Source organism: Bradyrhizobium niftali (assembly GCF_004571025.1).
Classification (GTDB): domain Bacteria; phylum Pseudomonadota; class Alphaproteobacteria; order Rhizobiales; family Xanthobacteraceae; genus Bradyrhizobium; species Bradyrhizobium niftali.
Genome location: NZ_SPQT01000042.1, coordinates 1 through 54,519, shown reverse-complemented (window position 1 = coordinate 54,519; position 54,519 = coordinate 1). Strand labels below are relative to the sequence as shown.

The following is a 54,519-nucleotide window of genomic DNA, read 5'->3' as shown; positions in this document are numbered from 1 at the left end:
GCGAGCGCCTGTTTATGACCGTCACCCTGAGGTGCGAGGCGAGCGAGGCAACAGCGTCGCTGGACGAGCCTCGAAGGGCGACGGCCCGGATGTAGCTGGCCGTTCATCCTTCGAGGCTCCCAATGGGGCGCTTCTCGCGCCCCATCACTCGCGCCTCCAGCGACAACGGCCTCGCCGTTGCGCGGGGATGACGGTGTTGGCAGAATCGGAGAGTGAGCTAAGCCGCAGCGCCTAATGCGATCGCGCCAGGCAGAACGCCACGACCTGCTCCAGCGCGCTCTTCATCGGCGACGACGGGAACAGCGCCAGTGCATCCACAGCCATGGCGCCGTAATGCTGGGCGCGGCTGAGCGTGTCCTCGAGCGCGCGGTGCTTGTTCATCAGGCCGATGGCGTGATCGAGATCGGAATCGCCGATCTCGCCGCGCTCGAGCGCCTTGATCCAGAAGGCGCGCTCGGTGTCGTTGCCGCGGCGGAAGGCGAGCACGACCGGCAGCGTGATCTTGCCTTCGCGGAAATCGTCGCCGGTGTTCTTGCCGAGCTTGGCGCTCTTGCCGCCATAGTCGAGCACATCGTCGACGAGCTGGAAGGCGATGCCGAGATTCATGCCGACCGAGCGGCAGGCGGTCTGCTCCGCCTTGGGGCGGTTCGCGATCACGGGGCCGACCTCGCAGGCGGCGGCGAACAGCTCGGCGGTCTTGCCGCGGATCACGGCGAGATATTCGTCCTCGGTGGTCGCGGTGTTCTTGGCAGCCGCAAGCTGCATCACCTCGCCCTCGGCGATGGTGGCGGCGGCCGCCGAAAGAATGTCCAGCGCGCGGAGCGAGCCGACCTCGACCATCATGCGGAACGCCTGGCCGAGCAGGAAGTCGCCGACCAGCACGCTCGCCTCGTTGCCCCAGAGCATGCGCGCCGACAGCTTGCCGCGGCGCATCTCGCTCTCGTCCACGACGTCGTCATGGAGCAGGGTGGCGGTGTGCATGAACTCGACGGAGGCAGCTAACTTGATGTGGCCGTCGCCGTTGTAACCGGCAAGATTGGCCATGGCGAGCGTCAGCATCGGCCGCAGGCGCTTGCCCCCGGAGGAGATCAGATGGTTGGCGACCTCCGGGATCATGGTCACGTCGGAGCCGGTGCGCGACAGGATCGTGGCGTTGACGCGCTCCATGTCTCCGGCGACAAGGGCAACCAGCTCTTCGATCGACGCGCCGGGAGTTTCGAAAGGTACGATGACGGCCACGCCGGTCTCCAATATTTGCCCCGGAAGGGCTATTCTGATGGAAATACAATAGAAACTGGAGGCGCATGCGGCAAGTGCTGCGGAACCATTGACATTTGCCGCTTAACCCCTTTCAGGCAGGAGACCTGCGTTTTGCGTGAACTGGTTCGGACCAACGACATGGTGCTGGTGTCGGCGATCGGCGCGCTGCTCGACGGCGCCAATATCCATCATCTGGTGCTGGACCAGAACATGAGCATCATCGAGGGCTCGCTCGGCATTTTGCCGCGGCGGATCCTGGTCCATGAGGACGACGCCCAGGAGGCCCGGCAGCTCCTGACCGAGGCCGGGCTCAGCCACGAACTGCGCGGCGATGATTGAGGCCGACATCACCGAGGACGCCTTTCTCGGCGGGCAACTACGCCTGAAGCAGAAGCGGTCCGGCCATCGCGCCGGGCATGACGCCATCCTGCTTGCGGCGGCGACGGAGGCCCAGGCGGGCGACCGCGTGGTCGATCTCGGCGCCGGCATCGGCACGGCCGGGCTGGCGCTGGCGCGGCGCGTGGCGGGGATCAGGCTCAGCCTGGTCGAGATCGATCCGGAACTGGCGGAGCTGGCGCGAGCCAATGCGGCGGCGAACGCGATTGCCGCCGACACGATCGTGCTCGACGTCACCGCCGATGCGCAGGCCTTCCTGGCACATGGGCTCGTGCCCGACAGCGTCGATCGTGTGCTGATGAACCCGCCCTTCAACGATCCGGTGCGCCATCGTGGCTCGCCGGATCAGGCGCGCCACACCGCGCATGTGGCGACGGAGGAGACGCTGCATGCGTGGGTGCATGCAGCACGGCGTATCCTGCGATCGAACGGTGTGCTGACATTGATCTGGCGCGCGGATGGAATCGCCGAGGTCTTGGCAGCGCTGTCACGCGGCTTCGGCAGCCTGTCGATCCTGCCGGTTCATGGCGAAGCGGGGCGGCCCGCGATCCGCGTGCTGGTGCGCGCGATCAAAGGCGGCAAGGCGCCGACGCGCCTGTTGCCGGGCCTCATGCTTAACGAAGAGTCAAACGTGCCTAAAAAAGAGGTGAGGGATATTCTGGAAGGGAGGGCGGTGTTGCCGCTCGCGGAGCCGTGACGGCTTACTGCGGCAGCGATTCCGTCTGCTGTTCTTGCGGGGACGTAAAGCGAATCGCCGCGAAAAGCGCACCGATCAGCATCAACAGCAGATAGATCTTCATGGCGTTTCCTCCGCTGCTTCATTGCAGCTTCCCAATAGGGAATCTGCAAAACACGTTCCAGGCACTTCCAATGACAGTCGCGTGATAAGAAATGGTTAATCAGGGGTAATGGCATGGCCGAACAATTGAACGATCGTGAGGGTTCCGGCCTGGCCGACAAGCTCATGCAATATCTGCCGGCGCGCTTTCGTCCGGGCACGGCGGTGGTGCCGGTGGTGCGGCTGTCAGGCGTGATCGGCGCGGTGACGCCGCTGCGCCCGGGCATGTCGCTCGCGGGCGTCGCGCGGGTGCTGGAGCGGGCCTTCTCAATGCGGAACGCCAAGGCGGTGGCGCTGGTGATCAACTCGCCCGGCGGCTCGCCGGTGCAGTCGCGCCAGATCTACCTGCGCATCAAGCAGCTCGCGGCCGAGAAGAAGCTGCCGGTGCTGGTGTTCGTCGAGGACGTCGCGGCCTCCGGCGGCTACATGATCGCCTGCGCCGGCGACGAGATCTTCTGCGATCCGTCCTCGATCCTCGGCTCGATCGGCGTGGTCGGCGGCAGTTTTGGTTTCCAGGAGGCGATCAGGCGGCTCGGCATCGAGCGGCGGCTCTACACGGCCGGCGCGCACAAGGCGATGCTCGATCCGTTCCTGCCCGAAAACCCCGACGACGTGGCCAAGCTGAAGGCGATCCAGCGCGAGATCCACCAGATCTTCATTGCGCTGGTGAAGGAGAGTCGCGGCGCACGGCTGAAGGGCGATGACGACACCCTGTTCACCGGTGAATACTGGGCCGGCGAGAGTTCGATCGGCCTGGGGCTCGCCGACGGCATCGGCGATCTCCGCTCAACTCTTCGTGCCCGCTATGGCGAGAAGGTTCTCACCCCCGTGATCGCGCAGCCGACCGGGCTGCTGTCCGGCCTTTTGGGACGCAAATCGCCCGGCGCGGGCCAGCTTTCGGCCCTGGAATCAATGGCCGGGCTGCCTGACGAACTGATCTCGGCGGTCGAAACGCGGGCGATTTGGGCGAAATTCGGGTTCTAGGGCGTGGCCTCCCGCGCCATTTGGCCCCAAGGAGACTTGAAGCCGAGCCAATTGCGGCGCGGCCCGGTCTGCGCAAGAATGTGCGTGGGGGCTGAGCACTCAACAAGGATCGACAGATGCCGCCGTTCGTCGCTTTCGCGGGCGTCCTGGGCGGGCTTGCCGTGGTCCGCTGGGCCTACAAGACCGCTGTCCGGATCAACCAGGAGCTGGAGGAGATGCGTCTCTCACGCGTCGCCGAAGCCGCCCATATGGGGGAAATCCGGACGCTGAAACAGGATCCGGTGACCGGAGCGTATCGCCCGGGCTAGCTGCGCCTTTCCACACGCCGTCATTCCGGGGCGATGCGAAGCATCGAACCCGGAATCTCGAGATTCCGGGTTCGCCCTTCGGGCGCCCCGGAATGACGGCCATTTCCGCCCCTTCGCCTTGATTCCCATCCCCGCCGTCGATACGGTCCCGCGCGATTCAAAACCCCCCGCGAGAGCCTGATCTGACGATGGACGCCTCATTGCCCGCCCATATGCGCCCGGAACGCTCGTTCCAGGGCTTCATCCTCGCGCTCCAGCGGTTCTGGGCCGAGCAGGGCTGCGTGATCCTGCAGCCCTACGACATGGAGATGGGCGCGGGTACCTTCCATCCGGCGACGACGCTCCGCGCGCTCGGGCCCAAGCCCTGGAACGCCGCCTATGTGCAGCCCTCGCGCCGGCCCAAGGACGGCCGCTACGGCGAGAACCCGAACCGGATGCAGCACTACTACCAGTTCCAGGTGATCATGAAGCCGTCGCCGCCGAACCTTCAGGAGCTGTACCTGAAGTCGCTCGCCGCGATCGGCATCGATTCCGCCGTGCACGACATCCGCTTCGTCGAGGACGACTGGGAGAGCCCGACGCTGGGCGCCTGGGGTCTTGGCTGGGAGTGCTGGTGCGACGGCATGGAAGTCTCCCAGTTCACCTATTTCCAGCAGGTCGCCGGCTTCGAATGCGCGCCGGTCGCGGGCGAGCTCACCTACGGGCTCGAGCGTCTCGCGATGTATGTGCAGGGCGTCGACCGCGTCTACGACCTCAATTTCAACGGCCGCGACGGCGACGCCAAGGTCACCTATGGCGACGTCTTCCTCCAGGCCGAGCGGGAGTACTCGAAGCACAACTTCGAAGTCGCCGACACTGCGATGCTGTTCGAGCAGTTCAAGATGGCGGAAGCGGCCTGTCGGAAATATCTCGACGCGGGCTGGAAGGACGGCAAGCGCGAGGCGCATCTGATGGCGCTGCCGGCCTACGACCAATGCATCAAGGCAAGCCACGTCTTCAACCTGCTCGACGCCCGCGGCGTGATCTCCGTGACCGAGCGGCAGAGCTACATTCTTCGCGTGCGCGAGCTGGCCAAGGCCTGTGGCGAAGCCTGGATACATACTGAAGCGGGCGGAGCGGCCTGATGCCCGAACTTTTGCTTGAACTGTTCTCGGAAGAAATCCCCGCGCGCATGCAGGCGAAGGCGGCCGACGATCTGCGCCGCATGGTCACCGACAAGCTCGTCGCCGAAGGCCTGGTCTACGAGGGCGCGAAAGCCTTCGCGACACCGCGCCGCCTCGCGCTCACCGTGCACGGAATCCCTGCGCGTCAGCCCGACCTGAAGACCGAACGCCGCGGACCGAAGATGGGCGCGCCCGATGCGGCCGTGCAGGGCTTTCTGAAAGCGACAGGTCTGAACTCGCTGGACGAGGCCAAGATCCAGCGCGATCCGAAGGGCGACTTCTACATCGCGCTGATCGAGAAGCCCGGCCGCGCCGCGATCGACGTGCTTGCGGAGATCCTGCCCGTCATCATCCGCACTTTCCCCTGGCCGAAATCGATGCGCTGGGGCGCGCGTTCCGGAAAACCCGGCTCGCTCAACTGGGTGCGTCCGCTGCACGCGATCACCGCGACGTTCGGGCTCGAGACGGAAGAGCCCGATGTCGTGCCGTTCTCGGTGGACGGCATCGAAGCCGGCCAGACCACCTATGGCCATCGCTTCATGGCGCCTAGCGCGATCAGCGTGCGCCGTTTCGAGGACTACGAAGCGAAGCTGAAGGCCGCAAAAGTCATCCTCGATCCGCAGGCGCGCAAGGACATCATCTTCGCTGATGCCAAGGAGCTGACCTTCGCGCAAGGATTCGAACTGGTCGAGGATCAGGTGCTGCTCGACGAAGTCTCGGGCCTCGTCGAATGGCCTGTCGTCATGATGGGATCGTTCGAGCAGGAATATCTCGCGATCCCGGAAGAGGTGATCCGCGCCACCATCCGCAACAACCAGAAGTGCTTCGTCGTCAGGGATTCCAAGACGGGCAAGCTGACCAACAAGTTCGTCCTCACGGCGAATATCGAGGCGGCCGACGGCGGCAAGATCATCGTCGCCGGCAACGAGCGCGTGATCCGTCCACGCCTGTCGGATGCGAAATTCTTCTATGAGACGGACCTGAAGACCAAGCTGGAAGACCGGCTGCCGAAGTTCGAGCAGATCGTGTTTCATGAGAAGCTCGGGACGCAGGCCGCGCGCATCAAGCGCATCGAGCGGCTCGCCGCCGAAATCGCGCCGCTGGTCGGCGCCGATGTTGCCAAGACGACCCGTGCCGCGCAGCTGGCGAAGGCGGATCTGCTGACCGAAGTCGTCGGCGAATTCCCTGAGGTGCAGGGCCTGATGGGCAAGTACTACGCGCTGGCCCAGGGCGAGGATGCGTCCGTCGCCGCGGCTTGCGAGGAGCATTACAAGCCGCAAGGCCCCGCCGATCGCGTGCCGACCGATCCGGTCAGCGTTGCAGTCGCGCTCGCCGACAAGCTCGACACGCTCGTCGGCTTCTGGGCCATCGACGAGAAGCCGACGGGCAGCAAGGACCCTTATGCGCTGCGCCGTGCCGCGCTGGGTGTGATCCGGCTGATCGCCGAGAACGCACTGCGTCTGTCGCTGATGAAGGTGGCGGCGTCCGCGCTCGCCGGCTTGTCGGTGAAGCCGGCCGACGCACAGAAGCTTCCGAGCGATCTGCTCGCCTTCTTCGCCGACCGCCTGAAGGTCCAGCTGCGCGAGCAGGGCGCCCGGCACGATCTCGTCGATGCCGTGTTCGCGCTTGGCGGCCAGGACGACCTGCTCATGGTCGTTCGCCGCGTCGAGGCGCTCGGCAAGTTCCTCGAGTCGGACGACGGCAAGAACCTGCTGGCTGGCACCAAGCGCGCCAGCAACATCCTCTCGATCGAGGAGAAGAAGGACAAGCGCACGTTCGACGGTGCGCCCGATGCTGCGCTCTACAGCCTCGGCGAGGAGAAGGCGCTGGCCAAGGCGATCGGCGAGGTGCAGGCGGAAGCAAGCGCTGCCGTCGCGAAGGAGGACTTTGCCGCCGCGATGAGCGCGATGGCGAAGCTGCGCCCGCCGGTGGATGCGTTCTTCGACAAGGTCCGCGTCAACGACGACGATCCGAAGGTGCGCGAGAACCGCCTGAAGCTGCTGAACGAGATTCGCAGCGCCACGCGCGCGGTCGCGGACTTCTCGAAGATCCAGGATTAGGGCTCTCGTGCCCCGGACGCAGCGCAGCGCGCTTCTTCAGCGGTGCGCTGCAGAGCCGGGGGCCCATGGCGCGGCGTGTTCGGAGCTCCTGGGTCCCGGCTCTGCGCCGCACCGCTATGCGCTGCGTCGCGTCCGGGACACGAGACCGCGCAAAAAAGCCCCACCCGGAGGGGGGAGACCGGGCGGGGCCTGATGTCCGATTTAACACTGCACGCGTCAGCCTGATTTGACGCGCCGGACATCGAGTTGAACGATGCGTTTTCGTGTCCGTCGAGGATCTAGTCCAGCACCTCGACGATGCGCCGCGAGCGCGGCTCGACCAGCACGGTCTCGCCGTTCACGACGGTGTAGCGATAGGTGGTGGCGCCGAAACGTTGCGGCACGTCATAATAGGTCACGCCGCTCTCCGGTAACGTGGCTCCGACCACCACGCGATCCGGAATGCGGAAGGCCGGCACACGTTGTTCGACGACATAATCGCGGAAGGCTGGCCGCTGTTCGACCGCAATCGTCGGGCCGCTGTCGACCACGACGGGCGCGCGTCCAACCGTAATGCCTGTTTGCGCCTGTGCCGCAACCGGCGCACCGAGCGCGACGCCAAGCGCGGCGAGAGCGAGAATCCTGTTCCGCATGGGCAACTCCTTCGACATGATTTTAGCCGGCGCCAATGGCGCGACCGGTTGCCAATGCTGCGACGCGCGCGATGTTCCGGAAAATGCCTTGCCGCATTCGCGGCATTTTTGGGCAGTTTTCGCGAAGCCCGGAACTCGTGCGACCCCTAGTGCGTCTCTACCCGCGGAACCGGGTCCGCTATGATCCGCCCGCGATTCGCCCCACCTCCACGGAAAGATAATTCATGCACATCACCGTCGCCCACATTTCGCCGATCCTGTCGTTGATTGCGGGCGTGCTCATCCTGATCATGCCGCGGCTTCTCAACCTCATCGTCGCGATCTTTCTCATCATAAATGGTGCGATCGGGCTCGGATTGTTGAAGTGGCTCCATCTCTAGGCCTTCATTTTCCGGAACTCTTCGACTTGCGCGGGCCTGCCCAAAGTGGTGTAAGGCGCGCGATTTCCCTTTCCTCTCGCAGGTTGTGTGCAAGCTATGGCCAAAGCCGCCTCGAAGCCTAAGAAAATACCAGCGAAATCAAAGTCCTCCGCCAAGGCGAAAGCCGCGCCAGCGGCCCGCAAGGCGCTTCCCAAGAGCGCTTCGAAGCCGGTTGCCAAGCCCGTGGCCAAGTCGGCTGCGAAGCCCGCCGCCAAGTCTGTCGTAAAGGCCGCGACCAAGCCGGTTGCGCCGAAGGCCGCCGCCAAGGTCGCTCTGAAGCCCGCACCGAGCAAGGCTGCGCCAGCCAAGGCCGCGCCAGCTGCGGCCAAGGCCGGCAAATGGGTGTTCACGTTCGGTGACGGCAAGGCCGAGGGCCGGACGGAGATGCGCGACCTGCTCGGCGGCAAGGGCGCCAACCTCGCCGAGATGGCCAATCTCGGTCTGCCGGTGCCTCCCGGTTTCACCATCCCGACCTCGGTCTGCACCTACTTCTACGCACACGGCAAGACCTATCCGAAGGAGTTGCAGTCGCAGGTTGAGAAGGCGCTCGACCATGTCGGCAAGTTGACCGGCAAGGTGTTCGGCGACACCAGGAACCCGCTGCTCGTCTCCGTGCGCTCCGGCGCGCGCGCCTCGATGCCGGGCATGATGGACACCGTGCTCAATCTCGGCCTCAACGACGAGACCGTGGAAGCGCTCTCGGAACTGTCCGGCGACCGCCGCTTCGCCTATGACAGCTATCGCCGCTTCATCACCATGTATTCCGACGTGGTGCTCGGCTTCGAGCATCATCACTTCGAGGAAATCCTCGACACCTTCAAGGACAGCCAGGGCTACACGCTCGACACCGATTTGTCGGCGGAGGATTGGGTCGAGCTCGTCGGCAAGTACAAGGACGCGGTCGCCCGCGAGACCGGGAAGGATTTTCCGCAGGATCCGCACGATCAGCTCTGGGGCGCGATCGGCGCTGTGTTTTCATCCTGGATGAACGCGCGCGCGGTGACCTACCGCAAGCTGCACGACATTCCGGAATCCTGGGGCACCGCGGTCAACGTGCAGGCCATGGTGTTCGGCAACATGGGCGATACGTCGGCAACCGGCGTCGCCTTCACGCGCAACCCCTCGACCGGCGAGAGCAAGCTCTACGGCGAGTTCCTGATCAACGCGCAAGGCGAGGACGTGGTGGCGGGCATCCGCACGCCGCAGGACATCACCGAGGAAGCGCGGAAAGAGTCGGGCTCCGACAAGGCGTCGATGGAAGCGGCGATGCCGGAGGCCTTCAAGGAGCTGACGCGGATCTACACGCTGCTCGAGAAGCACTACCGCGACATGCAGGACATGGAGTTCACGGTCGAGCAGGGCAAGCTGTGGATGCTCCAGACCCGCGGCGGCAAGCGCACCGCCAAGGCGGCGCTGCGCATCGCGGTCGAGCTCGCCAATGAGGGGCTGATCACCAAGAAGGAAGCGGTGACGCGGATCGATCCGGCCTCGCTCGATCAGCTGCTGCATCCGACCATCGATCCCAACGCCAAGCGCGACGTGATCGCGACGGGCCTGCCGGCTTCGCCCGGTGCTGCCTCCGGCGAGATCGTGTTCTCCTCGGACGAAGCGGCCAAGCTTCAGGCCGACGGGCGCAAGGTGATTCTGGTCCGCATCGAGACCAGCCCCGAGGACATCCACGGCATGCACGCCGCGGAAGGCATCCTCACCACCCGCGGCGGCATGACCTCGCATGCGGCGGTGGTCGCGCGCGGCATGGGCAAGCCCTGCGTCTCCGGCTGCGGCACCATCCGCGTCGATTACGGCCGCGGCACCATGAGCATCGGCTCGCGCACCTTCAAGACCGGCGACGTCATCACCATCGACGGCTCGCTCGGCCAGGTGCTCGCCGGCCGCATGCCGATGATCGAGCCGGAGCTGTCCGGCGAGTTCGGCACGCTGATGAAGTGGGCCGACCAGGTCCGCAAGATCGGCGTTCGCGTCAATGGCGATACGCCGGACGACGCGCGCACCGCGATCAAGTTCGGCGCGGAAGGCATCGGCCTGTGCCGCACCGAGCACATGTTCTTCGAGGAGACGCGCATCCGCACGGTGCGCGAGATGATCCTCTCCGAGGACGAGCAGTCGCGCCGCGCGGCGCTCGCCAAGCTGCTGCCGATGCAGCGTGCCGACTTCGTCGAGCTGTTCGAGATCATGAAGGGCCTGCCCGTCACGATCCGTTTGCTCGATCCGCCGCTGCACGAGTTCCTGCCGCACACCCACGCCGAGGTCGAGGAAGTGGCGCGCGCCATGAACACCGACCCGCGGCGCCTGGCCGACCGCGCGCGCGAGCTGTCGGAGTTCAACCCGATGCTCGGCTTCCGCGGCTGCCGTATCGCGATCGCCTACCCTGAGATCGCCGAGATGCAGGCGCGCGCGATCTTCGAGGCGGCGGTCGAGGCCGAGAAGCGCACCGGCAAGGCCGTGGGCCTCGAGGTGATGGTGCCGCTGATCGCCACCAAGATGGAGCTCGACCTCGTCAAGGCACGCATCGACGCCACCGCACAGGCCGTGATGCGCGACACCAACACCAAGCTCGCCTATCAGGTCGGCACCATGATCGAGCTGCCGCGCGCCTGTCTGCTCGCGGCCGAGATCGCGGAGAGCGCCGAGTTCTTCTCGTTCGGCACCAACGATCTGACGCAGACCACCTACGGCATCAGCCGCGACGATGCCGCGAGCTTCCTCGGCACCTACGTGTCCAAGGGCATCCTGCCGATCGATCCCTTCGTCGCGCTCGATCAGGAAGGCGTCGGCGAGCTGGTCAAGATCGGCGTCGCGCGCGGCCGCAAGACACGGCCCTCGCTCAAGGTCGGCATCTGCGGCGAGCACGGCGGCGATCCCGCGTCCGTCGCCTTCTGCCACAATATCGGCCTCGACTACGTCTCCTGCTCACCCTACCGCGTGCCGATCGCCCGCCTCGCCGCGGCGCAAGCCGCGCTCGGCAAGGCGGTTGCGAGCCAGGCGTAAGGCGGAAGACTGAATACGAGATGCGAAAGAGGCGGGGCCAAGCCCCGCCTCTTTTCATTTTGCGCACCACTCTCGCCACATCGTCATTGCGAGCGCAGCGAAGCAATCCAGAATCCCTCCGGGGAGACAGTCTGGATTGCTTCGCTGCGCTCGCAATGACGAGATTGTTGCACGCGCTATCGCCACACACTCACTGTTATCGCCCGGCTTGGCCGGGCGATCCAGTACGCCGAGACAGCAGTAATTGAATCGAGAAGCCGCGGCGTACTGGATGCCCCGCCCCCGTGCGCAATTGCGCACTCGGCGGGGCATGACGGCGGTGTTGTGGAAGTGCTTCTCGCAAACGATGGAACTCGTCGCGCGTCCCGTAATGATACGCGCGCGCAAGAGTTCCTTCACCATTCGCGTTGACCGGATGTTTACCGCTTCACGTGAGGCGGCATTTACCAATGCGCGTCATTGCCCCGTGGAAACACTTGCGATCGCTTGTGTGTGCCCGGCGCGCAACGCCGATTAACGCCCCGGCAACCTAAATTGGATACTTACGAGAAAGATCGAATTGCACGGATGTACTGCGGTTCGGTTTTTCGGGCGTAAGCGTAGCGTGAGCGTATCGATGTCAGTGTTGCGTAACCATCCGAAGGGCGCGCGGTTCGCGTCCTTCGGCATCGGTCTCTGCATCTTCGCATTGATGCCGAGAGAGACCGGCTATCAGGATATTGCCTCGCTGCTGGCGCGTCAGCCCGGCGTCGCCGAGCGTTGGCAGAAGCAGGTGTATTCCGCGGCGTCCTCGATCCAGCTCGCCACCTACAGTTTCTCCCGCCCCATCGGCACCTCGGTTCCGCAGAGCGCGATGGTTCGCCTCGCAAGCCTCGATGGCCGCGACGTCACCGGCGCGATCAGCCGCAATCCGGCGCTTCAGGCGCCGCCGCGTTACCAGGCCGCCGACTTTCCCAAGGTCGATCGCTCCATGAAGGGTGATCGCCTCGCGATCGTGACACCGACGACGTCTCCCGACGCTGCCGCACCGGCCGCAGCGCCCGCGCAGGAAGATCCCGCGACGTCGAACAGCTCGGTGTTCGGCGCCAAGACCGCCGCGTTGCCGCAAGCGATGTCGCCGGAGTCCGCAGCCGCGCTCGACCCCGAGCTTCAGGAAGCGCTTCGCGCGCCGCCGTTGCCGCAATATGCCAATCCGCCGAAGGCCAGCGACCTCGCGCGCTCGTTCGCGGTCCAGCCGCTGGAGGCGCTGAAGCGGGCCACTGCGCCGGCCGCGCCCGCGCGCGATCCCTTCAGCGTCAAGACCTCGAACCTGTTCTTCGGCAGCTCCTCGCTCGGCGGCAATCTGGAGAGCATCGAGAGCTGGCAGCCCGGCGCCGAGCCGTTGATCGTGATGCCCGACCCCGACATGAAGGTGACGGCCTCGCTGTCGCCGCCAACGGAGGAGATCGCCAGGGACATCGAGAGCGGCGAGAGCGTCGCGCCGAAGGGCGAGGTCAACGCCGACAACCAGCGCGCCAGGTCGCCGGCGGAACGGCTCGCGCTCGACGACAAGTCGCGCGCGAAATCCGAGAAATGTCTCGCCGAAGCCGTCTATTTCGAATCCCGCGGCGAGGCCGTGCGCGGCCAGATAGCGGTCGCGCAGGTGGTGATGAATCGCGTGTTCTCCGGCAAATATCCCGATACGGTGTGCGGAGCGGTCTATCAGAACAAGCACCGCCATCTCGCCTGCCAGTTCACCTTTGCCTGCGACAACAATGCCGACGTGATCCGCGAGCCCGAGATGTGGGAGCGCGCCAAGAAGATCGCGAAGGCGATGCTCGACGGCCAGATCTGGCTGCCCGAGGTCGGCAAGTCCACGCATTACCACGCCTACTGGGTGCGCCCGTCCTGGGTCGCCGAGATGAAGAAGATGTACAAGACAGGCGTGCATACCTTCTATCGCCCGCGCGCCTGGGGCGACGGCAGCGAGGAACCGAGCTGGGGCTCCCCGGCCCAGACCGCCGCACTCTCCGCCGAACTCGCGCAGCAGGCCAAGAGCTCCGCCGAGATGGGAGATACCGTACGGCGCTGAGTTAGTTTGTGGCTGTCGCCGCAAGCGCGACTGCGCCCTCGCCCCGCTTGCGGGGAGAGGGTTGGGGTGAGGGGGACTTTCCGCGGAGACGGTGAGAGTTGGACTCGCGGAGATTCCCCCTCACCCGGAATCCGCGCTTTCAGCGCGAATTCCGGCCTCTCTCCGCAAGCGGGGAGAGGCTAAGAAGTCACGCCTCGATATCCAGGGCACAGTCGAAATTCGGTGCGGAATGCGTCAGCGCGCCTGAAGACGCGTAGTCGACGCCTGTCGCCGCGATTGCGGCGATCGAGTCCAGCGTGATGCCGCCGGATGCTTCCAGCTTGAGCCGGCCCTCGTTGATCCGCACAGCCTCGCGCAGCGTCGCAAGGTCCATGTTGTCGAGCAGCACGGCGTCAGCCATTCCCGTGTCCAGCACCTCGCGCAATTGCGCCAGCGTATCGACCTCGATCTCGATCTTGACGAGATGGCCGGCGTGCGTACGTGCGCGCTCCAGCACGGGGCGGATGCCGCCGGCGACCGCGATGTGGTTGTCCTTGATCAGGATCGCGTCGTCGAGGCCGAAGCGGTGGTTGAAACCGCCGCCGCAGCGCACCGCGTATTTCTCTAGGGCGCGCAAGCCCGGCGTGGTTTTTCGCGTGCAGCAGATCCGCATCCTGGTGCCTTCGGTGCGCGCGACATAGTCCGCCGTCAGCGTCGCAACGCCCGACAGCCGGCCGACGAAATTCAGCGCGGTCCGCTCCGCGGTGAGAATGGCGCGCGCAGGGCCCGAGATCGTCAGCACGTGCTGTCCGCGGGCCACGCGGGCGGCATCGCGGACATGCGGCCGCACCTCGATGTCGGGCGACAGCTTTTGCAGCGTCGCCAGCGCCAGCGGCAGGCCGGCGATCACGCCGGACTGGCGCGCGACCAGGATCGCCTGCGCCTTCGTCGCCTCCGGGATCGTTGCCAGCGAGGTGATGTCGCCGGCGCGGCCGAGGTCCTCGTCGAGCGCGCGGTGCACGGCCTCGTCGATCGCGAGCGGCGAGAGGAAGGCGTCGGGATAGAGCAGGGATGTCGGGGTGATCATAAGGGACTCCATCAGGCGATCACGGGCTGCGCAATGCGCGGCAGCGGACGTTCGTGCAGGCTCTCCGCGGCTTCGCGTGCCGCGGCGAGGGTGGTCATCGTTCTCCGGGCCAGCGCGGGGACATCGGCCGGGTGGTCGACGCGGAAATGCGCGCCGCGGCTCTCGCACCGCGTCCAGGCCGCAGCGGCGACGAGCAGGGCCGACGTCGCCATGTTGCGGACAGCGATGCTCGTTGCGTCACGTTCGAGCGCGGCGAAGCTGCGCACGGCCTCCGCAAGCCCGTCACTGTGACGGATGACGCCGACATGCGCGCTCATCATCGCGCGTAGCCGCTTCACGGCCGCAATATCCGGTGCGTTGCCACGCGACGTCACGAGCGCGTCGGGGAGGCGGGCAGGCGAGGGGATCGCGCGGCCGGCGATGTCGTCGGCGATGCGCGCGGCGTAGACAACGGCCTCCAGCAGCGAATTGGAGGCGAGACGGTTGGCGCCATGCGCACCGGTGGAGGACACTTCGCCGCCGGCCCAGAGCCCGTCGATCGAGCTGCGGCCGCGCGCGTCCACCGCGATGCCGCCCATGTGGTAGTGCGCGGCCGGCGCGATCGGGATGGCCTGCGTGGCGGGATCGATGCCGGCGGCGATGCAGCTCGCATGCACGGTCGGGAATTTTTCGGCGAAGCGCGCGCCCAGCGCTTGCCGCGCGTCGAGGAACGCGCCGCGCCCGGCCGCGATTTCGGCGAACACGCCGCGGGCCACGATGTCGCGCGGCGCGAGCTCGGCAAGCGGATGACGCGCCAGCATGAAACGCTCGCCATGGCCATTGATCAGCGTCGCGCCTTCGCCGCGCAGCGCCTCCGTCGCCAGCGGTGCCGGATCGCGGCCGACCATGATGGCGGTGGGGTGGAATTGCACGAATTCAGGATCGGCGATCACGGCGCCGGCGCGCGCGGCGATCGCGAGGCCAGATCCGCTCGCTTCAAACGGATTGGTGGTGACGGCATAGAGATGGCCGAGGCCGCCGGTCGCGAGCGCCACCGCGCGTGAGGCGAGCAGGACCGGCGGGGCAACAGGATTGCCGGCCGCGCGCAACTGAAGGCCGGTGACGGCGCCGTCTTCCGTCAACAGTGCTTCGGCGACGAAACCTTCGATCAGCCGGATCGACGGTGTCCGGCGTACGGCCTCGCCCAGCGCCGCGATGATCGCTGCGCCCGCGCCGTCGCCGCGGACATGCACGATGCGGCGGGCCGAATGCGCAGCTTCCCGCCCGACCGCGAGCCTGCCTTCGAGATCACGATCGAACGGCACGCCATAGGCGAGCAGGTCACGGATGCGCGGCGCAGCCTCGCGGGCGATCCCAAGCGCGACTGCTTCGTCGACAAGACCGCCGCCGACGGCAATCGTATCCGCGGCATGGGCTTCCGGCGTATCGCCCTCGGCCACCGCTGCGGCGATGCCGCCTTGCGCCCATGCGGACGATGCGCCCTGTCCGAGCGGTGCCGCCGAGATCAGCGTCACCGGCCGCGGCGCGAGCTTCAGCGCGCAAAACAGTCCGGCAAGGCCGCCGCCGACGATGACGACGTCGTCGGCGTTGCGGGTGAGGTTGGGGATGTTGTCTTGCATTAGCTTTCTCCGAGTTCTCCACCGTCGTCCCGGCGAAGGCCGGGACCCATACGCCGCGGCGGTAATTGTTGCGCGCAGCTGTTCGACGTCGTTCTTCGCAACCACATCTTCCTGTGGTTATGGGTCCCGGCCTTCGCCGGGACGACAGCGGTGTTTGTGGCTGCGTGTTGCTCTTCAATTCTTCAGATTGATCATCCGCTCGACCGATCGTCGTGCGCGCATCGCGAGCGCGGGGTCGATCGTGATCTCCTCGCGCAGCGTCAGCAGGCTCTCCAGAATGTTGGCGAGCGTGATGCGTTTCATGTGCGGGCAGAGATTGCACGGACGCAGCATCTCCACGTCAGGCAGCTCGGCGCGCACATTGTCGGCCATCGAGCATTCCGTGATCATCACCAGCCGCCGCGGCCGCTTTGCGCGCACCCAGTTGATCATATGCGCGGTCGAGCCGGTGAAGTCGGCCTCCGCCAGAACGTCCGGCGGGCATTCGGGATGGGCGATGATCTGAACGGAGGGATCGGCCTCGCGAAGCTCGCGCAGCTCCGCGCCGGTGAAGCGCTCATGCACCTCGCAAGCGCCCTTCCAGGCGATGATCTTCACGTCGGTCTTCGAGGCCACGTAGGTCGCGAGATAGCGGTCGGGCAGGAAGATCACGCTTCGAGCGCCCAGGCTCTCGACCACCTGCACCGCGTTCGACGAGGTGCAGCAGATGTCCACCTCGGCCTTCACCTCCGCCGACGTGTTGACATAGGCGACGACGGGAACGCCGGGAAATTTCTCGCGGAGCAGGCGAACGTCTGCACCCGTGATGCTGGCGGCAAGCGAGCAGCCGGCGCGCGAGTCCGGGATCAGCACCGTCTTGTCCGGGTTGAGCAGCTTCGAGGTCTCGGCCATGAAGTGCACGCCGCACTGGACGATGATTCCTGCCTTCACCTTGGTGGCTTCGACGGCGAGCTGGAGCGAATCGCCGCCGATGTCGGCGACGCAGTGGAAGATCTCCGGGGCCTGGTAATTGTGCGCGAGGATCACCGCGCCGCGCGCCTGCTTCAGCTCGTTGATCGCCTTGATCGTCGGCGCCATCACCGGCCACTCGATCGGCGGGATCACGTGCTTCACGCGCTCATAGAGAGGCGCGGTGGCGCGCTCGACCTCATCGGTCCATTGCAGCGAGGGCATCGGCAGTGTGGATCCCGTTCGCGCCGGCGCGGCGCGCGGGGAGGTCGTGACCGGGTTGGCGGCTTGGCCGCGCGGTCGGCTGGTAAAGTCGTCAGGGCCGTAAAGTCCAGTGATCGGCATCGAAGCCTCCCGTGCAAGGTTGTTATACTCAAATTGAGTATATATAGAGCCTGAGAAATCCGGCCGGGAGGCCGGATCGCATGTCGTCAGCGCCCAGATATGCTCAATCTGAGCAGATTAAAGATATCACGCATGGCAGGGAGTTGCTAGGTCTCCTCGCACACATTCCCGTCAAGTCGCACTCCACTGCGCCGGACCAGGTCTGGTTGAAACGCAGTGCTCCCGCGGGAGCCCTTCGTGGAACGCAACCATTTTTGACTTGGGATGTTCATGCATTTGCATTAAACGAGCTGCCTGTGGCTGCCTATTTCGGATCCGCCAACGACAAGATGAGGAACACCATGTCCACACAAGCGGGCGAGCTCGGTCCGGTCTCGCGTTCCTCCACCTGGCGCACGCCGGCCATCATCATCCTCTGCGGTTGCGCCATCGGCATGCTTGGCTTCGGCCCGCGCTCGGCGCTCGGCTTCTTCGTGCAGCCGATGAGCCATGAGTACGCCTGGGGCCGCGACGTGTTCGGCTTGGCGATTGCCTTCCAGAACTTGCTGTGGGGATTGGGCCAGCCGATCGCGGGCGCAGTCGCCGATCGCTTCGGCCTGTTCCGGGTGATGTGCGTCGGCGCGCTGCTCTATGCCGGCGGCCTGCTCCTGATGCGCTACTCCTCGACGCCGCTGTCGCTGAATCTCGGTGCAGGCGTGATGGTCGGCTTTGGTCTCGCCGGCTGCTCGTTCAACCTGGTGCTGTCGGCGTTCAGCAAGCTGTTGCCGGCCGAGAAGCGCGGGCTTGCGCTCGGCGCCGGCACGGCGGCGGGCTCGTTCGGACAGTTCCTGTTCGCGCCGATCGGCGTCGCGCTGATCGACAATTTCGGCTGGCAGCAGGCGCTCAGCGTGTTCGGCTTCCTGATGCTGCTGATCATTCCGCTGTCGCTGGCGCTCTCGACGCCGCCGGTCGCAAGCACGGCTAACGCGGCGCCAGCGGACGAGCAGACCTTCATGAAGGCGCTCGCGGAAGCCTTTGGCCATCGCTCCTATGTGCTGCTGGTGCTTGGCTTCTTCACCTGCGGCTTCCAGCTCGCCTTCATCACGGTGCATCTGCCGGCGTTCCTGGTCGATCGCGGCATCTCGACGCAAACCGGCGGCTGGGTGATCGCGGCGATCGGCCTTTTCAACATCATCGGCTCGCTCAGCGTCGGTTATCTCCAGAACTCGCTGCCCAAGCGCTACATCCTCTCGACCATCTACTTCACCCGCGCGCTTGCGACGCTGGCCTTCATCTCGTTCCCGATCACGCCGTTCTCGGCGATTGCGTTCGGTGCGGTCTCCGGCCTGACCTGGCTGTCGACGGTGCCGCCGACCTCGGCGCTGGTGGCGCTGATGTTCGGCACGCGCTGGCTTGCGACGCTCTATGGCTTCGCCTTCGTCAGCCATCAGGTCGGCGGCTTCCTCGGCGTCTGGCTCGGCGGCGTCGTGTTCGAGCGGTTCGGTTCCTACACGCCGATCTGGTGGCTCTCGATTCTGTTCGGCGTGCTCTCGGCGCTGATCAATCTTCCGATCGTGGAGAAACCCGTCGAGCGGGCGGTTGCGCAGCCTGCCTGATCGGCTAAACATCCCCTGAAACAAGTCAGGGAGTTCAGCCGTGGCCACATTCAAGGCGATCCGGATCGACAAGGCGGACAAGGGCACCACCGCGCAGCTTACGCAGTTCGACGAAGCCGAGCTGATGGAGGGCGACGTCACCGTCCGCGTCGAATGGTCGACGCTGAACTACAAGGACGGCCTTGCGCTCACCGGCAAGGCGCCGGTGGTGCGCCGCTTCCCGATGATCGCCGGCATCGACTTCGCCGGCACGGTCGAGCAGTCCTCGCATCCGCAGTGGAAGGCGGGCGACAAGGTCGTGTGCACCGGCTGGGGCATGGGCGAGACCCATCTCGGCGCCTATGCCGAGAAGGCACGGGTGAAGGGTGACTGGCTGGTCGCCCTGCCGCAGGGCCTGTCGGCGCGCGACGCCATGGCGATCGGCACTGCCGGTTTCACCGCAATGCTCTCGGTGCTGGCGCTGGAGAAGCACGGCCTGTCGCCGAAGAGCGGCCCCGTCGTGGTGACGGGCGCGGCCGGCGGCGTCGGCTCGGTCGCGACCGCCGTGCTGTCCAAGCTCGGCTATCACGTCATCGCCTCGACCGGCCGCACCTCGGAGGCCGACTACCTCAGGCAGCTCGGCGCCGCCGAGATCATCGACCGCAACGAATTGTCGGCGCCGGGCAAGCCCCTCGCCAAGGAGCGCTGGGCGGGTGGCGTCGACAGCGTCGGCTCGACCACGCTCGCCAACCTTTTGTCGATGACGAAGTACGGCGGCGCGATCGCGGCGTGCGGCCTTGCCGCCGGCATGGACCTGCCGTCTTCTGTCGCGCCTTTCATTTTGCGCGGGGTGTGCCTTCTCGGCATCGATTCCGTGATGTGCCCGATCGAGCCCAGGAAGGCCGCCTGGCAGCGTCTGGCGTCGGATCTCGACCGGTCGAAACTATCTGAAATTACTCACGAAATCCCACTCGCCGAGGTTTCCGAATGGGGCGCGAAAATCCTGTCCGGCCAGGTCCGCGGCCGGATCGTGGTAAAAATTGTCTAACGGCGTTCAGACTTTACCAACCAAGCTGCTTCAATGTCGCCATGGTTAGTATGGTAAGCAGCGGGTAAAGAGATAAGGCATCGCCCGCGCTGGGGTCGGTTCGGAGTTGAGCATGCTTGCGCGTATTGTGTTGGGGGCTGTCACGGCGGCAGCGACGTTTGCGCCGGCCATTGCTGGAAGCATGAATGCCGACGAGGCGCGTCGCTTCGTCGCCGGCAAGGTGTTCGCTTTCACCTGTTTCGACGGCACCCGCGGCGCAGGCCGCATCCTGGACGACCTCGGCGCCGCCGGGGCCGTGCAGTTCTCGGGTGCAGGCCCGGTCAAGCATCTCCGCCTGCCCGGCAACACGCTCCAGATCCGCGGCCAGAACGTCTGCGCCTCGATCAAGGGAATTCCGTTCGAGCCCTGCTTCAACCTGGAGAAGACCGACGATCGCAGCTTCCGCGGTTCGGTGTCGGGCATGGGCTTCGCCTATTGCGACTTCCACCACCAGGGCGGCAACCAGATGCTGATGGCGCGCGCCGTCGCGCGTCCGCGTTCGCTGCGCTCCTCCGAGCACACCGGATCGGTCGCCACCTCGAACACCGAAGTCGCCGCGCGCGTCGAGACCCCGCGTGTCGAGAGCGGCCGGCTCGAGCCGGTGAAGTCGGAAGCAAAGTCCGAACCCGCCAGGAACGAGGGTCCGCTGGAGCTGCGCCGCTCGACCCAGTGAGCGGCTGCGCGGGGCCGTCCGCGCACTTTCTCGTTGAAGACGACCATCGAACACGAAGCCGCCGCGCCGTAGTCATACGGTCGGCGGCTTTCATGCGTTGGTAGCGACTAGCGCCCCAGTTTGCGTACGGCCGGGGGGTGCGGCCCTAGAGAAGGGTTCAACGATGTCGCTGTACTTCTTCCGCATCAGTACCGGTCGCTATTCCGGCGCCGCCGATCAGCCGTACGAGTTCGAGGATCGCGCAGCCGCGTGGACCGAGATGACCGAGGTCTGCGCCAATCTGCTCGGCGGCATCTCGCGCGGCCTGAAGCCGAACGCCGAGTGGTGCATGGAGCTGCTCGACGAGAACAAGAAGCCGGTCTTTCGCATCAGCCTCGTCGGGGAGGCGGTGCGCTGACACCATCCGCAAAGGATGGCGTCGGCGTTAACGAACGCGAAGCATGCAAATCCGGGAAGCTTCATTTCGCTGCGCGTGAAACGTGTGGAAGTCCACGGATTTAAGCCGCGTTTTCCGTACTTCTACCTAAGACGCGAGGGGCTCCTTTAACGTTAATGAGTAACCTGCCGGTTAGCCTTCCCGGGATGTTCACGCGCTTCGTCGCGGCAATGCGTATCCCGGGAAATCGTTCAATGTCGTTCATTCAGAACCTGCGAATCGGCACCAAGCTCGCCATCACCTCCGCGCTGACCATCGGGCTCGTCGCGCTGATGATCTTCCTCCAGATGAGCGGCAGCACCGAGGTCCAGAGGCTCGGCAATGGAGCATCGGGACAGCAGGCGATCGCGCAAAACGCGGCTGACGCGAAGGGCTCGGTGCGAGGGATGCAAATCGGCATTCGCGACATCCTGACCTCGTCCTCGCCCGCCGAGATGCAGAAGGCGGTCACCTATTTCAACGACCGCCAGAAGTCAGCCCTGCAGTTCGCGGCCGAAATGGCCAAGCTCTCGCGCTCGCCGGAAAATCGCAAGCGGATCGATCGCCTGACCGTGCTGATCGGCGAATTCGGCAAGGGCGAGCTGCAGATCGAAGCCATCCGCAAGCAGGAACTCGCGTTCGACGGGAAGAAGGACGGCGAAGGGGCGGCGCAACTCGCAAAGCTCGTTGCCGAGGTCGATCGCATCCGCAAGGAGACGCTGGCGCCGATCAACGAGGAGATCTCCGAGGTCGCCAATCAGATCACCGACTTCGCCAAGCAGAGGAGCGTCGAAGCGCGCACCGAGGCAGAGGCCGAAGCGGCGTCGGTTGCCCGGACGTCAATCGTCACCGGCGTCCTGGTCGCGCTGGTCCTGATCGGCGCGTGCATCTTCTCCGTCTTCAGCATTGCGCGGCCGATGCGTGCACTCACGGCAGCGATGGAGAAGCTCGCCGGCGGCGACTTTTCCGTGGTGCTGCCAGGCCTCGGCCGCAAGGACGAGGTTGGCGAGGTCGCCGGTGCCGTCGAGAAATTCAAGATCGTGTCCGAGCAGAAGGCGCGCGAGGACGCGGAGGCCAAGATGCGGCAGGATCAGATCGCGGCCGAACAGCGCAAGGCCGAGATGCGCAGGCTCGCCGACAGCTTCGAAGGTGCCGTCGGCGAGATCGTCGGCACGGTGTCGTCGGCCTCGACCGAGCTCGAGGCGTCCGCCACGACCCTGACCTCGACCGCCGAGCGCACGCAACAGCTCACGACCGTGGTCGCAGCCGCTTCGGAGGAAGCCTCAACCAACGTGCAGTCGGTGGCGTCCGCGACGGAAGAGCTGTCGTCCTCGATCACGGAGATCAGCCGGCAGGTGCAGGAATCCGCGCGCGTGGCAAGCGAGGCCGTCGGCCAGGCTCGCACCACGACCGAGCGTGTCAGCGAGCTGTCCAAGGCCGCGACGCGGATCGGTGACGTGGTCGAGCTGATCAACACCATCGCGGGTCAGACCAACCTCCTGGCACTCAACGCCACGATCGAGGCGGCACGCGCCGGTGAGGCCGGCCGCGGCTTCGCCGTGGTGGCCTCCGAGGTCAAGGCGCTCGCCGAGCAGACCGCGAAGGCGACGGGCGAGATCGGCCAGCAGATCGCCAGTATCCAGACCGCGACGGAGTATTCGGTCGGCGCCATCAAGGACATCAGCGACACCATCGAGAAACTGTCGGAGATTTCCTCGACCATCGCCGCCGCCGTCGAGGAGCAGGGTGCAGCGACGCAGGAGATCTCCCGCAACGTGCAGCAGGCGGCGGAAGGCACCCATCAGGTGTCATCCAACATCACCGACGTGCAACGCGGTGCGAGCGAGACTGGCTCGGCGTCCTCGCAAGTGCTGTCCGCTGCGCAGATGTTGTCCGGTGACAGTAATCGTCTGAAGCTCGAGGTCGGCAAGTTCCTCGACACCGTGCGCGCCGCCTGATCAAAACCGAAGGGAGAGCCTTGCTCCCTGCGCAACTCTCGGAAGGCATGAGCGGCGTCGATCACGATGAAAACTCCGTGTTTCTACGGCAAACGTGGTTAAGGGATGCGGAATGGTTTTGGACGAAGTTCATGGGAATTCAGCCGCTTGAGCGGCAACGTCCATGAAGGGTTCCAGTCATGCATTTTCTCGGCCGCTTCCGCATCCTGAGCAAGATCCTCGGGATCGTCGTCCTGCTGTGCGGGATCGGTGCCGCGATCGCCTGGCTTGGCGTCTCCGCCCTCAGCGATCTCAGCGAAAAGGCCGGCGTGATGTCGACCGCGGCCAAGCGGGCCCTGCTCGCCGCGCGCGCCAACCAGAACGTCATCGCGCTGAACCGCGCTGAGTTCCGCAGTGCGCTCGATCCGCGTGACGACAATCGCCTGGCCGCGCGTGATGTCATCAACGCCCAGCTCAAGCAGTATCAGGAACGTTTCGACGAGGTCAGCCAGACCCCGGACGAGAAAGCCAAGACGCTGCTCCCGGGCGTGCGCGAGGCGTTCTCGGCCTACAAGAGCCAGATGGACACGACGCTTGCGGCCGTCGATGCCGAGAAGTCAGCGAAGCTCAGCGACAGCGCTGACAAGCTGCGCGACACCGCGATGAAGAGCAGGGCCGCTGCGGAGAACCTTCAAGGCAAGATGCGCGAACTCGCCGATCGGCTGAATGCGCGCGTCGAGGAGAAGAGCAAGGAAGCGCGCGAGCAGTATGAATCGACGTCACGCTTCTTGATCATCCTCGCAGGCCTCGGTGTCATCATCGGCGGCGCGTTGGGCTTCATCATCGGTCAGTACGGCATTGCGCGGCCGATCCGCATGATCGTCGGTGTGCTCCAGGAGCTTGCCGCCGGCCGCTATCAGGTCGATATCGCCGGCCTCGATCGCAAGGACGAGGTCGGCGAAGTCGCCAAGACCGCGGAAGTCTTCCGGGAGAACGGCCTTGCCAAGATCCGCATGGAAGCCGAGCAGAAGGAGATTGAGCAGCGCAGCGCGGCGCAGCGCCGCCAGGACATGCTCCGGCTTGCCGATCAGTTCGAAAGCGCCGTCGGCGAGGTGATCGAGACCGTCAGCTCGGCCTCGACCGAGCTCGAGGCTTCCGCCACGACGCTGACCTCGACCGCCGAGCATGCGCAGCAGCTCGCGACCGTGGTCGCTTCAGCCTCCGAGGAAGCCTCCACCAACGTGCAGTCGGTGGCCTCAGCGACCGAGGAGCTGTCATCCTCGATCACCGAGATCAGCCGCCAGGTGCAGGAATCGGCGCGCGTCGCCAGCGAGGCGGTCGGCCAGGCCCGCACCACGACCGAGCGTGTCAGCGAACTGTCGAAGGCGGCAACGCGGATCGGCGATGTCGTCGAGCTGATCAACACGATCGCCGGCCAGACCAACCTTCTGGCGCTCAATGCCACGATCGAGGCTGCGCGTGCAGGTGAAGCCGGCCGTGGCTTCGCCGTCGTCGCTTCCGAAGTGAAGGCGCTTGCGGAGCAGACCGCCAAAGCGACCGGAGAGATCGGCCAGCAGATTTCCGGCATCCAGTCCGCAACCCAGGAATCGGTCGGCGCCATCAAGGACATCAGCGACACCATCGAACGGTTGTCGGAGATCTCCTCGGCGATCGCGGCCGCGGTCGAGGAGCAGGGCGCGGCGACGCAGGAAATTTCCCGCAACGTGCAGCAGGCGGCGGAGGGCACCCATCAGGTGTCGTCCAACATCACCGACGTGCAGCGCGGCGCGAGCGAGACCGGCTCGGCGTCCGCGCAGGTGCTCTCGGCGGCACAGTCGCTGTCCGGCGACAGCAATCGCCTGAAGCTCGAGGTCGGCAAATTCCTCACCACGGTGCGCGCCGCCTGAGGGCGCCCGTCCTCACCGGTCACCCGACGGCTGCAACCGCCGCGCGAGGACGCGCGGTGGTTCGCATGCGTTCGCGGCTGGATGCGCGATCAGAAGAGTTCCACGGTTAACCTTCCGGAAAAGCGACGCAGGCATGATCTCCGCAATATTCCGCGCGCCCTGTCGCCCTCCCTGTATTGCGTATCAATCGTCTCGGAGCACATTCCATGAGTGGCCCTTCCATTCGCCTCACCCATAAGGTCATGGCGATCGGACTGTTCGGACTGTTGGGTCTGGTCGCCTTCGGCGCGATCTACGAGATCGGCAGCCTCTCGCAGGACGCATCCCGCGACATTGCCAACCGCGCACGTGCCATCGCCGACCTGAACAAGCAGCTCTCGATCGAGATGCTGGAGGCCCGTCGCAACGAGAAGAACTTCCAGCAGCGCCGGACCGAGAGCTACGCCAAGGCCCATGCGGAGCTGATCGGGCCGATCAACCGCGATTTCGACGAGGTGGAGCGGCTGATGGCGGCCGGCGGCATGAGTGCGCTGTCTGACCGGATGAAGCAGGCCCAGGACGGCTTCAAGCGTTACGCGTCGGATTTCGCATCGCTGGTGGCTGCCGAGACCAGGCTCGGCCTGAACGAGACGCTCGGCCTGTCCGGCTCGCTTCGCGCCGCCGTGCACGACATCGAGGCCAAGCTGAAGGAGATCGACGATCCCAGGACGACGACCTGGATGCTGATGATGCGCCGGCACGAGAAGGACTTCATGCTGCGGCGCGACCCCAAATACCTAGCCGAGGTGAAGAAGGCCGCGGTTGAATTCTCCAAGGCGATAGAGTTCGTCGCAATCCCTGCGGCGGCGATGAACGACATCACGGCCAAGCTCCAGAAATACCAGTCCGAGTTCGCTGCCTGGGCCGAGACCGCACAACAAAGTGCGGCTCTCGACGCCGCCATGATGAAGACCTTCCGCGAAATCGAGCCTGTGATGGCCGAGGTGCGGACCACCGTCGATGCCATGTACAAGCAGGCTGACGCGGCCGAGGCGGCGACCCGCGAGGCCGTGCGCTTGTGGATGACCGTCGCCTTCGGCATCACCGTCGTCGTTCTCGCCGTGGTCGGCTTCCTGCTGGGACGCTCGATCTCGACGGCACTCGGTGCCATGGTCGGTGCGATGACCAGGCTTGCGCGCGGCGAGCTCTCGATTTCCGTTCCCGGCGTCGGCCGCAGGGACGAAATCGGTGAGATGGCCGGTGCGGTCGAGGTGTTCAGGACCAACATGGCGGACGCCGAGCGGCTGCGCTCCGAACAGGCGGAAGCGGACGCACGCGGGCGCGAACAGCGCAAGGCCGACATGCAGCGGCTCGCCGACAGGTTCGAAGGCGCAGTCGGCGAGATCATCGAGACCGTGTCGTCGGCGGCAACCGAGCTCGAGGCGTCCTCCAACACGCTGACGCGGGCCGCCGAGCGCGGCAACGGGCTTGCCAGCGCCGTGGCGGCGGCCTCCGAGGAGGCGTCCGCCAACGTGCAGTCGGTGTCCTCCGCGAGCGAGGAGATGACCTCCTCGATCTCCGAGATCAGCCGCCAGGTGCAGGAATCGGGGCGCGTCGCCGACGTGGCGGTCGGGCAGGCCCAGCGCACCAATGCGCGCGTCGGCGAGTTGACGAAGGCCGCCTCCCGCATCGGCGACGTGGTCGAGCTGATCAACACCATCGCCGCCCAGACCAACCTGCTGGCGCTGAACGCGACGATCGAGGCGGCGCGGGCGGGCGAAGCCGGCAAGGGATTTGCGGTGGTCGCAACCGAAGTGAAGGCGCTCGCCGAGCAGACCGCGAAAGCCACGGGCGAAATCGGCCAGCACATCGGTGCGATCCAGGCCGCGACGGAGGACTCCGTTGGCGCGATCAAGGAGATCGGCGACACCATCGCGCGGATGTCGGAGATCTCGTCGACCATCGCGGCCGCGGTGGAGGAGCAGGGCGCCGCGACGCAGGAGATCTCCCGCAACATCCAGCACGCGGCGCAGGGTACCTCCGAAGTCTCGGCGAATATCGGCGACGTCCAGCGCGGCGCCGGCGAGACCGGAGCCGCCTCGGCGCAGGTGCATTCGGCCGCGCAATCGCTGTCGCAGGAGAGCAACCGGCTGAAGGGCGAGGTCGCGCGCTTCCTGGAGTCGGTGCGGGCGGCGTGACGGCCTCGTTCGGGCGTTGCGATGCATCAACCGCGTCGCAGCACGGGATATCGGTGCGGGCGCAACAGATGGTTGCGGGAAAAATAACGACGAGGCGGGGCGGTCCCGTAATTTTACGTAGGTTCCTGTTAACGCCTGCTTGCAATTATAGGTGCAATCTCACGGGATAAGAACCAGCCAGCATTGATGAACTGACTTCCGCCCTGTCGTCCGTCGCGACGATTGCGGCGCGAGTGATTCACGCGTTGCAAGGTATCATCGGGATTTGTCGTGATGTCGAAATTGTCGATCGTCTTCAAGCTTCTGGCCGTGTTGTCGGTCCTCGTGCTGTCACTCGCCGGCGTCGGCGTGACTGCGATTGGCACCATGCAGAACATCAATGCGCATACGGTCGAGATCGCGGAGAGCTGGCTGCCGAGCGTGCGCGCGCTCGGTTCGCTTCGCGCCGACATCAATGAGCTGCGCGTCGCGCTCCGTCTGCACCTGATGCAGGAAACCGCCGAAGGCAAGGACGCGGCCGAGAAGCGCCTCGCCTCGCTGCAGGAGCGCATCGAGAAGACGCGCAAGGTCTACGAGCCGCTGATCACCTCTGCCGAGGAGCGTTCGCTCTACGAGCAGTGGGCCAAGGCATGGGCCGAGTATCTGAACGGCGTGCAGGACGTGATGGCGCTGTCGCGCAAGAGCGTCGGCCGTTTCCCCACCGAGGCCAACGAGCTGTTGCAGACCAAGGTCGCGAAGATGGCGCAGGCGGCCGACCCGCTGCTCCAGAAGGGCATCGAGCTCAACAACCGCGGCGCCGAGCTGGAAACCAAGCAGGCGGCCGACAGCTACGCCACGATCTTCCGCGTGCTGGTCGGCATCATCGTCCTTTCGGTCGTGATCGCAATCTGCGCCGCCTATTATCTGGTGCGCGACGTCTCGCGTGGTATTGCCTCGATCATCAAGCCGATGCAGTCGCTCGGCGAGGGCGACCTTTCGGCCGAGGTGCCGCATCGCGGCGAGAAGACCGAGATCGGCTCGATGGCGGATGCGCTCCAGATATTCAAGGAAGCGCTGATCGCCAAGAAGGCCGCCGACGAGGCTGCTGCGGCCGACGCCGAAGCCAAGATCGAGCGCGGCCGCCGTGTCGATGCCATTACCCGCAAGTTCGAAGCCATGATCGGCGAAGTCGTCGGCACCGTCTCCTCGGCCTCGACCGAGCTCGAGGCGTCGGCATCGACGCTGACCAGCACGGCGCGGCGCGGGCAGGAGCTCGCGACCGTCGTCGCGGCAGCCTCCGAGGAAGCCTCCACCAACGTCCAGGCCGTGGCCTCGGCCTCCGAGGAGCTGTCGTCCTCCATCACCGAGATCAGCCGCCGCGTGCAGGATTCGGCGCGGATGGCCGCTGAAGCCGTCGAGCAGGCGGCGCGGACCAACGAGCGCGTCAACGCGCTGTCGCAGGCCGCCTCCCGCATCGGCGACGTCGTCGAGCTCATCAACACGATCGCAGGCCAGACCAATTTGCTGGCGCTGAACGCGACCATCGAGGCGGCGCGCGCGGGCGAAGCCGGCCGCGGCTTTGCCGTCGTCGCTTCCGAGGTCAAGGCATTGGCCGAGCAGACCGCGAAGGCGACCGGCGAGATCGGGGCGCAGGTTTCGGGCATCCAGGCTGCAACGCAGGAATCCGTCAGCGCCATCCAGGAGATCGGCGGCACCATCGAGCGGCTGTCCGAAGTGTCCGCGGCGATTGCCGCCGCCGTGGAGGAGCAGGGCGCGGCCACGCAGGAGATATCGCGCAACGTCCAGCAGGCCTCGGTCGGCACGCAGGAGGTCTCGGCGAACATCACCGACGTGCAGCGCGGTGCGATCGAGACCGGCGAGGCTTCGTCCGAGGTGCTGTCGGCGGCGAAATCGCTGGCGACCGACAGCACGCGCCTCAAGGTCGAGGTCGCGCAGTTCCTGGATTCGGTCCGCGCGGCCTGATCTTCAACTTCCCGTCTGTGGAGCCGGTGGCGGGGCCTGCCGCCGGAACAGGATGCGCTGGTAGAGCCATCCGATCGCGACCAGCACGACGCCGAGGCACATGAACGACAGCGCGCGGTAGACGCCTGTCAGCGTCGACATGTCGATGACGAAGGCCTTCAGGATCGTCAGCGCGATGACGGCGGCGGACGCAAGTCGCGCGCGCTCCGAGTTGACGAGGATGCCGACGCCGAGCAGCACCACGCCGAAGGCGAGCCAGCCGATCGAGTAGCTATATTGCTCGGCCCCCGTCGTCTCGCCGCTGGACAGGATCGGGCCGTGATAGAAGCGGCGGATCTCCAGCGTGACATAGGCGAGCGCGAACACGAGCGCGCCGCCCGCGATGGTGTTGGCATAGGCTTTGCCGCGCTCGCGGACCACCGCATAGGACAGCAACAGCATCAGCACCGCCGGCAGCGCATAGCCGAGCAGCAGCAGGTTGAATACGGCGCCGCCGACGTCGATGCGCCACAGCAGCGGGTTCTCCAGGATCAGCAGGCCGAACACGCTGACGAGCCCGCCGATCGCCGTCAGAACGACCGCGCCGACATTGTGCACGATGCTGCGGCTGCGCAGCCGCAAGCGTTCCAGCCCGATCGCCATGGCGAACGCGATGCAGACTTGCAGCGCGCATTCGAGCAGCGACGGCGCAGACGTCATCTGGCCTCCAGTCGCAAAGTGCCGGATCTCCATGAAGGCAAGCAGCGCAGTGAACAGGATCGCGGCGGCTTCCACCATGCGCAGCGGCGCATCGTCGCCGCGGCGGCGCAGGAAGATGCTCGCGCCCCAGAACGAGGCCGCCGGCAGGCCGTAGCCCCATAGCAGCCAATTGAAGATAGGCGTCGTGCCGACGGCATCGCCGACAATGCGCGGATCATAGACGATGCGCGCGGTGACGATCGCGGCGAAAATGGCCGCGAGCCGGCGCAGGACCGGGATCGGGCGCTGCAGCGAGATCCAGGCGGTGCCGAGCGACATCAGCGCCAGTGCAATCGTGAGCCAGCCCTTCTCCAGCGCGAAGGTCAGCGCCAGCGCCAGCGCGCCGAGCGTGCCGGTCGCGAACAGCGCAGTGGAGGTCGCACCCCCCGGTCGATCATCACGGCGCGCGAGGGCTTCGGTGGCGGCGCCAAAGGCCGCGGCAAGCAGCACCGCGAGGATCGCGAACGGGATCGAGCGATCGAGATGGGCAATGCGCGCATAGAGCGCAACGAGGATCGCGATTGGCGTGGCGACACCCGCCGCCGACCACACCACCGGAATGATCACCGAACTGGAACGGCCCTGGGCGAGGAAGCCGGCGACGCCGAAGCCGGCGGCAAAGATCGCGGCCATCACCAGATGCAGCGTCACGGAGCTGTCGGTCGCGGCCGGTCCGATGCCGGAGATCGGGCCGCCCGGCAGCACCAGCATGTCCGGATTGGCGCGCACCGCCCACTCGGCGAAGACGATGAAGACGGTTGCAGCAGCCGCGCCGAGCGCGCCGGTCGCCGCCGGCGCGCGCCAGGCGACGAACAGCGTCGCGCCGACGAGAAGCGTGAACGCGATCAGCGCAAGATCCGCATGCGCGCTCGACAGCACGATCAGCATGGCACCGAACAGATAGGCGCCGAGCGAGCTTGACGACACCGGCTCGATCTCGCCGTCCTCGATGGTCGGACCGAACATGAAGCCGCAGACGACGAGCAGCGCTGCAAGCACGAAGCCCGCGATGGCATGGAAGACGTGCGGCGCGACCTGCACGTCACTGGTGTCCAGACCCGGGAAGATCCAGAGCACGGCGAAGGCGATCGTGGTCACCGCAAGCCAGCGCCACAGCCGGATGCGGGCAAGGCCGAAGCTCGCGGCGGTGACGATCGCAAGATAGATGTAGAGCGCCCAATAGTCCGGCTTGCCGCTGGAGACGAGGAGTGGGGTCACGAACGCACCGACCACGCCGAGGCCCGCAAGCGCGGGCCCGTGCAGCAGTGCGGCGGCAAGCGTACCGAGTGCGACGAGGCCGAGCAGCACGAAGGCGGTCGCGGGAACGAGGAAGCCGTAGAGCGCGTAGGCGGCATAGATGGTCGCGAACGCCACGGCCGTCCCGGACGCGGTGAGGATCGCGGGAATGTTGGCGATCGGCAGCGCCGCGATGTTGGAGATGCTCTCCTTGCGCCGCGACCATTCGCCGGCGCCCAGCAGCGCCAGCGCGAACAGGCCGCCGAGGAACACGCGCACGCCGGGACCGACGAGGCCGGCCTCGATCGAATAACGCACCATGAAGAAGCCGCCGAGCGCGAGCGCAAGGCCGCCGATCCACACCACCCAGCGGGTGCCGAGCCGTTCCTCGAAGCCGGGCGCCGACGCCGGCGCAGGCAGCGGAGGCGGCGCATCGGCCCCGGTGTCCGCTTCGATCGGTGGCGGCGAAGCCTCTTCGGTGACGAGCGGCGGCGGCGCCTCGGCTTCGGGCGCAAGCGGCGGTGGCTCGGCCGGAGTTGTTGCCGGTGTTTCAGCCTGCACCGGTGTGGGCATCAGCGGCGGCGGCTGCACCCGCCGTTGCGCGTAAACCATCTCTTCGAGCGAGCTCAGCCGGCGGCGCAGCTCGGCCGCCTGGCTGGAGGCCTTGATCGCGATCAGGAAGGCGATGATCGCAATGATCAGCGCAAAGAGGTCAAACGGGCCGTCGAACATGAAGCCTCCAGGCAACCGGCGGGCAGGGGCCGATCGCGCAAATATCGTATCTAGCGCCGGGAGCGCATGCGCAAGCCCGGCGCGGGCCGCTCCTGGAGCACGTCGCGGCGGAAGCGGTAGAGCGCCGCCGGCCGTCCGCCGGTCTGTGTCGACATCACGCCGGTCGGTTCGACCAGGGCTTCCGTTTCGACCAGGCGGCGGAAATTCTGCTTGTGCAGGTGTCGGCCGGAGATTGCCTCCACCGTATGCTGCAATTCGGTGAGTGTGAACTCGGCGGGCAAAAGTTCAAACACCACAGGACGATACTTCAATTTTGCGCGCAGCCGCGCGATCGCGGTGGCGAGGATCCGGCGATGGTCGAACCGCATGGATGTGCCGAGTGCGGGAAGCGCCTTGCGCGCTAATGCCGCAGGGCGGCCATCGCGCCGCGCCTCCTCGATCAGCCCGGCCTCATAGAGCAGCTCGTAGCGGTCGAGCACGCGCTCCTCGTCCCAGGGCGCGCCGTCGAGGCCGAAATAGAATCGCACGCGATCCCTGCGCGGCAATGCCCGCGTCGTCTCCGGCGTCTCCTGTTCCGCCCAGATCGTCAGCGCCGGGATGATGTCGCGGGCGATGATCGCGGGCGGCTCCTCGCGCCAGTCCTCCCAGGGGAGGAAGCGATACCACGGCTCGAAGCTCGCTCCGGTCGCTGCGAGTTCGCCGTCGACGGCGCGGGTGAGCGCGAGATAGCCGATCGACACCATGTGCGCGCCGGTGTCGCCGGCCTCCGCATGACGGCCGCGATCGCCGAACGTGTAGAGCTGCTCGACATAGCCGAGCCGCAAGCCCGCCTGTTCCTCGACCCAGGCACGAAGGCCGATCTCGAAGGTGCGATGGCTCAGCGCATCGAAAGGGCCGAACGGCAGGCCGGCCAGCCCGTCGCTGCCGCGCGCGGTGAGGATCAGCGGCTCGTGGTCCTCGATCGCGACGATCGCGGCGGTCAGGCCGATCTCGATCGGCGTGAGCAGCGTCTCGCTCATGCGGCCGACTTCGCTGCTGTCATTCGAGCTCGATCACGAAGGGGCGGCCCTCGACCATCATCGCGCCCGGGCCCATCTCGTCGAGCGCGCGCAGCATGCGGCCCTCGCGTCCCAGCGCGCGGTCGGCGAGGCTGACGATGCGCCGGTTCGGCGATGCGATCGGCGAGGCCGCGCGGATCTTCTTCGCGATCTCGATCTCGTCGCGATGCGGATTGAGGGCACAGACGGCGGCGAAGGCGCTCGCGGTGGAGCGGCTGATGCCGGCGTAGCAATGCACCACCAGCGGCGCGCTGCGGTCCCAGCCGCGCACGAAGTTCAGCACCTGGTCGATATGCGTCTCCGATGGGGCGACAAAGCCGTCCATCTCCTCGGTGATGTCGTCCATCGACACCTTGAGATGGTTGGCCGGCAGCACCGACACCGGCCGCGCCACCTGCTCGACATTGGCCATCACGGTCAGCACATGGCTGGCCTTGGTGAGGCGGACGGTTTCGGGAAGCGCGGCAAGGGAACAGACGTGGATCATGGCGGACCTTTTTGCCGCGATTATAGCGAGCGCTGGTAGGGTGGGCAAAGGCGCATCGCGCCGTGCCCACCATTTCGCAACTGCGCTCATCTCGCCTTGGTGGTGGGCACGCTTCGCTTTGCCCACTCTACGAAGGGATGATGCTACGCAAACACCGCGCCAAACCGCTCCAGGAACTGCTTCTCGGCCCGCGCCGCCGTCCAGGGCGTGAGATAGTCGCGCCGGACGCTGTCGGGCAGGCCGGGATCCTTGCCGAACAGGCGCCTCGCCTCGGCATCGCTGAAGCCGGCAAGCTCGGTCGCCTCGAGGTAGGCCGCGCCGCGATCGGCGGCCTTGATGGCCAGCGTGATCTCGTCGGGCAGCACCGGCGGCAGGCCGAAGCGGATGTGGATGGCGCCGAGCAGGCGCTTCTCGACCGCCTTGTAGTGGCCGTCGAGCACGGCCTTGAACGGCGAGATCATGTCGCCGATCACGTATTCGGGCGCGTCGTGCAGCAGCGCTGCGAGCCGCACGCGCTGGTCGACGCGCGGCGTTTCGTGCCGCATCACGGTCTCCACCAGCAGCGTATGCTGTGCGACCGAGAAGATGTGCGCGCCTGTCGTCTGCCCGTTCCAGCGCGCCACGCGCGCCAGCCCATGGGCGATGTCGGCGATCTCGACGTCGAGCGGCGAGGGATCGAGCAGATCGAGCCGCCGGCCCGACAGCATGCGCTGCCAGGCGCGGGACTCCGCGCCGTGTGCCGACTTCTTCGCCGTCATTTGACCTTGAGGCGCGGCTTGCGCTGCGTCTTGCCGCAGCTTGCGTGACAATGACAGTCGACGAGATGGTCGTTGACCATGCCGGTCGCCTGCATGAAGGCATAGACGATGGTCGGGCCGACGAACTTGAAGCCGCGCGAGGACAGCTCCTTGGAGATCTGCACCGACAGCGGCGTCGAGGCCGGCACGCTCGCCGTGGTCTTGAAGTTGTTGACCTTGGGCCTTCCGTCCATGAAGTCCCACAGCAGCTTCGAGAAGCCCGGCCCCTTCTCCATGATATCCAGATAGGACTTCGCGCTCAGGATAGCGCCGTCGATCTTGGCGCGGTTGCGCACGATGCCGGCATCGTTCATCAGCGCGTGCACCTTCTTGGCATTGTAGCGCGCGATCTTCTCCGGCTGGAAATCGTCGAAGGCTTTGCGGAAATTGTCGCGCTTGCGCAGGATCGTGATCCAGGACAGGCCGGCCTGAAAGCCATCGAGGATCAGCTTCTCGTAGAGCGCGCGGTCGTCATACTCAGGCACGCCCCATTCGGTGTCGTGATAGGCGACATAGAGCGGATCTTCACCCGGCCAGGGGCAGCGGGTCAGGCCGTCGGGATGCAGGCGAGGGGCGCGGCTCATGCGGTGGGCTGCTTGGCTGGAATGCGCACGACGTCAGGTTCGGCGAGCGTCAAGGCAAGGCCGCCGGCGGTGAGCGGCTGGCCGGCATCGAGCGCGTCGGCGACGCGGTCGATGCGCACCAGCGCGATGCCTTTGCCGCGCGCCGACGAGCCCATGGTGCCGACCGGCTTGTCGCCGGCCAACACGCTGACGCCGACTTCCGGCGAGATGTCATCGAGCAGCACCTTGACGCTGCGGGTGCGCGCGGTGCCGCGATGCTGCATGCGCGAGACGACCTCCTGGCCGACATAGCAACCCTTGTCGAAATCGACGCCGGCAAGGCGGTCCATATTGGTCTCGTGCGGGAACGCATCGCTGTACATGAAGTCGAGCCCGCCGCGCGGCACGCCGAGCGCGATGCGATGGGCCTCATAGGTGGCCGCATCGACCAGCTCGGCGCCGATGAGGTCGGACAGCTTCTGCTTGAGATCCTCGGGAATCAGGATGCGGTAGCCGAGCTCGTCATGGCGCGGATCGGCAAAGGCAAGATCCGGCTGGGCCGCGAGCGCGCCGCCCCAGGCCGCGAGCACGCCGAGATCGTCGGAGAGGTTTTCCACCGTGACCTTGGCGCGCAGCTTGTAGAATTTCAGCTTGGTGGCGAGGCCATCGGCCAGCGCCTTGGGGCAATCGATCAGGAACCCGCCGCCGTGGCCGGCCGGCGCCTCCGTGATCAGGAAATCGACGATGATCTTGCCCTGCGGCGTCAGCAGCGCCCCGAATCGCCCCAGGCCCGGCTTGAGCCTGTCGAGGTCGGTCGTGACGAGGCCGTTGAGGAAGTTGCGCGCATCCTCGCCCGCGACCTTGACCACGCCCCGGTCGGGAAGAAACGCTGATTTCATGCGAAAATCTCTTGCGACATGTTGCTCCGGAACGTAAGCCCGCAGCGCATAAACGACAAGACCTCGAGCCCTGCGCTTGGGGATGAGAGGGGCCTTCAGCCATGACTCAGCGTTTCGATGTGATCCTCAGGGGCGGCACCGTCGTCAACCAGGACGGCGAGGGGCTGCGCGACATCGGCATTGCGGGCGGCCGCATCGCCGAGATCGGCACGCTGTCGCAAGCCTCCGCCGCCGACGTGATCGACTGCAAGGGCCTGCACATCCTGCCTGGCGTGATGGACACTCAGGTGCATTTCCGCGAGCCCGGGCTGGAGCAGAAGGAAGACCTCGAGACCGGATCGCGCAGCGCCGTGATGGGCGGCGTCACCGCCGTGTTCGAGATGCCGAACACATCGCCGCTCACCGTGACGGAGGCCGCCTTTACCGACAAGGTGAAGCGCGCCCATCACCGCATGCATTGCGACTTCGCCTTCTTCATCGGCGGCACCCGCGAGAACGTACAGGACCTGCCGGTGCTGGAGCGCGCGCCGGGCTGCGCCGGCGTCAAGGTGTTCATCGGCTCCTCGACCGGCGCGCTGCTGGTGGAGGACGACGAGAGCCTGCGCCGCATCTTCCAGGTGATCCGCCGCCGCGCCGCGTTCCATGCCGAGGACGAATACCGCCTCAACGAGCGCAAGCCGCTGCGTATCGAGGGCGATCCCCGCTCGCATCCGGTCTGGCGCGACGAGACCGCGGCGCTGATGGCGACGCAGCGCCTGGTCAAGCTCGCGCATGAGACGGGCAAGCGCATCCACGTGCTGCACATCTCGACCAAGGAAGAGATCGAGTTCCTGCGCGACCACAAGGACGTCGCCTCCTGCGAGGCGACGCCGCATCACCTCACGCTGGTCGCGCCCGAATGCTACGAGCGGCTCGGCACGCTGGCGCAGATGAACCCGCCGGTGCGCGGCGCCGATCACCGCGCCGGCATCTGGCGCGGCATCGAGCAGGGCATCATCGACGTGCTCGGCTCCGACCACGCTCCGCACACGCTGGAAGAAAAGCAGAAGACCTATCCCGCTTCGCCCTCCGGCATGACCGGCGTGCAGACGCTGGTGCCGCTGATGCTCGACCACGTCAATGCCGGCCGCCTGTCGCTGGCGCGGTTTGTCGATCTCACCAGTGCCGGCCCCGCGCGTCTTTACAACATGGCCTGCAAGGGCCGCATCGCCGCGGGCTACGACGCTGACTTCACCATCGTCGACTTGAAGCGCGGCGAAACCATCACCAACAAATGGGTGGCGTCCAAGGCCGGCTGGACCCCTTACGATGGCGTCCGCGTCACCGGCTGGCCCGTCGGCACCTTCATCCGCGGCCGCCGCGTGATGTGGCAGGGCGAACTGGTGACGCCATCGCAAGGCGAGCCGGTGCGGTTTCTGGAGACGCTGAAGCAGTAACCGATGTGTTGTGGGGACACACACAGCCTCCCCACCCGTCATTGCGAGCGCAGCGAAGCAATCCAGATCCCTCCGCGGTGGCAGTCTGGATTGCTTCGCTGCGCTCGCAATGACAAGGGGAGAGGCCTACACTTCCTCTCGAACGGGAGAGCAGTCTGATGTCCCAACCGGCACCCCTCATCACCACCGCGCAACTCGCCGCCATCCTCGGCGATCCCGCCCTCCGCCTCTACGATTGCACGACCTATAACGAACCCGTGCCGCCCGGCAGCGACGTGCCCTATCGCGCGGTGCCCGGCGACAAGACCTTCGCGGCCGGGCACATTCCCGGCGCCGATTTCCTCGACCTGCAAGGCGAGTTCTCCGACACCTCCGCAGGGCCGCTCTTCATGATGGCTGGCGTGCCCCAGCTAGAGGCCGCCTTCGGCCGCCACGGCGCTGACGCATCCAAGACCATCGTGCTTTACAGCATCGGCACGATGATGTGGTCGACACGGTTCTGGTGGATGCTGCGCTCGCTCGGCGTCGATGCACTGGTGCTCGACGGCGGTTTTGACAAATGGAAGGACGAGGGGCGGCCGGTCGAGACGGGCGCGCCGAAGGGCTATCCCGCCACGAGCTTCGAGGCGACGCCGCGCGCGGGCTTCTTCGTCGACAAGACCACTGTGAAGGCGCGGATCGGCGATCCCTCGACCGTGATCGTCAATGCGCTCGGGCCGCAATTCCATCAAGGACTTGAGCCGAGCCGCTACGGCCGGCCCGGCCGCGTGCCCGGCAGCGTCAACGTTCCCGCCGCGACGCTTGCCAATGCCGATAAGACGCTGACGACGCTTGCCGATGCCGAAGCGAAATTCGCGGCCCAGGGCGTTACGCGCGACAAGACCGTGATCTGCTATTGCGGCGGCGGCATCTCGGCGACGATCGACCTGCTCATGCTGACGCAGCTCGGCTACGACAAGCTGACGCTGTACGATGCCTCCATGGGCGAATGGGCGAGAGATCCGGCACTGCCGATCGAGACGGACTAGCTCTTACCCTCCCTGGAGGGACCCCGGCGGGGAAGGTAAGAAAATCGGGAACCTTCTCCCCGCGCCTGCATCCAATGTCCGGAACGAATGGAAACAGGTGACCACCATGCAGCGGACCGCAGCCGGCCTGTCCGCCGGCGCCAGAGCATCGGAAGCCGAACTTGTCGACCGCGCGCGGGGCCGTGACGAGGCCGCGCTGCGCGAGATCATGCAGGCCAACAACCGCAGGCTCTACCGTCTTGCGCGCGGTATCCTGCGCAACGACAGCGAAGCCGAGGACGTGGTGCAGGAGACCTATGTCCGGGCCTTCACCCATCTCGACGGCTTTCGCGGCGAGTCCGGGCTGTCGACCTGGCTGTCGCGCATTGCCATCAACGAGGCGCTTGGCCGGGCGCGAAGCCGCAGGCCGCATGTCGAGCTCGGCGCGCTGCCGGAAGAGGCGCTCGAGGCGCAGATCATAAGATTTCCCGTTTCTCCCGCAGGCGATCCGGAAAGGACAATGGCCCAACGTGAAATCCAGCGCGTCGTCGAACGCGCAATCGACGAACTGCCGGATGTCTTCCGCATGGTCTTCGTCGCGCGCGTCATGGAGGGGATGAACATCGAGGAGACCGCCGATCTGCTCGGCGTCAAGCCCGAGACCGTGAAGACGCGGCTGCACCGTGCGCGCACCATGCTGCGCGAGAACGTCGAGAAGGAGATCGGTCCGGTGGTGATGGATGCGTTCCCGTTCGCCGGGTGGCGCTGCGAGCGGCTGACCGTATCAGTGCTGAAGCGGCTCGGCAGCGGCTGCTGAAATTTTTCGGGAACGTTTGCGCGAAAATCCCATCCAATGCCTGTGAAGCGACGCCGGCAACCGTCCGGCAGCACAGGAGTGTCAAACATGTTCACCCGACGGAGCGCGGCGCTCGCCGCGGCAATTCTGTTGTCGAGTCCCGCGCTGCTTGGGGGCGCCAGCGCAGCCGACAAGCCCACCGATCCGCAGATCGCCCACATCGCCTACACCGCGGGCGTGATCGACATCAACGCGGCCAAGCAGGCGCAGAAAAAGGCCAAGAACAAGGACGTCAAGGCGTTCGCCGAGGACATGCTGCGCGACCACGAGGCGGTCAACAAGCAGGCGCTCGCGCTGGTCAAGAAGCTGAACGTCACGCCCGAGGACAACGACACCAGCCGCACGCTGTCGAAGCAGGCGAGCGACAAGCTTGCCGAACTCGACAAGCTCGACGGCGCAGCCTTCGACAGGGCTTATGTCGCCAACGAGGTCGCCTATCACAAGGCGGTCAACGGTGCGCTGGAAAGCCAGCTCATTCCCTCTGCCAGCAATGCGGAGCTGAAGAGCCTGTTGCAGACCGGTTTGAAGATATTCCAGGGCCATCAGCAGCACGCCGAGCATGTCGCGGCCGAGCTGAAATAGGGGAGCGGATATGATGCCGGGACGGGTGTGCTCGACCGCAATGGCGGTCGTCTTCGCAACGATGGTCGTCCCGGCATGCGCCGCGACAGTTCAGATCACGATGGAGAATCTCGAAATATCGCCGAATGATGCGTCCGCGAAGGTCGGCGACACTGTCGAGTGGATTAACAAGGACGTATTCGCGCACACCGCAACCGCTGGAAGCGGCGACTTCGACATGAACCTGCCGGCGAAGAAATCAGGAACGACGGTCGTGAAGAAGGCGGGAACGGTGGAGTATTACTGCCGCTTTCATCCCAACATGAAGGCGAGGCTCAAGGTCGTGCCGTAGCATTCCCGATTGCATCGGGAATATCTCCCGCCCGCAGCGAGACTAATGCTTGGCCGCAGGGAGCGGCTTCCGTGCGATAAACGCCGCAGACTTCGCGATGTGTCGCAGAGTCATTCATCCGTCAACTGGCCCCGCCCGCGTGGCGGGGTCCTTTTCCAATGGCGTTTACTGCCGGGAGATGTCGACGGAGAATTCGCCGTTGCGGATGCGGCCGGGAAAGCCCTCGACGAATTTCGCTACCGCGTCCTCGCCATAGGTGCCGACAAGCTCGGCAAGGGCGGCAAACAGGCTGGCCTGCGCCAGGCAGTCGCCGTCGACGCCGTCGTGGCGCGCTTCGGCCCAGGCCTCGTTGAGATAGCTCAGTGCGGCCTGTTTCTGCTCGTGGTCGGGCAGCGGCGCGCGGGCGGGGGCGTAGGAAATCGGCTGGCTCATGAAACTCGATCAGGGCTGGGCGCGATCCACGGCGATGCGCTGTGCGAGTGGTGTAGCACGCGTATTAACGCCCGCTAGGCTACATCTTTAGGAACGGTTAATGGCTGTGAACAAAGACGATGACAGCGAGTTCAGTTCGCGTAGCGCGCCGTCAGGTCGCGCGAGATCTTCGAGCCTTCCTCGATGTAGCGGCGGATCGCGACGGTGGCGGCCGGCGTGCAGCTCCGGTAGGTCTGCTGGAAACCGTTATAGCCGCGGTTGAATCCGGCGATCATGCGGGTGCGGCGCTCGCCGGAGGGGGTTTCGGCATCGATCAGCGCCTGCATCTCGCTGCGCCATTTGTTGCCCTCGTTGGACCCGCAGATGCCGCGCAAGTAGTGCAGGCCGCCGAGGATCTCCGCCAGCCGCTGCAAATCGGCGTCAAACGGCGCCGCCACGTCCTGGGCCCTCGTGGGCACGGAGGCGCAGGCGAGAATCAGGGCGAAAATGGCCAGAAATCGCGTGGACATCGGCGGGGTGTATGCCCCCTCAGGGCTGCGGACGCAAGGCGGGGGTCAGTGTCCGATCAGGCGCGCGGCGGACTGGATGACCTCCTCCAGCCCCCCGGTCAGCTTGAGATCGCCGAGGCTCGCCAGGGCATCCGGGGCGATCCAGCGGTAGTCGTCGAGCTCGTCGTTCAAAACCGGCTCCCGGGCCGCCCAGCGGGCGGCAAAGGACATGATCAGGTAGTGGCCAGCGCCGGCCGTCGCCGGCAGCACCTCGCGCCAGCCGGCGAGGCCGATGATCTCGATTGTAAGCCCGGTTTCCTCATCCACCTCGCGATTGAGCGCCTGGTGCAGCGATTCGCCGAACTCGACCCGGCCGCCGGGCAGCGAATAGAACCCCTTGGCGGGCGAGCGGGCGCGGCGGGTCAGAAGTACCTTGCCGTCACGAAAAATCGCCGCGCTGACCGCGATCTGGGGACGCTGGGGCTGGACGACTGCGGACATCTTCTTAAAGGACCTGGTTCTTAAAGGACCTGGCTCAGTTCGACATGATGGTGTCGACGTCGGCTTCCGCCCCGCCATTGATGATGCCGCCGCAGGCGGCGATCAGCGGCTTGACCCAGAGGGTGGCCTGCTCGGCCAGGCGGACGCGGGTCGTGTCCTTCTCGACCTCGCGCATGGCCGAGCCGACCGCGGTCAGGATCGAGGTCATGGTGTCGGTGATGTGGTCGAACTGCGCGCGCACGTTGGGATCGGCCTTCTCATAGGCTTCGATGGCGAGGTCGCGCGCCTTGAAGTTCGACGCCGTGAAATGCTCCGCATAGGACAGCGGCGACCAGGTCAGAAAGTCTTCGGCGCATTCCGGCATGTCCGGCACCATTTCGAGCAGCATCACGGCTTCATTGAAATGGTTGAGATAGTCGGTGGCAAGCCCGGTCCGCGGGTTGATGTTGGCCACGCGCAGCCGTTCGGCCCAGGCCGCAGCCTCGGGGCCCGTTTGTACATGCGCCCGCGCGGGTTGGGAGGCCATTGAGCTCATCCGCCGCAGTGTTAACGTTCGGGGTTAAAAGGACCTGAACGGACCCTATATAGATACCCAACGATGTGTGGACGCTTCGTCATAACTTCGGCCCCCGCGGCTTTGCGGCAACTGTTCGGCTATGTCGAGCAGCCGAATTTCCCGCCCCGGTACAATGTCGCCCCGACACAACCGATTCCGGTCGTATTGGTCGAGAACGGCGCGCGCCATTTCCGCCTGATGCGCTGGGGGCTGCTGCCCGGCTGGGTCAAGGACCCCAAAGGGTTTACGCTCCTGATCAATGCCCGCTCGGAGACGGTGCTGGAGAAGCCCGCCTTCAAACGCGCGATTCGCCGGCGGCGCGGCCTGATCCCGGCCGACGGGTACTACGAGTGGAAGGCGGTGGATGGCCGCAAGCAGCCGTTCTTCATCCATCGGGCCGACGGCGCGCCGCTTGGCTTTGCCGCGGTGTTCGAGACCTGGGCCGGGCCGAACGGCGAGGAGCTCGATACGGTCGCGATCGTGACGGCGGCGGCGGGCGAGGACCTCGCGACGCTGCATGACCGCGTGCCCGTCACCATCAGCCCGGGTGATTTCGAGCGCTGGCTCGACATAAGGGGCGACGAGGTCGATGCGATCCTGCCGCTGATGGCCGCCCCGCGCATCGGCGAATTCGCCTGGCACCCGGTCTCCACCCGCGTCAACCGCGTCGTCAATGACGACGATCAGCTGCCCTTGCCGATCAGCGCTGAGGAGATCGAGGCGGAGGTGGGGGCGTCGAAGCCGAAGCGCGCGGTGCGGAAGGCTGCGGCCGCGTCATCCGATGACGGGCAGGGGTCGTTGTTCTAGGCCGGCTGCGCGACAAAACGTACTGTCGTCCCGGCGAAGGCCGGGACCCATACCCCCAGGGAGAAGTTGTGGCGCGAGATGGTCGTGGGCAATCTTCGCCAAAATGAATTCGGTGGCTATGGGTCCCGGCTTTCGCCGGGACGACAGGGGAGTTTGTAGCTCCAGCCCTCACACAATCTCCTGCGCCCTCAACGCCGCAATCTCCGCCGCATCGAACCCCAGCTCTCCCAGCACTGCATCCGTATCCGCGCCCAGCTCCGGTGCCATCCGGTCCAGCTTGCCGCCGCCATGCGCGAGCTTGAATCCGCTGCCGGCAAAGCGCAGGCGGCCGTAGGGTGTATCCAGCTCCTGGATCGCACCGCGCGCCTTGATCTGCGGATGATCGATCACTTCCTCGACCTTCCAGATGCTGGCGCAGGGCGCGCCGGCGTCTTCCAGGATCGTCTCCCACTCGCGCGCCGGCCTTGCCGCGAGGGCCGCCTCGATGATGGCGCGCAGCGCAGGCTCGTTCTCGTTGCGCGCGAACCAGTCGGCAAAGCGCGGATCGGCGAGCGTGTCCTCGCGGCCGAGCGCGCTCATCAGCGCGCGGTACTGCTTCTCGTTGTTGACGGCGAGCAGGATGTGGCCGTCGCCGCATTTGAACAAATTCGCCGTGGTCCGGCGGCTCACGGCCTGGTTGCCTGACAGCTGCTGGCGATGGCCCGCGACCGACCAGTCCGCGATCTGTCCTGACAGAAATGCCATCGTCGCCTCCAGCATGGAGACGTCGACGAACTGCCCCTTGCCGGTGCGGTCGCGCTGGTACAGCGCGCTCGATACGCCGAACGCAGCCGTGGCGCCCGAGAGCACGTCGCAGACCGCAAAGCCCGCGCGCGTCGGTCCCGTCTCGGGGTGGCCCGTGATCGCCATGATGCCGGACAGCGCCTGCATCTTGCCGTCATAGCCGGGCCGCAAACGGTCCGGGCCGGTCTGGCCGAAGCCTGATACGGCGCAATAGATCAGCTTTGGATTGATCGCGGACAGCGCCTCGTAGCCGATGCCGAGCTTGTCCATCACGCCCGGGCGGAAGTTTTCCATGACGACGTCGACCCGGGCGGCAAGCTTCTTCACGATGGCGATCGCATCGGGCTTCTGCAAATCCAGCGTCAGGCTGCGCTTGTTGCCGTTGATGGCCTGGAACGCCGGCGCCAGCCCGCGCTCGGCCCATTCGCGGCTGAGCGGCGTGCGGCGCATGTCCTCGCCCTCGCGCCGCTCGACCTTGATGATTTCGGCACCCAGCAGCGCGAGCTGGTAGCTCGCATAGGGGCCGGCCAGCACTTGCGTGAAATCCAGGATCTTCACGCCCTCGAACGGTCGCGTCACGTCGCTCTCCCTTTTTGTTCTGGTTGTCGGGGGACGTCAGGCGGCGCGGTTGCCGCGCGCGATCTCCTTCTGCTTGTCGAACTCGGCGCGGCGGCGCGCCAGCTCTTCCGGCGAGAGCTGCGCGACATTGTTGTAGTCGAGCTTCCAGGAGGCATCCTCGCTCCAGCGCAGCGGCGACTGCATCGTCGTCTGCGGGCCGCTCGCGGTCTCGAGCAGCCGAAGCGCCAGCTCGAGCGACTGCGCCTGCGAGGTGACGTCGTGCGGCTTGCCGGCGGAATTGCCGAGCGGGAAGTCGGAGAACAGGAAGCGCGGCACGGCGGCGTGCTCGATGATGTCCTTGGCGCAGCCCATGATCACGGTCGGAATGCCGTTCCGCTCCAGGTGCCGCGCCACCAGCGCGGTGGTCTGGTGGCAGACCGGGCAGTTCGGCACCAGCACCGCGGCATCGACCTTGTCGGCAAGACAGCGCGCCAGAATCTCCGGCGCATCGGTGTCGAGGGTGACGCGATGGCTGCGATTGGTCGGCGCGCCGAAGAAGCGCGGAGCCACCTCGCCAATCCGGCCCGCGGCCGATGCCTTCAGGAGCTGCGGCAGCGGAAACCAGGTTCCGCTGTCGGTCGCCGAGGTGTGCTTGCGGTCGTAGCCGATATGCGAGATGCGCAAATCGTGCTGCTCGGCGGTGTCGCCGTCGTAGACCTGGTAGAATTTCGCGCTGCCGTTATACACCGCGCCCGGCCCCTGGTCGCCCTTGGTCGGATCGAACGGCGCAGCCGTGGTGATGATGGTGACGCGCGATTGCGAAAGCTGCTTCTTCAGCGGCTGGAACGGTGCCTCGGTGTGATGCGCCCAGCGGTACGGCGTGGTGTAGCCGATTGCGGCGTAATAGTCCCGGGTGCGCTGCATATAGGGGACGGGAGCATCGTAGTCGGGCGCAAAGCCGAATTCGTCGTCGCGCGAAGCGGACATGGGCGCGTCTCCTGGTTCTTGTTGAGAGGCAGACTAGAGATAGTCGGCGGTGAGCTCAACGGGGGAGGGGCGGCGCAGGCCAGAATTGCAGATGAGGATGGTGCGGCGTTGATGGTGCCGCTTACCCTTCCCCTCAGGGCAGGGCGATCGCATTTAAGGCCGTTGCTCTGCGGCTCATCCTTCGAGACGCCCGCCTTTGGCGGGCCCTCAGGATGAGGACGGAGGGCGCAGCAGCAATTTTCGACCGGCAAAGATGCCGCTTAGCCTCATCCTGAGGAGACCGCGGAGCGGTCATCTCGAAGGACGAGGCGCGCGCTCCGGCCCTGCCAAAAAGCCATGTGCGATTACCTCCCTCTCCAGGGAAGGGTGAAGAGCGTCAGCTACCTGAACACATGCAGCGCCGCGTATTGCAGCAGCATGATCGCCTTGGCGTCGATGATCCGTCCGTCCGCGATCATCGCCAGCGCCTGGTCGATGGAAAGCTCCAGCACCTCGATGTCCTCGCCCTCATGCTCGAGGCCCCCGCCGTCGCTGACGCGCATCTCCGGCTCGTATTCGGCGACGAAGAAATGCAGTTTTTCGGTGATGGCGCCCGGGCTCATGAAGGCCTCGAACACCTTGTGGACGTGGTGCAGGCGATACCCGGTTTCCTCCTCGGCCTCGGCGCGGATGCGCACCTCGGGAGAGGCATCGTCGAGCACGCCGGCGGCCGCCTCGATCAGGAGATCGTCGTAGCCGCGGATGAACGCCGGCAGGCGGAACTGGCGCACCAGGATCACGGTGCGCCGTGCGCGATTATAAGGCAGCACGGCGGCGGCGTTGTCGCGTTCATAGGTTTCCCGGTGCTGCATCTGCCACTCGCCATTGGCGCGCCGGTATTCGAACGTCGTGTTCTTCAGGATGGTCCAGTTGTCGGAGAGCACGCGGACGTCCTTGATGCGGACGCGGTCGGAAATGGTCATTGCTGTTTTCCGGGTGAGAACTAACGGGGCTGCCCGCGGCCGTCGAGCCACTTCTGGAACATCACCGAGGTGGATTCCTCGAAGCCCAGCGATTGGTAGAACGCATTGGCCTGCGCGTTCTCGCGGCGGACCAGGAGCTGGAGCTTGGCGATGCCCGCCTGGCGCAGCCAGTCCTCGGCCGCCGCCATGATCACCCGGCCAAAACCGCGCTTGCGGCCTTCAGGATCGACGGCGACGTAATAGACCCAGCCGCGGTGGCCGTCATGGCCGACCATGACGGTGGCGACGATCGCGCTGCCATCGCGGCCGACCAGCACGGTCGAGTTGTCGCGCCGCCGCGCCAGCGCGATGTCGGCTTGCGGGTCGTTCCAGGGCCGCGTCAGGCCGCAGCGCTGCCACAGCGCGACGACCGGTTCGACGTCGGCGTCGCTGATCGCGTCGATCGTGAGGGACATGCTCACAGTACCTTCCCCGGATTCATGATGCCGAGCGGGTCGAGCATCGCCTTGATCGACCGCATCAGCTCGATCGCGGTCTTGTCCTTCACCTCGGGCAGCTCGTCGCGCTTGAGCACGCCGATGCCGTGCTCGGCGGAGATCGATCCGCCCATGCGCAGCACGATCTCGAACACGACCGCATTCATCTCGTGCCAGCGCGCCAGGTAATCCGCGGTGTTGGCGCCGATGGGCTCGCTGACATTGTAGTGCAGATTGCCGTCGCCGAGATGGCCGAACGGCACCGGCCGCGCGCCCGGGATCAGTTTCACGACGGCGGCATTGGCTTCGTCGATGAAGGCGGGCACGGCGGCGACGGGAACGGAGATGTCATGCTTGATCGAGCCGCCCTCCGGCTTCTGCGCCGACGACATCTCCTCGCGCAGCTTCCAGAAGCCGTTGCGCTGGGTGAGGTTGGCCGCGATCACCGCGTCGTCGACGATCTCGTCCTCCATGGCGCGGGTCAGGATCGCCTCCAGCGGCGTGCGGGCATCCTCGCCGGGCGAGGACAATTCCATCAGCACGTACCAGGGATGTTTTGCTTCAAGCGGATCGCGCACGTCGATGCCGTGGCGGACCGAGAAGTCGACCGCCATGTCCGACAGCAGCTCGAAGCTCGTCAGCGCGTTCGCGGCTTCGCCCTGCGCGATCGTCAGCAGCTTGAGCGCCGCCGCCGGCGACTTCAGCCCGACGAAGGCGGTCTCGACCGCCCGCGGCTTCGGAAACAGCTTGAGCGTCGCCGCCGTGATGATGCCGAGCGTGCCTTCGGCGCCGATGAAGAGGTTGTGCAGATTGTAGCCGGTGTTGTCCTTCTTCAGCTTCGACAACACGTTGAGCACGCGTCCGTCGGCGAGCACCACCTCGAGCCCCAGCGCCATCTCGCGCGCGACGCCATAGGCGAGCGCGGCCGTGCCGCCGGCGTTGGTCGAGAGATTGCCGCCGATCGTGCAGCTGCCTTCCGCGCCGAGCGAGAGCGGAAACAGCCGGTCCACGTCGGCCGCCTTCTGCTGCGCGATCTGCAGCACCACGCCGGCCTCGCAGGTCATGGTGTTGGAGGCGGTGTCGACCTCGCGGATCTTGTCCAGCCGCCGCAGCGACACCACCACCTCGCCATTGTGCGGGGTCTGGCCGCCGACGAGGCCGGTGTTGCCGCCCTGCGGCACCAGCGCGATTCTGTGCGCGGAAGCGAGCTTGCAGATCGCGGAGACTTCCGCGGTCGATCCCGGCCGCAGCACCAGCGGCGAGCGGCCGTGGAACAGGTTGCGCTCCTCGGTGACGTAAGCCTCGATGTCGGCAGCATCCGTGATCGCATGGCGGTCGCCGACGATCTTGCGGAATTGTTCGATCAGCTCGGGCGCAAGCGGAGGAGTGGCAGATTTGTTGATGTTCATTGTCTCGTCTCTACTTCGCTCTTGTCTCTTGCACATGATCTTATCGGAAAACCGCTACACACTTTACCGCGGCCCGCCGGGTCCGGATCATGCGCTATCTCGCCACCGCAGCCCGGCGCAGCCGGTCATTGATCGCTTCGCCAAGTTCTTCCTCGGGGATCGTCATCACCGCGATCGTCCGTGGGCTCTTCGCATCGAGGGTGCGAAGATAACCGAACAGGTTGGCGGCGGCCTCGTCGAGATCACCGGCGGGCGACAAATTCATGACGGCCGCTGCGGCGTCAAGGCCGGGGAGGCGTGAGGGCCCGAACGCCAGCAGCGCTTCGCCCGGCGCCACCTCGCGCGCATTGAGCCGCACATTGGCGCGCGGCGCGTAATGCGAGGCCAGCATGCCCGGCGCCAGCGGCTGGCTGTCGTCGCCCTCCGCTTCCGCCGGCGGCCGCTCCAGGGCGGCGCCGAGCACGGCCTCGATCCGCTCGCGCGACAGTCCGCCGGGCCGGAGCAGTATCGGCGCGTCGAAGCAGCCGACAATGGTGGATTCGACGCCGACCGCGACCGGCCCGCCGTCGATGATCAGGTCGATTCGTCCCGCAAGGTCGCTCTCGACATGGGCGGCCAGCGTGGGCGAGACGTGCCCGGAGATGTTCGCCGACGGTGCCACCACGGCCCCGCCGAAGGCACGCAGGATCGCCTGCGCCACCGGGTGGGCGGGAATGCGGATCGCGACCGTGTCGAGGCCCGCGGTGGCGAGATCGGCCACCGGGCAGCCGTCCGTCTTCGGCACCACCAGCGTCAGCGGCCCCGGCCAGAACGCCTGCGCCAGCTTCAGGGCGCGCGCGTCAAACCGGCCGATGGCCTGCGCGGCGGCAATGTCCGCAACATGGGCGATCAGCGGATTGAAGGCCGGGCGCCCCTTGGCGGCATAGAGATGGGCGATCGCGGTGGCATTGGCGGCGTCCGCGCCGAGCCCGTAGACCGTCTCGGTCGGAAACGCGACCAGCCCGCCGGCCGCCAGCGTCCGGGCGGCGGCCCCGGCGGCGGCATCGCCAGCCGGTAGAATCAGCGTTTCAAGACCCGTTTTCACAGGGATAAAATTCCTCAACTCGGCCGCTTGCGGTGCGCCAAACCCAACGCTATAAGCCGGCCTCTTGTCGGAGTGTGGCTCAGCCCGGTAGAGCACTGCGTTCGGGACGCAGGGGTCGCAGGTTCGAATCCTGCCACTCCGACCAGAAATCATTAGGTTTTTCCTTCTGATCGTTGGTCGTTCCCGAGTCAACCACCGTTTCAACCACCGAAACATATCGGCCTTTTTGGCCAATGGCCGTGGCCGCCCCCTGCAGAAAGTCTGGGTGGTGGTGCCCATAGGTATCCTGCAGGACTTCGGGAGACATGCCCAGGAACCCTGCCGCCTCCCAGATGGGCACACCCCGCTGCATGAGCCATGTCGCAGCGGTATGGCGAAGGGTGTGGGGTGTCACCTTCCCCGGTAGGCCGGCAAGCCCTACGGCGGTCTTAAAGCCCTTTTTCACGGAGGCGACCGGCTTGCCGTTGAACTCAACGAAGCACTCCGCGATCAGCTTACGGTTCCACCAGCGCCGAAGGTGGGCGAGCAGCCGTGGCGGTATCGGTGCAGGCGTCTGGCGCTTCTTGGTCGTGCGCTTGCCAATGGCCTTGCGATAAAAGATACCGCGCTCCAGATCCACGTAGGAGCGCCCAGTTACCGCATATGGCGACGCAGATGCGATCGCGCCTGCCCGAGTGCCAGTGTACAGGCCGATCAGGATAAACCGCGCGATATGACGCAGAGGTCTCCGGCTTGTGGCTACCGGGTCTCCCTTTGATAGCCCCGAATGAATTGTCTGTTTCTCGCGGTGCCGCCAACAGTGCCAAAGCAACGCTGCGGCTTCGTCGCGAGTGAGCCACCGATCGCGCGGCTCACCTTTCGGCGGGAGAGATATGCGAACCGCGCCGCGGTGAAAGCCCTCTTTTGCATGATGGTTGATTGCAGCGCGAAAGCTCTCGAGGTCACGACGCGCGCCGCCCTGACTGCCGCGATGTTTAACGTAAGCCGCACAGGTTTGCGCATTGACCGCCGACAGCTTCTTGCCGCCCCAAAAATCGTTTAGCCTGCCTATCCTCGCTTCAATTTCAAACTGATCACCAGGCTCGCCGATATCGGTCAGATAGATCGACAGCACGTCCGCGCAATCGATGTCGTCGATGTCCCTTCGACTGCGTTCCGGCTGATATTTTCGCGCGATGTAGTTCGCTAGCGCTTGCTCTGCTTTCTGCGGCGGCTTTGTTTCAGACGCGCTCGCAAGGCATCCTGTGGCGATATGTCGGTCTCCGTCTTTGATAATCCAAACAGACTGGGCGACGAGATTGCCTTCGCGATACCGTGCTTTACGTCTGTAGAGTCGGGCTCCTTTGCTTTGACGCGGCATAATTCCCTCATTCTCTCTATATGAAAGAGTGTCGTGTAATCTTTGCCCGCAATGCGCTCGATGATGAGTCTTCCGCGAGCGCTCTCTCGGCGCAGCCCGGAAGCGGTCATCGAACCATCGGGAAATGCCACGGCCGCTGCTACAGCAAGACGGAGTGGATCGTGCAGACCAACGCCCTCTGGGCGCTTTGATATATCGATCATGTTAGCGGCGTCGCGATCTGCGAAGCACTAACGGCGATCGAGTTTTATACGGGCAGCATCGACGCGATTCTATTTGTTTGAGGAGTGCGTCTGCCGCGTAGTTTCGAGCAGGTGTGGGGAGTCGAAATGCCCTGCAACGCTGAGTAAGGGCAACCTCCTGCTCGACGCAGCCGCTTTTTTGAATCCTTCCAGTGGTGCTATCCGCCTCGAGATCGCCAGTGCCCATTGGCACATACAATCAATACGCGGGCGATAGCTCAATTGCGACGAGCGGCTGCTTGGGCCGATATGGGCCGGCGCGGGGAATGCTTGGGGCAGCCGCGCCAACGTCATCCTAGGTGCGGGCATCGATCACTTTCGCGATATGCCTCATTTAATCTCCGGTCCAACTTGTCTGTGGTTGTCTCGCTCGCTTCCTCCGTAAACGCACGCAATTTGGGCGAAGCGCGTAATCATTGCCTTCGGGACTGACCAGCGATCGTACTGCGCTCAAGGGTTCTGGCTAACAGCAGCATTTGCCGATTGCCCAATATAGCTCACGGGATTCTAACTAGTCGGATGTATGACCGATACTGTCAGATTTCACAGGTCACGCGTTGTCTCGGCGAGCACGTGGAGAGCCTCGGTTCTGGATCTCAGCTCGATGAATGTGTCGCTCGCCGGAGGCACTCGCACGAAGGGCTGCCGCTTCGCGGCACCGCTATCACTGCCCGTCGCGCGGGTGCCTTGTTAACCGGTCTCGCGACTGCACTCGGTCCCGGGTCCCGCCGCGTACCGCGTCGGCGCTATGCTGACCCTCCTGCGGGTGCCTCTTTTAATTCTCTCACTCTCGTCTTGTTCTCACCTGCGCTGACTTGCTCAATATTCCAACGCTCGAGAGCTCAGGGGCTCCGCCCCTCGCGCGCGCCAGGGTGAAGCGCCGGCTGGCGCCGGCGCCGACCCGAGCGGTCTCCCCGGTCTTCCGTGCTTTCGAACGGGCATCACCTTCTCGAACGGCTGGCATGCGCGCGTGCAGACCCGCTTCTCACGAGCGGCCCTTTCGGGCGGGCGATCCCCCTCCGCTCGGGTCGCCCTGGCGCTTGCTACCCCCGGGTCTCGCCGACGGGCAGGGGTGCAGGCGCGTGGTGCGCCTTACACCCGTGGAAGCAAAAGGAAGAATGATCATGTCGGTAAGCAGGTTGAAATCATTTCCGCGAGCGGGACGGAGGTTCTCATTCCGCTCAATAAGCTCAAGAAGTCCCCGAACAATGCGCGCAAGACGCCGCATAGCGAGGCGGCAATCAAGGGCTATGCGGCGAGTATTGCCGCCAAGGGCATCCTGCAGAATCTGGTGGTCGAGCTCGAGTTGGACGGAGAGGGCGTGGCCACGGGGTTCTATTTGGTGACCATCGGCGAGGGCAGGCGGCTTGGCCCAGCTTCTGCGGGTCAAGCGGAAGGAGATCAAGAAGACCGAGCCGATCCGCTGCATCATCGACACCGCGAATGACCCCCACGAGATCAGCCTGGACGAGAATGTCACCCGGGAAAACATGCATCCGGCCGACCAGTTCGAGGCGTTCCGGAAGCTCGCGGAGGAGCGTGGCTTCGGTGCGGAGCAGATCGCCGCTCGCTTTGGGGTGACGCCGCATGTGGTGCGGCAGCGCCTTCGGTTGGGTGCAGTTTCGCCACGATTGATCCAGCTCTATCGCGACGGCGATCTGACCCTTGAGCAGCTGATGGCATTTGCCATCACTGACGATCAGGCCCGGCAGGAGAGCGTCTATGAGCGCCTGTCCTACGACCGCGATGCCAGCACCATCCGCCGTCTTCTCACCGAAACCCATGTCGCCGCAACCGATCGCCGCGCCCGCTTTGTCGGGCTCGAGGCCTATATCGAGGCAGGCGGTACGATCCTGCGCGACCTCTTCACCGAGGATCGCGGCGGCTATCTCGAAGATTTGGCGCTGCTCGATCTCTTGGTGACGGCACGGCTTGGCCGGGAGGCGGACGCCTTACGGGCGGCCGAGGGATGGAAGTGGACGGAGCCTCATCTCGACTTCCCATACGCGCACGGCATGCGCCGTGCCTACACGCATCCGGTCGAGCTTTCGGCGGAAGATCAGACCGCTCTTCAGGTCGCTCAAACCGAGTTTGATGAGCTGACCGAACAGCATCGGGCAGCCGATGAACTGCCTGACGAGGTGGATGCGCGGTTCGGTGAATTGGAGAACCAAATCGAGCAGTTTGAGGCGAAACGGCAGGCCTACGATCCCGGCGATGTCGCGCGCGGCGGTGCTTTCGTGATCCTCAATCATGACGGCACCATCAGGATCGAACGCGGTTTCATCCGCCCCGAGGACGAGAAATCGCCTGCCGAAGCGCGGCGGGAAGGCGACGCGGAGGCACCGGATGGTGACGGTGGAGAGGACGATCAAGCCACGCGTGATGGTCAAGGAGAGGAGGAAGAAAGCGAGGAGGAAGAAAGCGAGGAGGAAGAGGAGGAACAGTCGCTGTCCGACACGCTCGTTCGTGACCTCACCGCGCATCGCACCCTAGGGCTGCGTCTCAATCTGAGTGAGCAGCCGGATGTCGCCATCGTCGCGGTTACGCACGCGCTGGCGGCTCAAATCTTCTACATCGGGGCCAATGCACACGTGGTGGGCATTCAACCGGTCAAGACGGAGTTGGCCACGCATGCGGTCGGAATCGAGGACATCCCGGCCGGGAAAGCGTGGTCGGATCGCCATGCCAATTGGGCGAGGCAAATGCCCCGGGACGTCGCCGGGCTGTGGGAATTCGTGGCCGAACTCGATCACGACAGCCGTATGGTGCTGTTCGCGCATTGCACGGCATTGACGGCCAATGCGGTCAAATTGCCATTTGATCTCCGGCCGCGCGCGTTGGCGGTGGCCAGCCGTTTGGCCAGGGCCGTCGCCCTCGACATGACCGGATATTGGCGGCCGACGGTGCAAAGCTATCTCGGCCGGGTCACCAAGGCGAACATCCTTGAGGCCGTGCACGAAGGCGTCAGCGAGGAGGCCGCCGACCGCTTGTCGGGAATGAAAAAGGCCGAGATGGCGGCAGCCGCCGAGCAACTCTTGGCGGCAACCGGCTGGTTGCCGCCGTTGCTGCGCACGGCCAAGATGCAGGATCAGGCCGGTGCGCCAGACGAGGCGCCGCGCCATGATTTTTGTTCGCAAGCTGCCGAGTAGGAGGTGAGCCGGGGCCGCAAGGACGGTCCCGGCTCTCATTAAATTCCGGCCGCGCACCTTAGGGCGCGCGGCCGGTTTAGTTGAAGCCAGGCGAGCATTACTCACGCTAGCCCGTCTTCAAAAGGGGGGCACGATCGGTCAAATCTGCGCAGGTGGCAGCCGCTTGCGACGCTGTGCCGAACTTCCCTGTCGTAGCGGCGAGGCGATCAGGTTGGGGCACGGATCGTGTCTCGACCTCGGGTATTCAAAGCGCAATCGCGCGAATAGTCCTGACCGGCGCCATCGCTTCCTGATGCTCAAACGCAATCGAGCTTGCTGGTTTGTCCGGTGAATCGTCCTTGCGTCTGATGCGTAGACGTCGGCTTCCTCTCTGGTCGATCTCACTGCTTTCCGATGCTGTGATGGGCGGTGCTAGCCATGGTCATCCCCGTCAGTTCGGTCATGGGCTCGCGTCCAACGCACCCTCGATTGGCTGATCAGGCCCGAGGGACCGCAAGAGCCTCGATCGCCTTCCCGCAACGGCGAAAGCCTGCTTTTTTACCCCTGCCGCCAAGCGGCGGCATTCCTCGCGCAAGACAAAAAAGCAGGCTTTCGCCGTCCTCCGCTGCGCTGCGGGCCTGGCGGCTGCGGGTCGATCGCTCCCCGGGCCAAGGATCGCCATCGAGGCTGCGATGGGCGCGGCCCGAGCAACAGACAGACGGAGATGATCATGGCGACCATCGGCACTTTCACCGCTTCGGACAACGGCTACACCGGCTCGATCAAGACGCTGACGCTCAACATCCAGGCCAAGTTCACGGCGTCCGAGAAGGACAACGACAAGGCCCCCGACTACCGGATTTTCGCAGGAGCGACCGATTATGCGTAGCGCGGGATTATGCGGAGTCGTTGGCTGGCAGCCCGGTTTTCCAGGGCTTTTGCCGCTGTGTCGCTCCGCATAATAACGGGGCCGCTGTCCGCGGCGCCCCGCGTGTTTGCGAGACGCCGCGGTGTTGGTCAGCGCGACCAGATCAGCGCGCACTCGCCATCGTCGCCTTCGAAGAGGTTGGCGTAGATCGGCGCGGTGAAGGACGGATCGTCGAGCTTGACCGAGTGGTAGGTGCGGTTGTCCTTCGAGGTCCGGCGCCAGGCGGCACCGATCTCGACGCCT

Annotated in this window: 45 protein-coding genes, 1 tRNA gene and 3 pseudogenes; 26 read left to right on the top strand and 23 right to left on the bottom strand. The window is 65.6% G+C overall.

The genetic code is table 11. The features are described from left to right. Positions 1–231: 231 nt before the first annotated feature. The gene (locus tag E4K65_RS42285; RefSeq protein ID WP_027543614.1) at positions 232–1,239 is read right to left on the bottom strand and encodes a polyprenyl synthetase family protein; all 1,008 of its coding nucleotides are present in this window, start codon (positions 1,237–1,239) and stop codon (positions 232–234) included. A 132-nt stretch (positions 1,240–1,371) separates the two neighbouring features. Here E4K65_RS42285 and E4K65_RS42280 point away from each other — a divergent pair, with 132 nt between their 5' ends. From E4K65_RS42280 to glyS, 6 genes are all read left to right on the top strand, one after another. Continuing rightward, positions 1,372–1,599, top strand: a complete 228-nt coding sequence (locus E4K65_RS42280) for a putative signal transducing protein (RefSeq protein WP_011085319.1) — start codon at positions 1,372–1,374, stop codon at positions 1,597–1,599. Then, a complete protein-coding gene (locus E4K65_RS42275) occupies positions 1,592–2,353 on the top strand; it encodes a tRNA1(Val) (adenine(37)-N6)-methyltransferase (RefSeq protein WP_135179139.1) in 762 nt (253 codons plus the stop codon). The genes E4K65_RS42280 and E4K65_RS42275 overlap by 8 nt, the downstream gene beginning before the upstream one ends. Positions 2,354–2,569: 216 nt before the next feature. Beyond that, positions 2,570–3,478 (top strand): S49 family peptidase, encoded by a 909-nt coding sequence (locus E4K65_RS42270; RefSeq protein WP_135179138.1) that lies wholly within the window; start codon positions 2,570–2,572, stop codon positions 3,476–3,478. Between the two features lie 116 nt (positions 3,479–3,594). Then, on the top strand, positions 3,595–3,786 hold the full coding sequence (locus tag E4K65_RS42265) for a hypothetical protein (RefSeq protein ID WP_027543611.1): 192 nt from the start codon (positions 3,595–3,597) through the stop codon (positions 3,784–3,786). Between the two features lie 188 nt (positions 3,787–3,974). Further along, entirely contained in the window at positions 3,975–4,910 is a 936-nt protein-coding gene (locus tag E4K65_RS42260; RefSeq protein WP_135179137.1) for a glycine--tRNA ligase subunit alpha, read from the top strand. After that, a complete protein-coding gene (gene glyS / locus E4K65_RS42255; RefSeq protein ID WP_135179136.1) occupies positions 4,910–7,009 on the top strand; it encodes a glycine--tRNA ligase subunit beta in 2,100 nt (699 codons plus the stop codon). Before E4K65_RS42260 ends, glyS begins: the two co-directional genes overlap by 1 nt. Before the next feature lie 278 nt (positions 7,010–7,287). Here the strand turns inward: glyS and E4K65_RS42250 are convergent, their stop codons facing one another. Then, positions 7,288–7,641: a DUF1236 domain-containing protein gene (locus E4K65_RS42250; RefSeq protein WP_027543608.1), complete on the bottom strand. Its 354-nt coding sequence runs from the start codon at positions 7,639–7,641 to the stop codon at positions 7,288–7,290. 224 nt (positions 7,642–7,865) lie between these two features. Here E4K65_RS42250 and E4K65_RS42245 point away from each other — a divergent pair, with 224 nt between their 5' ends. The 3 genes from E4K65_RS42245 (at position 7,866) to E4K65_RS42230 (ending at position 13,140) form a co-directional block, all read left to right on the top strand. Continuing rightward, a complete protein-coding gene (locus E4K65_RS42245) occupies positions 7,866–8,021 on the top strand; it encodes a DUF3096 domain-containing protein (protein WP_074077234.1) in 156 nt (51 codons plus the stop codon). 96 nt (positions 8,022–8,117) lie between these two features. Next, positions 8,118–11,069: a pyruvate, phosphate dikinase gene (ppdK, locus tag E4K65_RS42240; protein ID WP_167771594.1), complete on the top strand. Its 2,952-nt coding sequence runs from the start codon at positions 8,118–8,120 to the stop codon at positions 11,067–11,069. 616 nt (positions 11,070–11,685) lie between these two features. After that, on the top strand, positions 11,686–13,140 hold the full coding sequence (locus tag E4K65_RS42230) for a cell wall hydrolase (RefSeq protein WP_167771593.1): 1,455 nt from the start codon (positions 11,686–11,688) through the stop codon (positions 13,138–13,140). 187 nt (positions 13,141–13,327) lie between these two features. On the opposite strand, the gene nadC is transcribed toward E4K65_RS42230, so the two are convergent. From nadC to nadA, 3 genes are all read right to left on the bottom strand, one after another. Continuing rightward, positions 13,328–14,206 carry a carboxylating nicotinate-nucleotide diphosphorylase gene (gene nadC, locus E4K65_RS42225; RefSeq protein WP_135179132.1) on the bottom strand — a complete coding sequence of 293 codons (879 nt, stop codon included), beginning with the start codon at positions 14,204–14,206 and terminating at the stop codon, positions 13,328–13,330. 11 nt (positions 14,207–14,217) lie between these two features. After that, on the bottom strand, positions 14,218–15,825 hold the full coding sequence (locus tag E4K65_RS42220) for an L-aspartate oxidase (protein ID WP_135179131.1): 1,608 nt from the start codon (positions 15,823–15,825) through the stop codon (positions 14,218–14,220). A gap of 174 nt (positions 15,826–15,999) precedes the next feature. Next, positions 16,000–17,118: a quinolinate synthase NadA gene (gene nadA / locus E4K65_RS42215; RefSeq protein ID WP_135179130.1), complete on the bottom strand. Its 1,119-nt coding sequence runs from the start codon at positions 17,116–17,118 to the stop codon at positions 16,000–16,002. 341 nt (positions 17,119–17,459) lie between these two features. Here nadA and E4K65_RS42210 point away from each other — a divergent pair, with 341 nt between their 5' ends. From E4K65_RS42210 to E4K65_RS42175, 8 genes are all read left to right on the top strand, one after another. After that, positions 17,460–18,713, top strand: a complete 1,254-nt coding sequence (locus E4K65_RS42210; RefSeq protein ID WP_167771592.1) for an MFS transporter — start codon at positions 17,460–17,462, stop codon at positions 18,711–18,713. Between the two features lie 40 nt (positions 18,714–18,753). Further along, positions 18,754–19,740: an acrylyl-CoA reductase (NADPH) gene (acuI, locus tag E4K65_RS42205; protein ID WP_135179128.1), complete on the top strand. Its 987-nt coding sequence runs from the start codon at positions 18,754–18,756 to the stop codon at positions 19,738–19,740. A 112-nt stretch (positions 19,741–19,852) separates the two neighbouring features. After that, a complete protein-coding gene (locus E4K65_RS42200) occupies positions 19,853–20,452 on the top strand; it encodes a hypothetical protein (RefSeq protein ID WP_135179127.1) in 600 nt (199 codons plus the stop codon). Positions 20,453–20,615: 163 nt separating this feature from the next. After that, positions 20,616–20,849: a DUF6894 family protein gene (locus tag E4K65_RS42195; RefSeq protein WP_135179126.1), complete on the top strand. Its 234-nt coding sequence runs from the start codon at positions 20,616–20,618 to the stop codon at positions 20,847–20,849. Between the two features lie 233 nt (positions 20,850–21,082). Next, positions 21,083–22,825, top strand: coding sequence for a methyl-accepting chemotaxis protein (locus E4K65_RS42190; protein WP_209312144.1), 1,743 nt, complete (start codon positions 21,083–21,085; stop codon positions 22,823–22,825). A gap of 179 nt (positions 22,826–23,004) precedes the next feature. Beyond that, positions 23,005–24,711, top strand: a complete 1,707-nt coding sequence (locus E4K65_RS42185) for a methyl-accepting chemotaxis protein (RefSeq protein ID WP_135179124.1) — start codon at positions 23,005–23,007, stop codon at positions 24,709–24,711. Positions 24,712–24,917: 206 nt separating this feature from the next. Then, entirely contained in the window at positions 24,918–26,888 is a 1,971-nt protein-coding gene (locus tag E4K65_RS42180; RefSeq protein WP_135179123.1) for a methyl-accepting chemotaxis protein, read from the top strand. A 273-nt stretch (positions 26,889–27,161) separates the two neighbouring features. Further along, positions 27,162–28,850: a methyl-accepting chemotaxis protein gene (locus E4K65_RS42175; protein WP_167771591.1), complete on the top strand. Its 1,689-nt coding sequence runs from the start codon at positions 27,162–27,164 to the stop codon at positions 28,848–28,850. Positions 28,851–28,853: 3 nt separating this feature from the next. Here the strand turns inward: E4K65_RS42175 and E4K65_RS42170 are convergent, their stop codons facing one another. The 6 genes from E4K65_RS42170 to ygfZ all read right to left on the bottom strand — a co-directional run bounded on the left by E4K65_RS42170 (position 28,854) and on the right by ygfZ (position 35,360). After that, complete coding sequence (locus tag E4K65_RS42170) at positions 28,854–31,556, bottom strand: DUF2339 domain-containing protein (RefSeq protein WP_135179121.1); 2,703 nt, start codon at positions 31,554–31,556, stop codon at positions 28,854–28,856. Between the two features lie 50 nt (positions 31,557–31,606). After that, positions 31,607–32,575: an NUDIX hydrolase gene (locus tag E4K65_RS42165; protein WP_135179120.1), complete on the bottom strand. Its 969-nt coding sequence runs from the start codon at positions 32,573–32,575 to the stop codon at positions 31,607–31,609. A 19-nt stretch (positions 32,576–32,594) separates the two neighbouring features. Then, positions 32,595–33,101 (bottom strand): tyrosine phosphatase family protein, encoded by a 507-nt coding sequence (locus tag E4K65_RS42160; RefSeq protein WP_027543594.1) that lies wholly within the window; start codon positions 33,099–33,101, stop codon positions 32,595–32,597. A gap of 143 nt (positions 33,102–33,244) precedes the next feature. Next, positions 33,245–33,859, bottom strand: a complete 615-nt coding sequence (locus E4K65_RS42155; protein ID WP_135179119.1) for a YfbR-like 5'-deoxynucleotidase — start codon at positions 33,857–33,859, stop codon at positions 33,245–33,247. Further along, entirely contained in the window at positions 33,856–34,482 is a 627-nt protein-coding gene (locus E4K65_RS42150) for a DNA-3-methyladenine glycosylase I (RefSeq protein ID WP_011085340.1), read from the bottom strand. The genes E4K65_RS42155 and E4K65_RS42150 overlap by 4 nt, the downstream gene beginning before the upstream one ends. After that, positions 34,479–35,360 (bottom strand): CAF17-like 4Fe-4S cluster assembly/insertion protein YgfZ, encoded by an 882-nt coding sequence (gene ygfZ, locus E4K65_RS42145; RefSeq protein WP_135179118.1) that lies wholly within the window; start codon positions 35,358–35,360, stop codon positions 34,479–34,481. The genes E4K65_RS42150 and ygfZ overlap by 4 nt, the downstream gene beginning before the upstream one ends. Positions 35,361–35,461: 101 nt before the next feature. On the opposite strand from ygfZ, the gene E4K65_RS42140 reads away from it, so the two are divergent. From E4K65_RS42140 to E4K65_RS42120, 5 genes are all read left to right on the top strand, one after another. Then, entirely contained in the window at positions 35,462–36,796 is a 1,335-nt protein-coding gene (locus E4K65_RS42140; protein ID WP_135179117.1) for a dihydroorotase, read from the top strand. A gap of 158 nt (positions 36,797–36,954) precedes the next feature. After that, complete coding sequence (locus tag E4K65_RS42135; protein ID WP_135179116.1) at positions 36,955–37,824, top strand: sulfurtransferase; 870 nt, start codon at positions 36,955–36,957, stop codon at positions 37,822–37,824. A 106-nt stretch (positions 37,825–37,930) separates the two neighbouring features. After that, on the top strand, positions 37,931–38,620 hold the full coding sequence (locus E4K65_RS42130) for an RNA polymerase sigma factor (protein ID WP_135179115.1): 690 nt from the start codon (positions 37,931–37,933) through the stop codon (positions 38,618–38,620). A gap of 87 nt (positions 38,621–38,707) precedes the next feature. Continuing rightward, the gene (locus E4K65_RS42125; protein WP_135179114.1) at positions 38,708–39,241 is read left to right on the top strand and encodes a DUF4142 domain-containing protein; all 534 of its coding nucleotides are present in this window, start codon (positions 38,708–38,710) and stop codon (positions 39,239–39,241) included. A 10-nt stretch (positions 39,242–39,251) separates the two neighbouring features. Next, entirely contained in the window at positions 39,252–39,572 is a 321-nt protein-coding gene (locus E4K65_RS42120) for a cupredoxin domain-containing protein (protein ID WP_430649053.1), read from the top strand. A gap of 165 nt (positions 39,573–39,737) precedes the next feature. Here E4K65_RS42120 and E4K65_RS42115 read toward each other — a convergent pair whose 3' ends face one another. The 4 genes from E4K65_RS42115 to E4K65_RS42100 all read right to left on the bottom strand — a co-directional run bounded on the left by E4K65_RS42115 (position 39,738) and on the right by E4K65_RS42100 (position 41,528). After that, positions 39,738–40,004 carry a hypothetical protein gene (locus tag E4K65_RS42115; RefSeq protein ID WP_015687891.1) on the bottom strand — a complete coding sequence of 89 codons (267 nt, stop codon included), beginning with the start codon at positions 40,002–40,004 and terminating at the stop codon, positions 39,738–39,740. 131 nt (positions 40,005–40,135) lie between these two features. Then, complete coding sequence (locus E4K65_RS42110) at positions 40,136–40,513, bottom strand: TIGR02301 family protein (protein WP_011085347.1); 378 nt, start codon at positions 40,511–40,513, stop codon at positions 40,136–40,138. A 45-nt stretch (positions 40,514–40,558) separates the two neighbouring features. Beyond that, positions 40,559–40,993 carry an NUDIX hydrolase gene (locus E4K65_RS42105; RefSeq protein WP_135179112.1) on the bottom strand — a complete coding sequence of 145 codons (435 nt, stop codon included), beginning with the start codon at positions 40,991–40,993 and terminating at the stop codon, positions 40,559–40,561. A gap of 34 nt (positions 40,994–41,027) precedes the next feature. Next, entirely contained in the window at positions 41,028–41,528 is a 501-nt protein-coding gene (locus E4K65_RS42100; protein WP_027543584.1) for a hypothetical protein, read from the bottom strand. A 63-nt stretch (positions 41,529–41,591) separates the two neighbouring features. Between E4K65_RS42100 and E4K65_RS42095 the strand changes: the two genes are divergently transcribed. Then, positions 41,592–42,356: an SOS response-associated peptidase gene (locus tag E4K65_RS42095; protein ID WP_135179111.1), complete on the top strand. Its 765-nt coding sequence runs from the start codon at positions 41,592–41,594 to the stop codon at positions 42,354–42,356. A 168-nt stretch (positions 42,357–42,524) separates the two neighbouring features. Here the strand turns inward: E4K65_RS42095 and E4K65_RS42090 are convergent, their stop codons facing one another. From E4K65_RS42090 to E4K65_RS42065, 6 genes are all read right to left on the bottom strand, one after another. Beyond that, positions 42,525–43,718 carry a CaiB/BaiF CoA transferase family protein gene (locus tag E4K65_RS42090; RefSeq protein ID WP_135179110.1) on the bottom strand — a complete coding sequence of 398 codons (1,194 nt, stop codon included), beginning with the start codon at positions 43,716–43,718 and terminating at the stop codon, positions 42,525–42,527. A gap of 36 nt (positions 43,719–43,754) precedes the next feature. Then, positions 43,755–44,684 (bottom strand): glycine/sarcosine/betaine reductase selenoprotein B family protein, encoded by a 930-nt coding sequence (locus tag E4K65_RS42085; RefSeq protein WP_135179109.1) that lies wholly within the window; start codon positions 44,682–44,684, stop codon positions 43,755–43,757. Positions 44,685–45,064: 380 nt separating this feature from the next. Continuing rightward, on the bottom strand, positions 45,065–45,646 hold the full coding sequence (locus E4K65_RS42080; protein WP_135179108.1) for an NUDIX hydrolase: 582 nt from the start codon (positions 45,644–45,646) through the stop codon (positions 45,065–45,067). A gap of 20 nt (positions 45,647–45,666) precedes the next feature. After that, positions 45,667–46,101, bottom strand: a complete 435-nt coding sequence (locus E4K65_RS42075; RefSeq protein ID WP_167771595.1) for a GNAT family acetyltransferase — start codon at positions 46,099–46,101, stop codon at positions 45,667–45,669. Between the two features lie 2 nt (positions 46,102–46,103). Further along, complete coding sequence (locus E4K65_RS42070) at positions 46,104–47,531, bottom strand: FAD-binding oxidoreductase (RefSeq protein ID WP_135179106.1); 1,428 nt, start codon at positions 47,529–47,531, stop codon at positions 46,104–46,106. Between the two features lie 94 nt (positions 47,532–47,625). Further along, positions 47,626–48,615 carry an L-threonylcarbamoyladenylate synthase gene (locus E4K65_RS42065; RefSeq protein ID WP_135179105.1) on the bottom strand — a complete coding sequence of 330 codons (990 nt, stop codon included), beginning with the start codon at positions 48,613–48,615 and terminating at the stop codon, positions 47,626–47,628. Between the two features lie 68 nt (positions 48,616–48,683). Between E4K65_RS42065 and E4K65_RS42060 the strand changes: the two genes are divergently transcribed. After that, a tRNA-Pro gene (locus E4K65_RS42060) sits at positions 48,684–48,760 on the top strand. A gap of 171 nt (positions 48,761–48,931) precedes the next feature. Here the strand turns inward: E4K65_RS42060 and E4K65_RS42055 are convergent. Continuing rightward, a pseudogene (locus E4K65_RS42055) lies at positions 48,932–49,975 on the bottom strand (tyrosine-type recombinase/integrase); the annotation flags it as partial. A gap of 1,386 nt (positions 49,976–51,361) precedes the next feature. Here E4K65_RS42055 and E4K65_RS42045 point away from each other — a divergent pair. Both E4K65_RS42045 and E4K65_RS42040 read left to right on the top strand, forming a co-directional pair. Next, positions 51,362–53,369, top strand: a pseudogene (locus E4K65_RS42045) (ParB/RepB/Spo0J family partition protein). A gap of 709 nt (positions 53,370–54,078) precedes the next feature. Beyond that, positions 54,079–54,231: pseudogene (locus E4K65_RS42040) on the top strand (DUF736 domain-containing protein); the annotation flags it as partial. Positions 54,232–54,365: 134 nt separating this feature from the next. Here the strand turns inward: E4K65_RS42040 and E4K65_RS42035 are convergent. After that, on the bottom strand, positions 54,366–54,519 hold a 154-nt coding region (locus tag E4K65_RS42035; RefSeq protein WP_135178911.1), incomplete at its 5' end, for a DUF736 domain-containing protein.

Bases quoted from the DNA above. Each gene is read 5' to 3' on its own strand.
- E4K65_RS42130 (WP_135179115.1), top strand. From the start codon at position 37,931: ATGCAGCGGACCGCAGCCGGCCTGTCCGCCGGCGCCAGAGCATCGGAA.
- E4K65_RS42140 (WP_135179117.1), top strand. From the start codon at position 35,462: ATGACTCAGCGTTTCGATGTGATCCTCAGGGGCGGCACCGTCGTCAAC.
- nadA (WP_135179130.1), bottom strand. From the start codon at position 17,118: ATGCCGATCACTGGACTTTACGGCCCTGACGACTTTACCAGCCGACCG.
- E4K65_RS42165 (WP_135179120.1), bottom strand. From the start codon at position 32,575: ATGAGCGAGACGCTGCTCACGCCGATCGAGATCGGCCTGACCGCCGCG.
- E4K65_RS42095 (WP_135179111.1), top strand. From the start codon at position 41,592: ATGTGTGGACGCTTCGTCATAACTTCGGCCCCCGCGGCTTTGCGGCAA.
- E4K65_RS42265 (WP_027543611.1), top strand. From the start codon at position 3,595: ATGCCGCCGTTCGTCGCTTTCGCGGGCGTCCTGGGCGGGCTTGCCGTG.
- E4K65_RS42230 (WP_167771593.1), top strand. From the start codon at position 11,686: ATGTCAGTGTTGCGTAACCATCCGAAGGGCGCGCGGTTCGCGTCCTTC.
- ppdK (WP_167771594.1), top strand. From the start codon at position 8,118: ATGGCCAAAGCCGCCTCGAAGCCTAAGAAAATACCAGCGAAATCAAAG.
- E4K65_RS42275 (WP_135179139.1), top strand. From the start codon at position 1,592: ATGATTGAGGCCGACATCACCGAGGACGCCTTTCTCGGCGGGCAACTA.
- E4K65_RS42120 (WP_430649053.1), top strand. From the start codon at position 39,252: ATGATGCCGGGACGGGTGTGCTCGACCGCAATGGCGGTCGTCTTCGCA.
- E4K65_RS42185 (WP_135179124.1), top strand. From the start codon at position 23,005: ATGCATTTTCTCGGCCGCTTCCGCATCCTGAGCAAGATCCTCGGGATC.
- E4K65_RS42080 (WP_135179108.1), bottom strand. From the start codon at position 45,646: ATGACCATTTCCGACCGCGTCCGCATCAAGGACGTCCGCGTGCTCTCC.
- nadC (WP_135179132.1), bottom strand. From the start codon at position 14,206: ATGATCACCCCGACATCCCTGCTCTATCCCGACGCCTTCCTCTCGCCG.
- glyS (WP_135179136.1), top strand. From the start codon at position 4,910: ATGCCCGAACTTTTGCTTGAACTGTTCTCGGAAGAAATCCCCGCGCGC.
- E4K65_RS42260 (WP_135179137.1), top strand. From the start codon at position 3,975: ATGGACGCCTCATTGCCCGCCCATATGCGCCCGGAACGCTCGTTCCAG.
- E4K65_RS42070 (WP_135179106.1), bottom strand. From the start codon at position 47,531: ATGAACATCAACAAATCTGCCACTCCTCCGCTTGCGCCCGAGCTGATC.
- E4K65_RS42190 (WP_209312144.1), top strand. From the start codon at position 21,083: ATGTCGTTCATTCAGAACCTGCGAATCGGCACCAAGCTCGCCATCACC.
- E4K65_RS42250 (WP_027543608.1), bottom strand. From the start codon at position 7,641: ATGCGGAACAGGATTCTCGCTCTCGCCGCGCTTGGCGTCGCGCTCGGT.
- E4K65_RS42175 (WP_167771591.1), top strand. From the start codon at position 27,162: ATGTCGAAATTGTCGATCGTCTTCAAGCTTCTGGCCGTGTTGTCGGTC.
- E4K65_RS42210 (WP_167771592.1), top strand. From the start codon at position 17,460: ATGTCCACACAAGCGGGCGAGCTCGGTCCGGTCTCGCGTTCCTCCACC.
- E4K65_RS42110 (WP_011085347.1), bottom strand. From the start codon at position 40,513: ATGTCCACGCGATTTCTGGCCATTTTCGCCCTGATTCTCGCCTGCGCC.
- E4K65_RS42125 (WP_135179114.1), top strand. From the start codon at position 38,708: ATGTTCACCCGACGGAGCGCGGCGCTCGCCGCGGCAATTCTGTTGTCG.
- E4K65_RS42135 (WP_135179116.1), top strand. From the start codon at position 36,955: ATGTCCCAACCGGCACCCCTCATCACCACCGCGCAACTCGCCGCCATC.
- E4K65_RS42085 (WP_135179109.1), bottom strand. From the start codon at position 44,684: ATGTCCGCTTCGCGCGACGACGAATTCGGCTTTGCGCCCGACTACGAT.
- E4K65_RS42100 (WP_027543584.1), bottom strand. From the start codon at position 41,528: ATGAGCTCAATGGCCTCCCAACCCGCGCGGGCGCATGTACAAACGGGC.
- E4K65_RS42220 (WP_135179131.1), bottom strand. From the start codon at position 15,825: ATGCAAGACAACATCCCCAACCTCACCCGCAACGCCGACGACGTCGTC.
- E4K65_RS42105 (WP_135179112.1), bottom strand. From the start codon at position 40,993: ATGTCCGCAGTCGTCCAGCCCCAGCGTCCCCAGATCGCGGTCAGCGCG.
- E4K65_RS42195 (WP_135179126.1), top strand. From the start codon at position 20,616: ATGTCGCTGTACTTCTTCCGCATCAGTACCGGTCGCTATTCCGGCGCC.
- E4K65_RS42245 (WP_074077234.1), top strand. From the start codon at position 7,866: ATGCACATCACCGTCGCCCACATTTCGCCGATCCTGTCGTTGATTGCG.
- E4K65_RS42155 (WP_135179119.1), bottom strand. From the start codon at position 33,859: ATGACGGCGAAGAAGTCGGCACACGGCGCGGAGTCCCGCGCCTGGCAG.
- E4K65_RS42150 (WP_011085340.1), bottom strand. From the start codon at position 34,482: ATGAGCCGCGCCCCTCGCCTGCATCCCGACGGCCTGACCCGCTGCCCC.
- E4K65_RS42180 (WP_135179123.1), top strand. From the start codon at position 24,918: ATGAGTGGCCCTTCCATTCGCCTCACCCATAAGGTCATGGCGATCGGA.
- E4K65_RS42115 (WP_015687891.1), bottom strand. From the start codon at position 40,004: ATGAGCCAGCCGATTTCCTACGCCCCCGCCCGCGCGCCGCTGCCCGAC.
- E4K65_RS42170 (WP_135179121.1), bottom strand. From the start codon at position 31,556: ATGTTCGACGGCCCGTTTGACCTCTTTGCGCTGATCATTGCGATCATC.
- E4K65_RS42160 (WP_027543594.1), bottom strand. From the start codon at position 33,101: ATGATCCACGTCTGTTCCCTTGCCGCGCTTCCCGAAACCGTCCGCCTC.
- ygfZ (WP_135179118.1), bottom strand. From the start codon at position 35,360: ATGAAATCAGCGTTTCTTCCCGACCGGGGCGTGGTCAAGGTCGCGGGC.
- E4K65_RS42075 (WP_167771595.1), bottom strand. From the start codon at position 46,101: ATGTCCCTCACGATCGACGCGATCAGCGACGCCGACGTCGAACCGGTC.
- E4K65_RS42200 (WP_135179127.1), top strand. From the start codon at position 19,853: ATGCTTGCGCGTATTGTGTTGGGGGCTGTCACGGCGGCAGCGACGTTT.
- E4K65_RS42270 (WP_135179138.1), top strand. From the start codon at position 2,570: ATGGCCGAACAATTGAACGATCGTGAGGGTTCCGGCCTGGCCGACAAG.